We start from the raw sequence: 57,671 nt of genomic DNA, 5'->3' as shown, positions 1-57,671 counted from the left end.
GTTTTATTAGAAGATTTAGATTTTTCATAGATTCCCCCAATTACTTTATATCATATTTTTTCATTTTTCTATATAGAGTAGTAAGACCAATGTTCATCTTATCAGCTATATATTTTTTACTTTCAGTATCATCTCCATATTTTTCAAGAGATTTTTCTATATATACTTTTTCGATTTTTTCAAAATCTTCCAATTCAGATTTATTATTAAATATCAATTCCTCTACTGAAGAGAGAGCAGAATCAGAATGATGGAGTATATTGTCGGGAAGAAGATCTGAAGATATTACTCCATTGCTTCCACTCATACTTATCATGAGCTCCATGACATTTTCCAGCTCTCTTACATTTCCAGGCCATTCATAATTGATAAGGGCTTTTTTTACATCTTCATCTATAGAATGAACATATTTATCAGAAAGTCTGTTGTATTTGTCTATCAAGCTGTTGATAATAGGAATGATATCCTCTTTTCTCTCTCTCAAAGGTAGAAGTTTTATAGGGATAACATTTAATCTGTAATACAAATCTCCTCTGAACTTCTGCTCCATTATCTTTTTTTCAAGGTCTACATTGGTAGCAGCAATTATTTTTATATCTAGCTCAATACTTTTATTAGAGCCAATACGTTCTATCTTTTTTTCTTGGATTACTCTCAATATTTTAGCTTGAAGATAAAGAGGCATATCTCCTATTTCATCAAGGAATATAACTCCTGTATTGGCAAGTTCAAATTTACCCATACGACCATTTTGGTTAGCACCAGTAAAAGCTCCTTTCACATATCCGAAAAGCTCACTTTCCAGAAGAGTGTCAGGAATGGCGGAACAGTTTATTACCACAAAAGGCTTGTTTCTCCTATTTCCATGGGAGTGAAGGGAGCGAGCTACCAGTTCTTTTCCAGTTCCACTCTCTCCTGTAATTAAAACAGTAGAATTTGTATTAGCTATTTTTTGAATATTTTCTTTAAGAGATTGTGTAGCAGCAGAAGTTCCATAAATGTTTTCCAGAGTGATCATATTATCACTGCTTGTCATTTCAAGAATGTTTCTGCTGATTTTTTTTACATCTTCAAAAACAAAAGCATTACTTCTTGTTTTATTAAAAGATTTTAAAGGAATTATTTTTCCAGCTACATTATATTCTTCATTTTCTATTACCATATTAAAGACTTCCTCATTCATAAGATAGTCATTTTGGCTCACAAGTTTCATAGTTTTACCTAAAACATCTGATTTTAACTTTAATTTAGCTGAGGCAATATTATTTATTTTTATGATAATATCATTGCAGTCACTGATAATAACACCTTTGCTGATATTATCTATAATTGTATTAAGAGTAGATTCTCTGTCTTTTTGCATAAGGTTTTCCTGATATTCATAGAATTTTATTCCTATAAATTCTGCTATCTGTTTTGTAAAACTTAGATAAGAATCAATATCAGAAAGAATCTTTTTTTTCTGCTCATCACTGAAACAGACAAGACCAATAACTCCTACTATTTCATCACGACAATATATAGGAGTAGCTATTTCAAGTTTTTCTCTGCATTTATTTTTATCTAAACATTCAGTGCATAAGTTATGCTGTCTTGGATTTTCAATTATATTGGTTTTTCCAGTTTCTAGGGAATTCTTATATACACTTCCTAAGGCATATACACCTTCAATATTTTTATACAGTCCAGTTCCAGTGACTCTGACCATATTTTTATCAACTATACCAACATCAACATTTATTAAACTTGATATGGCACTTGCATATTTTTTTACATGCTCTTTTATATCTAACAGGGATATTTCCATAACTCCCCCTTTCTCCTATAGGTCGTATACATAAACTTCGATATTTTTAGAAATGATAGTTTTAAGAATAATATTTTCAATAGTTTTCCAGCTTCCACCAGCAAAGCCGCACCCTATTCTAGGCATATGTATGGAAGCTTCCAGTTCCACAGCTTTTTGAGCTGTTTTTTCAAGACATATCTCAAGTGCTTCATATCTGATGGGAGGTATACCATTTTTTGAAATAATATCATGTTGAGCAATCATATTGGCAACTGTTATAGCAGAAGTGACTTTTACAAACTGGACATTCCCAAGAGAAAAGTCATTTCCCTCTTTACGCCATATGAGAAACTCAATTTCAGGAGCCATCCATCTGGCAGAAAGAGCAACAACAAATCCTCTTCCCCATACTCCTATATCATTACATATATGAGTGATGATGATATTTCCTCTCGCTTGAGGATATACAGCATCTCCTTTTAAATAATGTATTTTACTCATAACCTCTCCTTATGATGGATATTATTGAAAATTATGTACTTTATTCAATATCTATATTATAATTCAAATATGAGGAAAATGCAAAAAATAAAGAGCAGGAGGTATCATATGAAAAATTTTAAAGAGATCAAAGCTGAAGAAATAAACGAAAATACTTTTGAGATTATAGGGAAGAAATGGATGCTTATAACTGCTGAAAAAAGCAGTGGAGAAGTAAATACTATGACAGCTTCATGGGGAGGACTTGGAGTTCTCTGGAGAAAAAATGTAGCTTTTATTTTTATTCGTCCTCAACGTTTCACTAAAGAATTTGTAGATGAAGTTGAAAGATTTTCACTTACTTTTTTTGATGAAAGCTATAGAAAACAGTTGGGATATCTGGGAACAGCATCTGGAAGAAATGAAAATAAAATAGAAAAAGCAAAATTAACTGTAGAACATAAAAATGGAGTTCCTATATTTAAAGAAGCAGAAACAGCTATTATATGTAGAAAACTTTATGTCCAACCTTTAGAAGGGCAGTTTTTCATAGATAAAGATTCTGATAAGGAATGTTATCCTGATAAAGATTACCACATAATGTATGTAGGAGAAATAGAAAAAGTACTTGTAAAAGAATAAAAAATATTTAGGAGAGTGACAGAAAAAATTACTCTCTTTTATTTTCAAAAATATTTTGAACAATATTAATTTTTATTTATCAAAATTATTAATTAATGGATATTTTTGGTGCTTTAAAAAATAAGGGTAAAGAAAATTAATATAAATTATAGAAAAAAGAAGAATACTTTTTCTTTTTCTGATAAAATAGAGATAATTAGAAATAAGGGGGTAGGGTATGAGTAGAAATATAGATTTACATATGCATTCTCTATATAGTGATGATGGAGAATTTTCGCCAGAAGAGATAATTGCTATGGGGAAAAAAGAGGAAATGGAAATAATGGCTCTTACAGATCATAATTCAGTAAAAGGAGCAGATGAAATGATAGAGTCTGGAAAAAAAGCAGGAATAAAAGTAATAAGTGGAGTGGAAATAGACTGTGTGTATAAAGGAGTAAATCTTCATATGCTTGGATATGGAATAAATCATAAAAGAAAAGAATTTCTTGAAATAGAAGAAGAGATATTTGAAAAAGAAATGGCAATAGCAAAAATTAAAATAGAGAAGCTTAAAGAAAATACAGACCTCATAATAGATGAGAAAAAAATATTTGAGATAGCTGCTGGAAATATTGTTACTGGAGAGATAATAGGAGAAGTGGTACTGGGAGAAGAGAAAAATAGAAGCAATCCATTATTAAAAGAATACTTTAATAATGGAGCGAAGAGTGATATGCCTTTTGTGCATTTTTATTGGGATTTTTTTTCACAGGGAAGAATAGCTTATGTTCCTATTGGATTCAGACCTATGACTGAAATAGTGAAGTTAATAAAAGAAAGCGGAGGATTAGCAGTATTAGCTCATCCAGGAAATAACTTTAAGAATTGCTTAGAAATAGCAGATGATATAATAAAAGAGGGAATAGATGGAATTGAAGTATTTAGTACATATCATTCTCCAGAACAGATAGACTATTTTTACAACAGAGCTGAAAAAAATAATCTTCTTATGACTTTTGGAAGTGATTTTCATGGAAAAAATAAACCTCATATAAGATTAAAAGGATATCCAGTTCCTGAAAAATATGAAGGAATGAAAGAGAAATTAGTAGAAGATTTCATGGGAAAATTGAAATAATAAAAAAGATGAAGAAGCTGATTGTGAGTTAAACTAAATCAGCTTCTTTTTTGTTATAAAAGTAAAATGTGCATAACTCTAGTTAAATGGAGTTAGGAAAAAGACTTTATTCCTTGACTTTAAGAATTAAACAAGTATAATATCAGTTACGTATATTCAAAAAGATATTTGATATATGATTAAAAATCATGGAGGAATAATGAAAAAGACAAGAGAAAAAGGAATCGCAGAAAAAATTGAGGACAATGCATTTGAAAAACTAGAGGAAGGGAATGAATGTGAAAAATATAGTCAGAAAAGATATGAAGAGGAATTGGGGATATGGACAACTGTAAATAAGGCAGCTGCCATAACAGGGAGACACACGAGTACTATCTATCGAATGATAGGTGAAGGAACTCTGATATCAAGAAAATATGGAAACAAGATATCAATTCTAAGCAGAAGCTTAATATTTGCAAATGGAGATAGAATAGAATAAGAGAAAATACTAAATTAAAAACTATCTTAAAATCATGAAAAAAGCTCTAATAGGGCGCCTATATGTATAAAGGCGGCTTTTTTTTATTTGTAAATTACCTCATTATAATCTTTAATATTGATAAAGTCAAGGAATAATGTGAAACTTAAAAATCTTGACCTTAAAATTCACTCCTTTAAAATTAAATAGTTAAAGGCTCTAAAAGTTCGCCTTTATACATAAAAGAGAACTGGGCTGTTTTTATGTCTAAATCTATATATTTTAATAAGAATATTTTAAAGGGGGAAAAGAGTTATGATAGAAAAAATAATGAAAGCAGTAAAGAGAAGCAGCAAAAGAAGAAGTGTAAATATAACAATAGGAGCAGTAGTCGGATTTCTATTGTCATGTAGTACTATAATAGGAGCAGATCAATATTTATGGATAAAAGAAGATAATGGAATAAAGTTTAGTGCTGATAATGGAGTTACTTCTGTAAGTTTAGATCCTTATAGTAATAAAAATATTTGGAATGAGTCTGTAAAAATTTATATAAATAATATGGGATTAACAGGAATAGATAATGGTTCTGGGATAGAAGGATACGGATTGAAGTTAAGTGGGAATTTGGAAAAATTTAAATTTATAAATAACAGTTCAATAATAGGAACATCTACAAAAGGTTTTGGGTATGGAATTTATAATAATGGTATTGTAACAGAGTTGATAAATAATGGTTCAATAGCAGGAATATTTTCAAAAGATGTCTCTTTAGGAATTTCTAATGATGATATTATAACAACACTGACAAATAATGGTTCAATAACAGGAGAAACTACAGAAAGCTTTGGTTCTGGAATTGCTAATAATGGGACTATAACAGAGCTGATAAATAATGGATCAATAACAGGAATAGCAGGAATAGATCGTAGTTATGGAATTTCTAATGATGATATTATAACAACACTAACAAATAATGGTTCAATAACAGGAGAAGCTACTACAGGAAGCTTTGGTTCTGGAATTGCTAATAGTGGTACTATAGGAGAGCTGACAAATAATGGTTTAATAAAAGGAAAAGCAGGAATAAGATATGGTTATGGAGTTTCTAATGATGGTACTATAACAGAGCTGGTAAATAAAGGGCTAATAATAGGAACAGCTGAAAAAAGTTCAGGTTATGGAATTTCTAACACAGATATTATAGAAAAGTTGCTAAATAATGGTTTAATAAAAGGAACAGCAGAAGAAAGTTTTGGAATAGGAATTAATAATACAGGTGCTATAACAGAGTTAACAAATACGGGTTTATTGGTAGGAACAGCTGAAAAAAGTTCAGGTTATGGAATTTCTAACACAGGCATTATAGAAAAGTTAATAAACAATGGTTCACTAATGGGAACAGCTAAAGAATGGTATGGATATGGAATTTCTAACACTGGTATTATAGAAAAGTTAATAAATAATGGTTTAGTAATAGGAACAACCATAGGTAGCTCAAGCTCTGGAATTACTACTAAAAATACAGAAAATCTAATAAATACAGGAGTTGTTTATGGAGATGAGAATGCTGTAAATAATAATGGGACAATTGATTCTTTAAAAAATTATGGAATATTAGCAACAAAAGGAAGTATGACTGTAAGTGGAACAACAGGAAGCAAAGAAAATTATGGACTGGATATTAAAAATCTAAATGGTATTCCAATTATAGCTGCTGGTGTAGATGGAGAAAAAAATATAATAATGGGGTATGCTGATGGAAATGAAATAATAAGAAAGATGACAATAAAAAATAAAAGTGCTATAGATGGCAGTGATTCATTTAATGGCAATGAATCAAATGCCATATTAAATGCTCTAAAAAATACATATAAAGTTAGTGGAATAGATAATGAAATAATAGGCTCAATAGTAAATGCTTATGGAACAGCAATTATTTTTGGTGGAGCAGGTAGTCAGCTTACTTTATCAGGAACAATAGTAAGTGGTGGAATAGATGGAAGTGATACTGTAACAGGAAGCAGTAATGATAATACACTGATACTTCAATCTGGAACTGTTGACTACACAAGTGGAAGTATAACTCAAAATACCATAATCAATGGAAATATAAATATGGGTGGAGGAGATGATACTGTAACAGTAGGAAATGGAACTATTATCAATGGAATTCTTGATGGAGGAACTGGAAATGATACTCTTAATTTTGATTCTCCAGTAGCAAGAACATCAAATAGTGATGGGGTAAAGATTCAACATAATATCTCAGGTTTTGAAAATATGAATATAAATACAAATGTAACTCTATTTGAAAAGACTGTTGGTACTACTGGAAATTTAGAAAATTTAACAATAACAGGAGCAGAGAATATAACAATAGGAGCAAATGGAGTACTCACTTTGAGAATAGATACAAGTAATATAAACAGCTCAAGTGGAAAAGATAAAATAATAGGTCATGCTTTATATAAGTCTACATCCTCAGGAACTCCTTCTACTCTTATTTCATCTAATGGAGGAAAACTATTGTTAGCTCTTAATGGAGCAGGGAATAGCAGTATAATAAGTTTTGGAGAGACTCAATTAGGCAACAGCTTAGTTACAGATTATGAAGGATTATCTCAGGAAGAAGTAACTTTTGGGACTACATCATTATTCCATTCAGTAAAAAGAGTAGCTGGGAGCAATAATGAAGTAGAAGTTACAGCATTGAATAATCTTCCACTATATAGTTCAACTTATGGCTATGAAAATTTGAATAAAATATATCATGGAATAAGATCAGTGAATGAATTAGGAAATTTTGATGTGACTACTGATGAAAATTTCTCATCATTCTTAGGCTACTTAAATAATATTTACGCAGGAAATCCATATTCATATTCAAGTGAGTTATCAAGAAAATCTGCTGGAATGTTCAGAGATATAGTAACAGAAAATTCATTCAAAGCAGATATAGGGAAATGGATGATATATGGAGGATTAACTCATATAGATGGAGGAACAAAAGATATATATTATGGAAAAGGTTACTATACTTATGATATTGGAAGTACTGATATGGAGGCAGATACAAAAATTACTGGAGCATATATGCTTGGAGAGTATGGAGTGTCAGATACACTTACTTCAGGAGTAGTGATAGGAGGAAATAAACTTAAATCTGACTTGTCTAATGGCTCTAAAGTTGATGGAAGTGCGCTGTATCTGGGAGCTTATGCTAAGAAATATATAGGAAATCTAAAAGTAACAGCAGGAGCAGGGTTCCAGTATGGAGATTATGGTGTAGACAGACTGGCAGTAAACAATGCAGCTTCAAGTACAGGAACACCAGTGATGAAATATTCTGATAATTATACTGACCTGACATATGACATCTATTTGAATGGAAGATACTCACATAATATTGGAAATAATTTATTCTTAGAACCATATGGAACTTTGTCATACACATATATCAAGCAAGATGGAACAGATGAAGGAAGTAAAACTCTGGCAATAGAAACAGATTCAAAATCATTTGACTACACAATAGGAAAAGTGGGAGTAGACCTTAAAAAAGTGATACCATATGAAAAAGGAAAAAGTACACTATCAGCAGGAGTAAGCTATACAAAAATACTTGATGGAGCAGATGAGGAACATATCACAGGAAGATTTAAAGGTGGAAGTGACTTTGATATATTGGTAGCTCGCAAAAATGAACATAGTATAGGACTAAATGCAAAATATGCTCTTGAGCTAGAAAATGGAGTACTATTTGATATAAAAGGAAGTTACGTAGTGGAAAGAGATTCACATAATGGGACAGGAAAAAACAAGACTAAAGGGGAATGGATTGTGGGAACAGGATTAGGATATAAGTTTTAATTAAAATAATAGAATTTAGAATATAGAAAAAATAATTAAAAGGCAGAATTCAGAGAGTCCTCTGGTTTTCTGCCTTTTTATAATTACTATTCTTTTGGTCTAAGGCAGAAAGGAAGATTTCCTATATCATTTTTATGATGCATTACACAATCACAACATTTTCCATGGTTAGGACAGTCTTTAGGACAAGTACATTCAGCTACATGAGTATTTCCACATTTAATATTACATTCCATAAAATCACTCCTTAAAATTTTAATTTCTATACACATTTCCTAATTTGATTATAGCTCCAATTTACCTGTTTGTAAATAACTCTATTGACAAACTACAATAAAAAAGGTATCGTTTACTTAAAAAAAGAAATAAAGGAGAATAGATGAAACTAATAGCAATGGATCTGGATGGAACTCTCCTAACCAAAAATAAGAGAGTGTCAGATTTTAATAGAGATATATTAAACAAAAAAAGTAGTGAGGGAATAGAATTAGTTATAGCCTCTGGAAGAGATTTGTATAGTATAGTTGATTTAACAGGCTGTTTAAATGTAAGATATCATATCTGTTTCAATGGAGCTAAAATATATAGGGATAGGGAACTGATTTATTCTAAATCAATGGATAGAAATATCTGTCTGGATATTCTTGAAAAGGCAGTGGAAATAGGGTTGGATTATAGTGCTACTGCTGGAAAAGAAGTGCATTTTACAAAGATAGATCCTGAATATGTAAAAGAATATGGAACAAACAAAGAACTTGAATTTTTTCATATAACAGATGGAAAACCACTAGGAAGAGAATTTGAGAAAATGGTATTTGTAGGAGATGCAGGTAGATTTAAAAAGCTAAGAAAATATGTAACTGAAAAATATGGAAATGAGCTTAATATTTTTGGTTCAGGAGATGGAGTTATGGATATAGTGGATATCCAATGCGGCAAAGGTGAAGCATTAAAGCTGGTAGCAGAAGATATAGGAATAGATATAAAGCAGACAATGGCATTTGGAGATAATGAAAATGATATTTCTATGCTGAATATTGCAGGATGTCCTGTAATTATGGCTAATGCAGCAGAAGAATTGAAAAAACCTGAATATAAAAGAACTGTTACTAATGGTGAAGATGGAGTAGGAGTCTTTGTAGAAAAATTTTTTGAAAGATAGATAACAGGAGAAAATATATGGAAATAAAGTATGGTAAAAAGTTTTTGATGGATAATATGATGGGGCCTAACAGTTTTAGAATATGTGAAGAAATTACCAATGGAATAAAAATAGAAACTGGGTCAAGAATACTTGATTTAGGGTGTGGGAAAGGATTAACTTCTATATTTTTAGCTGAAAAATATGATTCAAGTGTATTTGCAGCTGATTTATGGATTGATCCTACAGAAAATTATGAAAGATTTAAGAAGGTTGATTTAGGAGAAGAGATAATTCCTTTAAGAGCTGAAGCTCATCAACTTCCTTTTGCTCATGAATTTTTTGATGTAATTGTAACTATAGATTCATATCATTACTTTGGTAATACAGGGGAATTTTTTGGAAAACACATACTTCCTCTGCTAAAAGGAAATGGCTTGTTTATAATGGCTATACCTGGATTAAAAGAAGAATTTGAAAATGGAGAAATACCTGAAGAGTTACGTCCCTTTTGGCAGGAGAATATGAATTTTTATACTAAATACTGGTGGTATGAACTTTTTTCTAAAAATGAAGGAATTATTATTGAGAAATGTGAATCATTGAAATGCCACGATGAAGCTTGGAAAGAATGGCTTGAATGTGATAATGAATATGCTGTCCATGATATTGATATGATGAAGGCAGAAAGCGGAAAGTATTTTGATACTATTGGGATAATTATAAGAAAGAAATAGAAAGCAATTAGAAAGATGTGGATGACCAATTATGAGCCATCCACATTTTTTATTTGTTTACTGGATTTACATGAACCATGCAATGCTTTATTTTCAGAATATTATTTTCAATAGCATCATGGACATTGTGAGCTATATCATGTGCCTGTTTAAGAGGAATATTTCCATCTGCTTGAATTTCAACATCTACATATACTCTATCACCAAATAACCTAGTTTTGATTTGGTCTATTCCCAAAACTCCTTCTTGCTTTAAGATAAGAGTTCTGATTATTTCAATAGTTTCATCATCACAGGCTTTATCAGTCATTTTATTGATAGAATCCATAAATATTTCAAAAGCTGCTTTTAAAATAAAGATACAGATAATAACACTGGCTATTGGATCAAATATTGGGTAACCAAGTCTGGCTCCAAGTATACCAGCAAAACTTCCTACAGATGAAAGAGCATCAGAGCGATGGTGCCATGCATCAGCCATAAGTGCCCCAGAATTTATTTTTTTAGCAGCAGCTCTTGTATACCAGTACATTCCTTCTTTTACTCCAATAGATATCAATGCAGCTGCAAGAGCAAGGATTCCTGGAACTGTCAGATGACTGTAGTCTTTAGAGGAAATAATGATGATCCCTTTATATCCTATACCTAACCCAGTAGCAAAAAGAATAGCTGACAACAGTATAGCAGCTACACACTCCATTCTTTCATGTCCATAAGGGTGTGTTTTGTCTGATTCTTTATTTGCTATCTTTACTCCAATAATAACTATAAAAGTACTGAGTACATCAGAAGCTGAATGAACAGCATCAGAAATCATTGCTCCTGAATGAGCAACTATACCAGCAAAAAGTTTAAAAATAGATAGAATGATATTCCATACAATAGAAACAAAAGAAACTTTCATAGCAGTCTGTTCATTTGTCAAAGTTTTCATGAATTTTTACCTCCAAAATTATTTTAGTATAAAAAAGCATCTATGGAACACACTTGTCCCACAGATGCTATTGATTTCATCTGCTGCCGTTTTTAACAGCCCAGTCTTTATGACCTGATCAGTCTGTACTGTAAGTATTCTTATACGAGAATGCATCAGTGCAATATTATGATTATTATACGAATTGAAAGAGAATTTGTCAAGAGATGAAAGATAAAAAAGACTGTGGAAGTTCCTCCACAGTCTTTTTTAGGGTATAAAATCAAAAATATTTCAAAGTCAATTTTAATTATTTAGCATATCTTAAAAAATAGTCATCAAGCATAGTAAGTTCATCTTTCATTTCGGCTAATTTATCTTTATTTTCAGCCGATTTACTATGTTTATAAAGTCTTTCAAGTATATCCAAATTTGTTACTTCTTTGTTCATTAGTTCTTTTTTCATAATATTACCTCCAGTACAATTGAAATGTCAAAAATAAAATAATAAATGTTCCAAAAATTAGCCTTAAAAGATTCAAATGTTTTATTATCATTTTTTCTCTTTTTATATTTGTATTATAACAGAAAATGGTGAAAAAAGTAAAGCAATATTTTGTACATATTGTCACAAGTTAAAACTTGTGACATGGTTTTTTTAGATGAATGTTTTATAATCGAAAAAAGATAAAATTGTAATTAGAATTATAGAATGAAATGATTTTTTTTATAAAACATAAGAGTAGATAAAAATTTTAAAAAGAAAAAAAGTTTGACACATAGTGAAAAAACATATAATCTATAAGATATAGAGCAAATAATTAAAAAGAGAATATTTAAGAAGAAAAATTAATATTTTATAAATAAAATTCTAAAGGGGGGAGGTATGGGTTTGTTTAGTAAAAACAATAAAGATGTGGAGATAGATTTTTCGGCAAAGGGAATGACTGCTATTTCAAAAGGAAGTACAGTAGTAGGAGATATTACTAATGAGTGTAATCTTCACATAGACGGAATAATTACAGGAAACATTATTTCAAATGCTGTAGTAACAATTGGTACCAGTGGAAGAGTGATGGGAAAAATAAAAGCATATAAGATAATTATAAGTGGTATATGCAAAGGAGAACTGGAAGCTGATATTGTTGAAATATTAACCAATAGTAAAGTAGTAGGAGATATAACAAGTTCTAAATTAATAGTGGAAGAAGATTCATATTTTGAAGGTAAAAATCAGAAAAAACAACCAAGTGAATATATAGAAATGAAGTAAAAATAACGAGAACGGCTAAAATAGATTAAAATCCAGAGATTAATAGCATCTATGGATTTGTTAAAAAAATTATAGTCGTTCTTTTTTTTGTATAAAAAAATAGGTTAAATACTAAAACTTACATGATATTTTTTCTAATAATGATAAAAATAAGAAATTATATTGACATAAAGAGATTTAAACGTTAAAATAGGTAATAAATGGTTTGAATAGATGTGCTTTTAAGAGTTTAATAAAATGTCACATGATAAGTTCAGTTTTTAATATCACGGGGAAATAAAATTAGTTTTAAAAGGAGCTATGATGGGAGAAAAAGAGTTTTTAAAACTGTATATGAAAGAAAGAGGGTTAAAAAATTTAGACGAGGCTAAAGAAAAAATCGATACTTTTTGGAAAACTGTAAAAGGGGCTCTTGAAAGAGGGGAAAAAGTTAAGTTCAAAGATTGGGGAAATTTTGATATGAAAGATATTAGACCTAGAAGAATAGTAGAACTTAAAACAAAAAGAGATATGATAATTCCTGGAAGCAGAAAGATAAAATTCAGTTCAGGGAAAGGCCTTATAAAGTCTATACATAATGAGATTGAAGAGGGGAAGATAGATGGATAAACTACAATTTATAAAAGAGTATAAAGAAAATCATGATAGAAGAATAACTAATGCTGATGCAAAAAAAGATGTAGAGGTATTTCTAAACCTGATAGAAAACAATATTGTTGAAGCTGGAAGCATAAAATTCAAAGGAATAGGAACTTTTTCTCTTCTTAAAAGAAAGCCTAGAGTAATCAGCAATCCAAAAACAAGAGAAAGAATGACAATCTATCCTTTACCAATAGTAAAATTTATTCCTACTAAAGTAAAAATAGGAAAATAATATGAATTATAAAAGGTCAGTAAATGTTGTACTGACCTTTTTTGTTATTTTACAGCAATAACTTCTATTTCTACTTTTACATCTTTAGGAAGTCTTGCAACTTCTACACATGCTCTTGCAGGTCTTATATTTCCAAGGTATTCATTATATACCTCATTCATAAGAGCAAAATCCTCCATATTTTTTATGAAGACAGTAGCTTTTACCACATTTTTAAAAGTATATCCAGCAGCTTCAAGGATGGCTTTCACATTTTCAAGAGATTGTTTAGTCTGATCCTGTATATCTTCTGATATAAGAGACATAGTTTCAGGAACAAAGGGTATCTGTCCAGATACAAAAATAGTTCCGTTAACTTCTACAGCTTGTGAATATGGTCCTAAAGCAGCAGGAGCTTTTTCAGTATGGATAATTCTTTTCATTACTACCTCCTAATATATTAATTGTTAAAAAATTTACTTATTTTTTCTTTAAGAGCCTTTGATTTTTTAGGATCTCCTTTTGCAGAAATAGCAATTTGATACTCACCATTTTCATAAATACTTGAAAAACGACAGTTCATTTCTGTTTTAGAAGTAATATTATTTACAAGTATATTTTTTTTACTGCATAATTCAAAAATATATTTATTAAATACAGAATCATCAGTAGCAGCAACTACCATAAATATATCTTCCAGCATATCTTCTTTAAAGTCTTCTAAAGACAATTCAATATTTTTCAGTTCTTTAAATTTCTCTTCTTTTATATCCCTGGTAATAACTTTAATTTTTGCCCCATAACTCAAAAGAGTTTCAGTTTTTCTAAAGGCTATTTTTCCAGCTCCTATTACAAGGACTTTTTTATTCTGCATATCTAAAAACACAGGGAAAAAATTATTTTCCATTGTTTTTTTCTCCAATAGATTTAAAAGCTTTTTCAATAGACAAAAGAGTTTTATCTAGATCTTCTTTAGTGTGAGCCATTGAAATGAAGTGAGCTTCAAATTGAGATGGAGGACAAACAATTCCATCTTCAAGCATTGTATTGAAGTAGATTGCAAAATTTTCAGTATTAGAAGAAAGAGCATCTTCAAGATTATTTACTTCAGGTCTCTCAGTAAAGAATATAGTGAAAAGAGAACCTATTGTATTTACACATGCAGGAACATTATATTTTGCAGCAAGCTCTTTTATATTATTTACAAGATATTGAGTTTTTTCCTCTAAAGTTTTATATAAAGTTTCTCTGTTGTTATACAAATAACTTATAGTTTCATATCCAGCTCTCACAGATACAGGATTTCCAGATAGAGTTCCAGCGTGATATACTCTTCCAACAGGAGCAATGAGTTCCATTATCTCAGCTTTACCACCAAATGCTCCAACAGGATATCCTCCACCTATTATTTTTCCAAGGGTAGTCATATCAGGAGTAATACCAAAAAATTCCTGTGCTCCTCCAAGAGATAATCTGAATCCAGATATAACTTCATCAAATATTAGAATAGTTCCTGTAGAAGTGCAGACTTCTCTTATTTCTTTTAAAAATTTTACATTAGGATAAATCATACCCATGTTAGCAGGAACAGGCTCCATAATAAGACAGGCTACATCTTTCTTTTCAAGAACAGCTTTAATAGCAGATATATCCCCAAAAGGTACAGTAAGAGTGTCTTTTAATACTCCATCTGTAATTCCGTTGCTATCTTGATATCCATCAGTTAAAAGTCCTGATCCAGATTTCACTAAAAGTGAATCAGAGTGGCCATGATAACATCCTTCAAATTTTAATATTTTATTTCTATTTGTATATGCTCTAGCTACTCTTACAGCAGACATAGTAGCTTCTGTACCAGAAGTAGTGAGTCTTACTTTTTCGATAGAAGGACAGCATTTAGTAATAAGTTCAGCAAGTTCTACCTCCATTTTAGTAGGAAGACCAAAAGAACTCCCCATTTCTATAGCTTCTCTAACTCCATTTATTACATTTTCAGGGTTATGTCCTAGAATTAATGGACCCCAAGAACAGATGTAATCTATATATTCATTCCCATCTTCATCCCATATCCTTGCACCTTTTCCTTTACATGCAAAGATAGGAGCTTTTCTATTTACAGATTTAAAAGCTCTTACAGGACTATTTACTCCGCCAGGGATATATTTCTCAGCTTTTTTAAAAATTTCAGTTGAAATCTTATGTTCCATTTTTCCTCCTTGTACAATCTTTAAAAAACAACTTCATTATTTTTATACCATTTTGCTATATCCTTAGCATGATAAGTTATTATTATATTGACTCCAGCTCTTTTCATAGCAAACATATTTTCCATAACAATACCTTTTTCATCTATCCAGCCATTTTGAGCAGCAGCTTTTACCATAGAGTATTCACCACTTACATTATAGGCAACAATGGGAAGATCGATATTAGATATGGCATTGATAACATCAAGATAAGCAAGAGCAGGTTTTACCATTATAAAATCAGCTCCTTCTGCCATATCAGCTTCGACTTCTCTAAAATATTCCTTAGAGTTTCTGAAATCCATCTGATAAGTCTTTCTGTCTCCAAAACTAGGAGCAGAATCAGCTGCTTCTCTGAAAGGTCCATAGTAGTTTGATGAATATTTTGCACTATATGCCATGATAGGAGTATTTACATATCCATTTTCATCTAAAATTTCTCTTATAGCCAGTATTCTTCCATCCATCATATCTGATGGGGCAACTATATCAGCTCCAGCCTTTACATGAGAAAGGGCAGTTTTTGCTATATATTTAAGAGTTTCATCATTTAAAACTTCACATCCATCAAGTATTCCACAATGTCCATGAGAAGTATATTCACACATACATACATCAGTAACTATAAGAAATTCTGGGAAATTTTTCTTGATATATCTTATAGCTTCCTGTACAATCCCTTTATCATTATATGCTTCAGAGCCTTGTGGATCTTTGTGCTTTGGAATACCAAAAAGAAGAATAGAAGTTACACCAAGTTCTTTTAACTCTGTAAGTTCCTCTCCTACTCTATCGATTGACCATCTGTATTGTCCAGGCATAGATGATATTTCTTCCTTTATATTTTCTCCTTCTTCCATAAAAAGCGGATATATGAAATCACTAAGATTAATTGTTACATTTCTCACCATATCTCTTAAGGCTTTAGAACTTCTAAGTCTTCTAGTTCTAACAAACATAAATATTCCTCCTATTTAACAGCTTCTAAGATGCCATTTACGTCATAAACTTTAGCTTCATAATCTACAGAAAAACCATATTTTTTCATTGTATCACTTGTTACTGGACCTATAGAAGCAAGTTTGATGTTTTTTACAGCTTCAATATCTCCATCTATACTCTCATAGAAAGCATCAACAGTAGATGAACTTAAAAAAGTAACTATTTCTGTTTTTGATAAAGCTTTTAAAACTTCTTCTTTATCTCTTACAATTTTTTTTGTGTTATAAGCTACCAGTTTATGAAATTCTCTATCATAGATAGAGTTAAATTTATCAGTATCACAAGGTGATATATCTGATGTTATTATTAAAATTTTATCTCCAGATTTTGTATAATCAAGAGATAGTTCAGCAAGTTTAGAGACTAAATATTCATCAGGGATAAAATCAGCTTTTAACTTATAGCTTTCAAGAATTTCTTTAGTTTTGCTTCCCACAGCTCCTATTTTCAAATGAGCAAGGATCCTTATGTCATCTATTTTATTCATAAATTCTCTCACACCATTAGGAGAGTTAAAAAGTATAGCTGAATAATCCTGAAGCATATCTTTTGAAACTGTTCCCAATGTAGATTCAATTTCTATAAAAGGAAGCTCAACAGCTATTCCACCCATTTTTTCTATTTTATCTGAAAATTCTCCAGCTTGTCTTTTATCTCTTGTTACAAGTATTTTTTTACCAAAAAGATTTTTTTCTTCAAACCATTTGAAAGTTTCCCTTAAATTTACTACTTCACCAATTATTGTAATAGCAGGAGGAACTATCTTTTTCTCTTTTGCTATGTCAACAATAGTTTTTAAAGTTCCAACAGTTACTCTTTGATCTGATGTAGCTCCTTTTTCTATAATTGCAACAGGAGTGTCAGGACATTTACCATTAGAAACAAGATCTTCTACTATAATAGGAAGAGTCTTTATTCCCATAAGAAATACAAGAGTTCCTTCAAGTTTAGCTATTGCTTCAAAATTATGCCAAGTTCCATCTTCCATAGTGTGACCAGTAAATACATGGAATGATCTTGCTACTCCTCTGTGAGTTACAGGAATACCTGCATATGCAGGTACTGATATAGAAGAAGTTATTCCTGGGATTATTTCAAAAGGGATATTATTGTCATAAAGAGATTGAATCTCCTCTCCTCCTCTTCCAAAAACAAAAGGATCTCCTCCTTTTACTCTTGCAACAGTTTTTCCCTCTAAAGCTTTTACTACAATTGTTCTGTTTATTTCATCTTGAATAACCCCACCTTCAGTATTTCCTTTACCTAGGTAGATCATTTCAGCATCTTTTTTTGCAAAATTAAGTATTCTTGGATTGATAAGTCTGTCATAAACTATACAGTCAGCTTCCTCTACAGCTCTCTTTCCTTTTAAAGTAAGCAGTTCAAGATCACCAGGGCCAGCTCCCATTATGTAAACTTTACCTTTGTTAGTCATTTATTTTCTCCTTTATGATATCTGCAAGTTTTTGAGCAGTTTTTATTCCTAAAGCAGCATCTTCTGTGATAGAGGCAGAATATCCAGTTTCTCCTTTGAAATAGATACCTGTAAGAGTAATTTTATCTCCATCTAAGATACAGTGACATCCCATAGGAGTGTGACATCCTCCATCAAATATTTTAGAAAATTCTCTTTCTATTACTACCACTTTTTCTATATCTTCATTATGGATAGATTTCAATATTTTTTTTACTTCCTCATCATTTTCTCTGCATTGGATATGAAGGACACCTTGTGCAGGAGCAGGAAGAAATTTTTCAGGATCAAGATATTCCGTGATCTCTTTTTCTAATCCAACTCTTTTTAAACCAGCAGCAGCAAGAAGAATAGCATCATAATCTTCATTTTTTAATTTGTTTAATCTTGTATGAATATTACCTCTCAATTGTTTTATTTCAAGGTCATTTCTAAGATTTTTAAGATTCATTGTTCTTCTGAGAGAACTTGTACCAACTATAGCTCCTGCTGGAAGTTCCATAAGAGTTTTTCCAGACTTAGATACAAGAACATCTCTAGAGTCCTCTCTGTCAGGAACAGCTCCACATATTAATCCTTCTGGAGAAATAACAGGCATATCTTTCATAGAGTGTACAGCAAGGTCTATTGTTTCATTTAGAAGCTCAACTTCAATCTCTTTTGTAAAGAAACTTTTGAGAGATTTATCACTGTTGTTCCAGTTGCTCACAAGATCAGTATCTCCACTTGTAACAATCTTTTTTATTTCAAATTCTAATTCAGGAAAATTATTTTCCAGCATTTTTTTTACCATTTCACTTTGAGCCATTGCCAGAATACTTCCTCTGCTCCCAATCACAATCTTTTTTTTCATTTTATATAGTCCTTTCTTCATAATATTGAAACCATTTTTTTAGATTTATCATTTGTTTATCAATCAGATAACTGTAACTATTCATTAGAGAATCTCTTGTTTCTAAATTTTTGTTATATACACTCCATATATCATCAAGGTTGAAAAGGGATACATTTTCAGGAGTACCTATTATATTATCTATATCTCTAGGAACAGCAAGATCAAGGAATGTGTATTTTTTATTACTATGGAGATAAGGGACTATCTCTTCAGATTTGAGGACTAAATGAGGTGCAGAAGTAGCACTTATTATTACATCGCTTTCTACAGCAGCGGTATTTTTATGCTCAAAGCTGATAACATCTACATCAAAAATACTCTGGATTTCCAGAGCTTTATGGTGAGTTCTGTTAGTTATTGTTATATTTTTTACATTTTCTTTTACCAGCAGATAGAGAATAGCTTGTGCCAAATCTCCTACTCCAAGAATAAGAACTTTTTTATCTGAAAGGAAACCAATAGATTCCTTGATAAATTTCAGAGAAATAGCTTCAAGAGAAAGAGCATTATGGCATACTTTGCTTTCCGTCCTGAATTTTTTTCCAAGCTCTATAGCTTTATTAAATACAATATTAAGTATTTTTGAAGAGGTGTTATTTTCCATAGCAAAAGCATGAGCTTTTTTTATCTGAGCAAGTATTTGATCCTCACCTTTGATAACAGAATAAAAACCACAACTTACTTTAAAAAGATACTCAGCAGCAGTTTCTCCTGTTTTTATAAATATCCCTTTCTTAAAAGATAAACATTCTAAAAGTTCTTCAATTGAGAAATTTTCTGCAATTTGAAGATAAAATTCTACTCTCAGACATGTTGAAAGATTTACATAACCATCTATCTTTCTTTGAGATAGAAGTGAATTAATAATCTCTTCAGGATTCTGATGAATAAATTTTTCACGTTCAGACATACTTAATTCTTTATGAGATATACCAAAGACAACAAGTTTATCTAAATTCATTTTTTACTCCTTGTGTAACACTGTATATAATTTAACTTTTCACTCCTTATATTATATAATATTATAGGAGAAAAATTAACTTTTATTATATCCTTTTAAGGGTAAGCATATTCAAATTTTAAATTCAATATATATATTATTTCTATATATAAAGTAGATAAAATAGCGTTTTTTAACTATTAACAATATAAAAAATAAATGCATAAAATATATTATAAAAATAATTTGATTGAAATTGGATTTAAAAATATATTGATTAACTTTTTTTGATAATTATAGTAAAATATAAGTATAAGCATAAAAAATTCTTAAGAATTGAGAGGAACTAATGAAAAAATTTATAATAGAACCAGAGTATGATGGTTATGAAATAGGAACATATCTGAAAGAAACAAAGGGGTATTCTGGAAGAGGCTTGAGAAATTTGGAAATATATCTTAATGGAAAAAGAGTTAAAAATAATAGCAAGAAGGTCAGGAAGCTAAACAGACTTTTAATAAAGGAAAAGGAAAAGGAAACTGGAATAATACCTATGGAGATACCAATCAAGGTAGCTTATGAAGATAAGAATGTACTTCTTATTGATAAAGATCCCTACATAATAGTGCATCCTACTCAAAAGAAAGTAGATAAGACACTTGCTAATGGAGTGGTAAATTATTTTCTGAAAACAACTGGAAAAATAATGGTGCCAAGATTTTACAACAGGCTGGATATGAATACTTCAGGTCTTATCATAGTGGCTAAAAATTCTTTTGCACAATCTTTTCTTCAAGAAAAAGGGATAGTAAATAAATTCTATAAAGCTATAGTAAAAGGAATAGTAGAAAAAGATGAATTCCTTATAGACAGACCTATTGGAAAAATAGGAGATGATCTGAGAAGAAGAGAGATATCTGTAGAGAATGGAGGTCAAGAAGCTCAAACTAAAATAAAAGTAATAAAAAGATTTAAAGATATTACTCTGATAGAAGCAGAACTTCTTACAGGAAGAACCCATCAGATCAGAGCTCACATGGCTCTGGAAGGATATCCTCTCTTAGGAGATGAGCTTTATGGCGGAGAAGATAAAAGAGCTAAAAGACAGATGCTTCATTCTTACAAAACACAATTTTCAGATGTAGAGACAGGACAACTTAAAACAGTGGAAATAGACATCCCTGATGATATGAAAAAGATCTTATCAGAAGAATAAGGGAGGGAGTCCAATGAATTATTTACCATCATCAAATAATGGAACGCTCATAAGGAAAACCAATTGATGAACAAAAAGGATACAGAAATAGAAAACTAAATACAGAAAAGGATAAAAACTATAAAACAAGAGAGAAGAAAGCAGAAAATAAACAAACTGCATGATAAAAAACTAATCGTAAAAAGATTAAAATTAGTTCTGTCATATTAATTGACAAAGAGGCAAACATATTATATAGTTAATATAGAAAATAAGCAAAAAACTATATTACTATAAAATAAAAAATAATAAATTTTAGGAGGAATACAAATGGCAGTTAAAGTAGCAATTAACGGATTTGGAAGAATTGGAAGATTAGCATTAAGATTAATGGTTGAGAATCCAGAATTTGATGTTGTAGCAATTAATGACTTAACAGATGCACATATGTTGGCACACTTATTTAAATATGACTCAGCACAAGGAAGATTCAATGGAACTATAGAAGTTAAAGAAAATGCTTTTGTAGTTAATGGACATACAATCAAAACTTTTGCACAAGCTGATCCTAAAAACTTACCATGGGGAGATTTAGGAGTAGATGTAGTTCTTGAGTGTACTGGATTCTTTACTAAAAAAGAAAAAGCAGAAGATCATATTAAAGCAGGAGCTAAAAAAGTTGTTATTTCTGCACCAGCAACTGGAGATCTTAAAACTGTAGTTTTCAATGTAAATGATGATATTCTTGATGGAACTGAAACAGTTATCTCTGGAGCATCTTGTACTACTAACTGTTTAGCACCTATGGCTAAAGTATTAGAAGACAAATATGGAATTGTAGAAGGATTAATGACTACTATCCATGCTTATACAAATGACCAAAATACACTTGATGGACCACATAAAAAAGGAGATCTTAGAAGAGCAAGAGCTGCTGCTGCTAACATCGTTCCTAACACAACTGGAGCTGCAAAAGCTATTGGATTAGTAATTCCAGCTTTAAAAGGAAAATTAGATGGAGCTGCACAAAGAGTTCCTGTAATTACTGGATCATTAACTGAGCTTGTAACAGTTCTTAATAAACAAGTAACTGTAGAAGAAATAAACGCTGCAATGAAAGCTGCTACTAACGAATCTTTTGGATATACTGAAGAAGAATTAGTATCTAGTGATATCATTGGAATCCACTATGGATCTTTATTTGATGCAACTCAAACAAGAGTAATGACAGTAGGAGACAGACAATTAGTTAAAACTGTTGCTTGGTATGACAATGAAATGTCTTACACTTCTCAATTAATCAGAACTCTTAAAAAATTCGTAGAATTATCTAAATAATTACTGAATTTGGAATAACTAAATAGAAATGAATAGCGGAACTTAAAGGTTCCGCTATTTTTAAAAACAAATTTGGAGGAATGAAAATAATGGCTAAGAAGATAGTAACAGATTTAGATGTTAAAGGTAAAAAAGTATTAATGAGAGTAGATTTTAATGTACCTATGAAAGATGGAAAAATAACTGATGACAACAGAATAGTTGCAGCTCTTCCAACTATCAAATATGTACTTGAAAATGGAGGGAAAGTAATAGCTTTTTCTCACTTAGGAAAAGTAAAAACTGAGGAAGATTTAGCTAAAAAATCTTTAAAAGCAGTTTCTGAAAGATTAGCTGAACTTTTAGGACAACCAGTTAAATTTGTACCTGCTACAAGAGGTGCTGAATTAGAAGCAGCAGTTGCTGGACTAAAAGATGGAGAAATCATGATGTTTGAAAACACAAGATTTGAAGATCTTGATGGTAAAAAAGAATCTAAAAATGATCCTGAATTAGGAAAATATTGGGCTTCTTTAGGAGATGTTTTTGTAAATGATGCATTTGGAACTGCTCACAGAGCACATGCTTCAAATGTAGGTATTGCAGCAAACATTGGAGAAGGAAAAACAGCAGCAGGATTCTTAATGGAAAAAGAAATAAAATTTATAGGAGGAGCTGTTGATGCTCCAGAAAGACCTCTAGTAGCAATATTAGGAGGAGCTAAAGTATCTGATAAAATTGGAGTTATAGAAAATTTACTAGTTAAAGCTGATAAAGTTTTAGTTGGTGGAGCTATGATGTTTACTTTCTTAAAAGCTTTAGGAAAAAATACAGGAACTTCATTGGTTGAAGAAGATAAAGTTGAATTGGCAAAAGAATTATTAGCTAAATCAAATGGGAAATTAATTCTTCCAATAGATGCTGTAGTAGCAAAAGAATTTAATAATGATGCACCTCATAAAACTGTATCAGTAGATGAAATTCCTTCTGATGAAATGGGATTAGATGTTGGAGCTGGAACTGTTGAATTATTCACAAAAGAAATCAATGGAGCTAAAACAGTAGTGTGGAATGGACCAATGGGTGTATTTGAAATGCCTAGTTACGCAAAAGGAACTATAGGAGTATGTGAAGCTATAGCTAACCTTAAAGGAGCAACTACTATCATAGGAGGAGGAGATTCAGCAGCTGCAGCTATAAGCTTAGGATATGCTGATAAATTTACTCATATCTCTACAGGTGGAGGAGCTTCTCTAGAATACTTAGAAGGTAAAAAATTACCAGGAGTAGAATCTATTTCTAATAAATAACAGATATATTTTCACAACAGCAGGGAGTGTGATGTTATGATAAAAGAGTTTGATGGTTCTTTGAAAATGGCAGATGAATTGTTATTGATAGACAGTGAATCTTTTCAAGATATACCATATACTTCTGAGATACTGTGTGAAAAGATAAAAAAGAATGATCATTACAGAGTATTTGTATACTATGAAGAGAATATTCCAGTTGCTTATCTAGGATTACTTTATGTAAGTAATCTTCATTATGATGGAATGTGGGTAGACCTTATAGGTGTAAGAAAAGATTTTCAAAATAGGGCTATAGGAAAAAAACTCTTAAAATATGCTGAGGAAAAAGCTAGAGATAATGGTCTTGAAATACTGACTGGATTGGTTAAATCAGACAATATATCATCATTAACAATGTTCAAGGGAGCAGAGTTTAAATATGATGAGATGGGATTTAAACTTTTCATGAAGGATATAGAAAAAAAGTAAACATACAATCAATTATCTTAATGATTATATATAGAGCCTTGAGAAATCAGGGCTCTTTATTTTTGCTCAATAAATTTTAAATTTATTATTGTATGATAATTAATAAACGACAAAATTATACAAATTCAGATAAAATATTTTACAAATTTGTATAAAAAAGATATAATAGAAATAAATTAACATAGAAAGGTGGGAGTGAGATGGAGAAAAAAAAGGAATTTTCAAAATATCTTGAAAATTTTATGAAAAAAAATGGATATAATTTAGAACAGATTTCGAGAGAAACAGGGGTTCCTGTTGCTACAATAGGTCATTATAAGACTGGGAGAAGAACTCCTAAAAATGATTTTATTGATAAATTTGTCTCTGGTTTTAATTTAAGTTCTCAAGAAAAAAAAGAAATTACAATGGCGATAGCTATTGATAAAACACCAAAAGTAATTAAAGATAATATTCTTGAACTAAAAAATATAAAACCAATAAAACTGATGGAGGTTCCATTATTTTCAAGTGTTTCTGCTGGACTAGGGAGAGAAACTATTGCTGAACCTATAGATTTTATTTCAATACCAAAGACAGCTGGTAATAATATAGTTGCTATTTTAGTACAGGGAAATTCTATGGAAGATACTATTTTAGATGGGTCTATTGTTGTTGTAAATACAGAATTGATGCCAGAAGTTGGAGAAATAGGTGTGTTTTTGACTAAAGGAAGCGATCATGCTGATGGGCTGGTAAAAAGATTAAAATATAAAAATGGTGAGTATGTATTAGAAAGTGATAATAAGGAATATGGAGATTTAAGGATAGAAAATAGTGATATAACAGCTTATGGAAAAGTTATCCAGGTAATAAATAATACAACTAAAAGAAGAAAAGATCCTTTGATGTCATATATAGATAAACTAGATATGAATGAAAGAGAAATGATAGAAAGTATGCTTAAAGGACTAATCGAAAAGAAAAAAGAAACTAAATAAACAGTAAAAGAGAACATTTTAAAATGAAAGAAAAATAATATAAAAATTTCTATTGACTTTTATTATACAAAATTGTATAATAAATTTAAGATGATTTCATGAAATATCTAAAACCTATTAAAAACAGATTCACAATTGAGGTAAACAATGTTTCCCTTGGTTCTTATGTTAATTTTCAAGGACTATGGTTATTTATTTTTAATATTTTTTTTAAAAAACATTATACAAAAAAGTATAAAAAGTTAAATTAATTTATCAGAGCATCAATATTTTAATATTGGGATGAATGAACTCTTTCATGTAAGAAATAAAAACCTTGATTTGACATTTAAAGATATGAAAATAAGTAATTGAAAATTCTGGAGAATTTAACATGAGAACCTAAAACAAAGAAAAATACAGGAGGTATACAAAGTGGTAAATATAAAAGAAGTAGTACACAACAGTAAGGAAAGATTTTTAGAGGTACAGCCTAATGGAGCTGGCCTTTACATTGGAATGCAGGCATATGAAGCTATAAAAAATGAAAGTGAATATACAGATTCAATGAAAACTATAATTCCAAAAATGGAGCTTTTGACAGGAACATTAGCTGGAAAAGAATTCACAATCACAACAGGTACAGCAGAAGTAATGGCAGCACCTAAAAATGTTGTAGTAGCTCTATTTGATAAATCTGAATTAGCTGGATTAGCAACTGCTGAAAATTTTAAAGGAATGGCAAACCCTAATCTTGTTGAAATAGTAAAAGTAACTGCAACAACTGCAAGTTCAATTACGTTAGCAAATGAACCTGTAAATTCAGCTTTTATAAATGCTATTTTACTTGAAAATGATGGATATATTGATGTAGCTCAAATAACAGATTTTTCATCTACTGAGCAGCAGGCAGAAATAAGTACAAACAACAAACATTCAAATGGATATGAAAGTGCAATAGGAGGATTAAAAACATCTTCAATTGATGGAATTCAAGGATACTATCATCCAGATTTTCCTTCAGTAGCTACAATAAACTTTGCATTTGATGGTGAATTTACTATTAAAGCAAGACATGGAGCATTAAAACAAAGAAATACTCCATATATTGAAGGAGTTTATAAAGTCGCAGAATTTACACATTCAGGAACTCTAGATGGTGGAAGTGCTCTGTCTTATACAGCAAGCTTAAAACTTCAATCAGGAATGATAGAAAAGAAAGTATTTCAATAAGGAGAATAGGGGAGAAATCCCCTTTCCCTTGTTCTTTTAAATGAAAATATTCAAATATTTTGATTTAAAAAAATAAGATGGGAGGCTAAATGAGAGTAGAAATAAATGATAAAGAATATAAATTAAAACTTAATTTAAGAGCAAGAATAAAACTTTCAAAATATTATCCAGATGAGATTGAAATGTATAAAAAGGCAGGAATGGGAAATTTAGAAATTATTACTAAGATAATCTATTGTTCACTTCAGGGATCTCAACTTTCTTATGAAGAGTTTCTGGAAAGTTATCCTGATATCAAAGAAAGCTATGAGATGTTTTATAAAGTTTTTCAAAAATTGATAGAAGAAGCTGGAAATCCTTTAAATATAGAGATTAAAGAAAAATCAGATATAAAAATTGAAGAAAAAAAATCAGAGAAAATTGATTTTAGAGAGCTTATTATTACATTGATGAGCAAAGGATATAAGCAGGAAGAGGTATTAGATATGACTTATTGGGATATAAATCTCATATTTGAAGCTGATTATAAGCATTTAGAAAGAGAAGTGTTTCATACTAATGCATTGATTAATACAATAGCTGGGATAGTTGGAAGCAAAGAAACAATAGATATTCTTGGGAGAAAGAAAAAAGAAGAATATAGAGATTATTCAACATTTCATGAGATAGGAATATTGTTGGATAAGAAGAGAATAAATTAAGATTTGGAAGGAGGTATAAAATGGACCTAATAACAGCGAAAGTTATTGCAGATGCTATAATTAGTGCAATGATAGGATTAGCAGTTCAAGAGAGTTATGAGCTTGCTCAAAAAAAGATACAAGAAATAATTGAAGAAGCAGAAGAAAATGTAAAAGCAGAAAAACAAATTAGTATTGAAATAGAAAAAAATTTAAAAATATTAAATGAATTGGATAACAAACAAGTTTTAACAATAAAAGAACAAAAAAAGTTGAATAAAGTATTAGAATATTTAAAAAAAGCAGATGTAAGACTAGCTAATTCTTATGAAAAATTTAAAATGAAAGAGATTAGTTATGCAGATTATCTCAGTCAAAAAGATGAAACAAAATCAAAACTTGACTTAAGAAATTATATAATAGATTCTCAAGAAAAATATTTAGAATATGAAAAAGAATATCAAAAATTATTTAATGAAAATAGTAAATATGAACAAAAGCATCAGTTACGAGTAACTCCCAAGTTAGGTAAAAAAATGGCAGGTGGAAAGAATAAGGCAAATATTAAAGAAGAAGATAGAAAAGTTGTATTAGAATCAATTGAAAATATGAAAAAAAGAGAAGGATCAAAAGGGAAAAATGAAGAATTAGAAAGATATATCAAAAATGAAAAGAGAATAAAAGAACTTGAAAATTTAAAACAAACAGCAATAAAAGATGTAGAAGAAAAAAATATTATAAATAATATATTTGATAATGAAAAGGAAAAAAAAATAGTTGAAAAAAAAGCAAAGAATAATATTACAGAATTAAAAAAGGTTGAAGAAAAAAAAGTAAATAAAAATGATGCTGAAGAAAAATACAAACAAGAAGAATTAAAAATAAATGTTGACTATAATAAAAAAGTTTTAGAAGAGACAAAAGAGTTTAATAAAAAAATAGAAAAACTTTTAGCAGAGAGAAAAATGAATGAGATTAAAATAGAAAAGCAAAAACATGAAATTAATTTAAAAAAACTTGAAGATGAAAAAATAGAAAAGCTTTTTCAACATCAAAAAAATAAACCTGGAGCAACAAAAATTGATATTGAAAATATAGATTCTAAATTGGAAATAATTAAAACCAATAGTGAAAAAGAAGAAAATGATAAAAAATATAATGATATACAAGTAAATATTCAAAATTCTATTAATAATGCAGGGACAGGACTTAAAAATCTTTCAAGTATGTTTCAAATGTTAGGAGAGGTTACAGGTAAACAATCTATAAAAGATATCTCTAATGTATTAGGAACAGGAAGTTCTTTATTTGAAGCATTTAAAAATACAAGTATTGGAGCAGAGAAATTAGCTGGATTTCTTGGAAATAAGGCAATACCTGGATTTGAAAACTTTAATCAAGGAATGGGAATAGGAAATATAATAAGTGGAGCTTTAGGTGGAGGAACTGAGGGAAATCTTGGAAGCATGATTGGAAGTGGAATAGGAACAGCAGTAGGCGGGCCAGTGGGAAGTATTGTAGGTGGAGCTATTGGAAGTATTGGTGGAAGTCTCTTTGGAAGCAAGAGTAAAAAGAAGAAAAAGAGAGAAGAAAGAAAAAGAAAGGCTGCTCAGGAAAGATTACAAAGAGGATTAATATCTGGACAATACAAATGGCAGGATGTTATGGAAGCATATAATGAAGATCTTTTAAAATTGGGAGCAGGAAGCTATATTAATCTTTATGACAAGGTTTCAGCAAATACTGATTATGATAATGTACTATCAAGTCTTAATGGTGCAAAATCTGGTTCTGATGGAGTTAGTATGACAACTCTTAAACAATTGATGCCACAGTACAATGAACAACAGATAATGGATTGGTTTAAATCTTTAACTGGTGGAGCAGTGTTGAAAGGAGATATTTTAAGTACAGGGGAAGGAAAGTATGGAGCTATTGATATTGGAGAACTTGCAAAACAAGTAACAAATGCTAATAGAGATCTTGAAAAAACACTTAAAGCAACAATTAAGGGAATTATAAATTTCTCAGCGGATAGTTTAGCAGCAGTTGTTAAAAAAGGTTTTTTTGGTGGTATGGAAGATCTTGGAAATGATATTGAAGGTATGCTTGCTGAAAGTTTGAAAAATGCTTTTGTTAATACTGAAATGTCAAAAGCTCTATTCAATGGAATGTCAGATAAAGTAGCAGATGTAGTAAAAGAAATGTTTGTAAAAGATAGTAATCTTGGAATTGATCTTGAAACAGGAGATTTAGAAAGTTTATCACTTACACAATATATGGAGCTTATTAAAAAATATACAGAAATTTCTAATGAGAAACTGGAAGAATTATTTAGAGAACTAGGATTGAATGTGGATAATTTGACAGGAAGTATGAATAATCTGAATAAAAATATGAGTAAAAATGCAGTTCAAGGAATGTCTACAAATTTATGGAAATACAATTTAGGACAAAAAGTGACAAGTGAATTTAATGGCACATTTGAAATTGAGATTCCTATAACTCTTGGAGATCAATTATTAGATAAAAGAATAATAAAAATAACAAGTGACAGCATAAGAAAAGCAAGGAGGAATAAGTTTTAATGAGAAGAGAAATTATAAAAGCAGACAACAGTAATCATGTAATAACAATAACAAAAAAAGAAGAAGAAATAACAATAGAATTTGATTTTGGACTTGTTCCTGAAGCAGCTCCTCGTTTCACTCTTCCTTTATGGGCTATGGGAAAAGAAGAAGAGTATGAATTTGAAGGAGGTTTTGTACTTAAAGCTGATGATACAGGAACAAGAGACATTACCTATAATCTTTTAGCAAGGATAAAAGATTATAAAGAATTGATATTTGTTTGTAAAACATCAGATAAGTATAAGGGAGAATTCAAATATATTTCACAAGCACTGAAAGATAATGGAATAATTATGAATGGAATAAGGTTAAACTGTATAGCCAGTATTGATAATGCTAACTTTGCTACTATGTTGAATAGTACAAGAAATCATCAAGGAAATCTAATTATTTCCACTACATTTGATACTCAAAGAAAAAAAAGATTTAATATAACAACAGTTCCATTAGCAGATGTTGAATATATGCTTTACCCAGATGTTTATTGTAACACTATAGAAGAGTTTGAAAAAGTTCTATACAGCGATATAGGAGGGTATAAAACATTTACATTATTAGGAAAAGACTATACAGTTATTTTGAAAGATGAGGTGAATGAGAGTTCACAAACAGCAGTAATTGATGGAATAGTAAAAAATTGTAAAATATATTCTTTCAGTTTAGAGGAGGTATAGATAATGAGAAAGTTTCTAGTTAAATACGAACTCCTTGGTAATGAAGGATTATGGAAAGACTTTACAGAGCAGGTTGTAGGGACTACAACTATAAATCTTGGAAATATAGCTGAAGTTGGAAGTGAAGATTTCGGAATAGACAGTTTAAAAAAGTTTGCTAATCTTACCATTCATAATGATAAGAATAAAAAACTTACAACAGGGCCTATCTTATCAACTAATCAATTTCAACTAGGAAGAAGAGTAAGAGTAAAGGTAAGAACAGCAAAATCTACAAATCATTACAATTTAAATTTAACTGGTGAAGATAAAACATATATTCTTTTAAAAAACATAAGAGGAGTAGAAGGAATAGATTTGGTTAGTGTCTATAATGAAGAATGTTCTCTATCTCCTTCAGAGGCTGATTTAAAAATAGAAAATACTTCTCAAATGGCAAATGGTCTATATGTATATTTTAACAGAGTGGTAAGACAGTATGAAAAGGTAAGCTTTTTAATAATAACAACAGCAAGTGATTTAGATGCTGATAGAGCAGAATTTGAAGGAACAGGAGCAAGGGAATATTTTATTCCAAATGTAGATCCAGACATTGTTGAGATTTTAGGATACTATAAATATTCATATTTGCCATGGGCTATTGGATATTTTTCAAGAAAATATTTTTCAGATACATATGGAGTAGAATATCTCTATTTTGCTAAAGAGGATGATCCAGATAATTTTCCATATTATATAGAAAATATTACTAGAGAAAGAGATGGAATAAAAGTAAGATTGAATACTGAACTTCCAGTAAATGAAAGAATGGTAATTGGATTATTCTTTAATGCAGCTGAAGACATCATAATATTTGATGGAAAAATAAGAAGATATGAAGGAAGAGGTTACCATAATGTCTCTTTGGAATGTCAGGATTTTTCATATGATCTTGATGTAATGGCAATAAATAAAACCTATTCTAAAGGAATGACATTTGAAGATACAATAAAACAGATATTAATTGACAATAAAAGAGAAGATATTGAATTTCTATATGATCCATACAATACTGCTACTTTGACAGAAGATTATTCAGTTGAAGATACAACTATATGGGATTCAATACAAAAGCTTGCACTATCAAAGGGATGGAGTTTGTACTTTAGATATGATAGAACAAAAAATAAACAGGTGTTAATTTTTGAAGATACAATTTCAGCAAGTTATATAACTTATCAGCTTCTTAGAGGAGATGTAGTTGGAGAATTCAGCTATATAGGAGATTTGACAAGGGTAAGGAATATTGTGTCAGTAGTATACAAGGATCAGAATGATAACAATAAAGTAAAAACAATAGAACTTAAAGATGAGGATTCAATACTTAGATATAGAGAAAACAGATTAACTTTAGGACTTGATTTAACAGAAAATATAATAACTACAAATGATATGGCTATGAAATTGGCAACTCAGGCATTGAAAGATTTAAAAGATCCAGTAGTAAATTATACAATCGAAACAACTTTGATGCCTAAATTGAAACTAAATGATGAACTATGGTATATTCATGAAAATTTAACAGAGAGACCATTATTTTTGAGAGCTTATTCTATTGAACATTCAATTTCAGTTGGAGATACAGGAGAACTTCAATGTAATACTGTTATTACAGGGGGAGGAAAGATTCAATATAAACTCAATGAATGGCTATATAATGATAGTAAAATAAAAGATGATAAAGAGATAATTATAGTATAAGGAGGAAAAATGGCACTTGATAAAGGAAGATTAGAAGAAATAGCAACAGCAATAGCTTTGATGTATGATCCAGAGGTTTATTCAAAATTAAAAACAGAAATAAATAAACCTATGGCAGACATTCCAGCAGGTCATGCTTTAAATATCAATTGGGACAATATTATAAATTCATATAAGATAATAAAAGATTTTCTAAAAGAAACTCTATATAAAGAAGATATGTCAATGGAGAATGTAGGGAGTAAACTGGTTCAGAGAGGAACAAATGGTGGAATAAAAGTGGGAGATATATACACAACAACACCTTTAAACAATGGGGCTATTGCTTCGAATAGTGGAATAGCATATAAAGATTCTGATGGAATAATTAAGTATACTAATAATTTTACAGAATTTAGAAAATTGACAAATACAATATCAAGAGATGATATGAATACTGTTGAAAAATTAGATATTAATGGAAGTTTTAACATTTATGGAGGAACAAGAGCTATTACTCTCAATGAAAAAGCTAAAAAATATAAGGTTTTAATAATAAAAGCAGGTGGAACAGAAGATGATGTACATTTTTTAATTTTAATACCAGGTCAAAGAATTATTTCCAGAGATGGAACTAGATATGGTGGAGGGAGTATAAGCGTTTTATGGAATGGGGATTTACAAGTAACAGTAAGTCACCATCCAGGGCCTAAAGATGGATATACTGGAAGAGTTGAAGGAATATGGGGGTTGATATAATGAAGAAAGGAAATGTAGCATTAGAAATAAATGCAGGAGTAATAGAGGGACCAAGAGGTCTTTCTATTAAAGAACTAAAATATAAGGAAACCTCATCTAATGGAGATAATGTTTATGAAGTTATAAGAGAAGATGGAAATATAATAGGTGAAGTGAGAGTTAAAAGAGGAAATCAAGGAATACAGGGAGAGAAAGGAGAAACAGGAAGAGGGATACTATCTTTTTTTAAGAAAAATAAACAAGGGCCAGTAACAACTTATGAATTTACTTATACAGATGGAACTACAGATAGATTTATGGTAGAAGATGGAGAAAATGCTTATGAAGTGGCTGTTGATAATGGATTTGAAGGAACAGAAGAAGAATGGCTGCTGTCTCTTATAGGAAGAGGGTTAGAATTTACTTGGGAAGAAAATAAATTAGGAATAAGAGTAGAGGGAGAAACAGAATATCAATATAGTAATGATTTGAAAGGTGAAAAAGGCGATAGAGGAGATATTGGACCTGGAAATATTCTCTCTATTGGAACTGTTGAAAAAGGAGAACAAGCTCAAGTAACAATAAATGGTGAAAGTCCAGAGCAAGTATTGAATTTTGTACTTCCAAAAGGAGATATTGGAGAAAAAGGAGAACAAGGAGAGCAAGGAAGGAAAGGAAATGGGATAGTAAGAACTCAATTTGTGAGAGAAGATAATGAAAAAGTATATTATAAATTTATATATGATGATGGGACTGAATTTCAGTGGTCAACTTGGAAAGGAGAGGCAGGAATTTCAGGAACAGGAGCTACAGCAGGAGATATTGTTGATACTTTAGATAGGACAGTGGAAACTCCAGAAGACTGGCTATCTCTTGAAAATTATAGGCCAATTTATAGAGAAAATTATCCAGAATTAGAAGGGAAAGTAAAGTGGAAATATGAAAAATGGGAAAGGTTAAATCCTCAAATAACATCCGCTAATAATAATGAAGATTTTAAAGTAGAAATGAGATGCTTTGATTTACATAACTCCCAGGTTCCAGTTAAAACTGATATGGATATCACTCCATTAATAGATGCTATAAATGGAGGAACTCAAAAAGATAATAATTATGTAAAATTTCCATTTTCTTCTTCAATACCTCAAGAACAACCAAATAATATTTCATATCCATTAATTATAAAATTTTCAGGGAAACTAATTGAAGAAGCTATAAGAAATAATGATAAAATACTTTGTATTTTCCATGTTAGAATGAATGCTTGGGCTAGAGATACAGATGACCATATGATCTGGCAGTGGTTTGATACAAGTACAGGATATTATAATTTCGTGAACAATATACAGCTAGCAAGAGCAAGTGAAAATGTTTATATTCAAACAGATGAGCAGGATAAAAATAAATATTATGATCTTTATGGAATGCAAATGAATACAATGCAGTATCCACAAGGGTATTTAGATAATTATATGCAAACTGGCAATGGAGAAAAAGATACAGCTGCTATTGGAATTGAAATTGCAACTAATAATAATTGTTTGAATATGGAGGTATTTAAAATAGAATTATGGAGAAAAACTCCAACTAATTTTGAAACAGCTGATATAGCACCATATTTTTTTCTACAATTTCCACCATATTGGACTCAAAATGTGGGCGTTTCAGATATGACAAATTGGATTCAAAACTTTCCTGTTGAACAAAATTTGAAAAGACAAATATATTTAGGAAGAAAAGTAGAAACACTATAAAACTTTTAAATGAAAGGAGTGATATTTATAAATATAAAAGAAATAATAAAAAATATTGATTTAAATAAAATTATGTATGTAATATCTCTAAATGAAATATCAGGAAATGAAAATGTGATCTGTAAATTTAGCTATGCAGGAGGAATATCAGGATATAGTTTTGGCAGAAGTCAGTTTGATGTAAAACATAATTCAAAAGCCAGAAATTTTTTAAAAGAAAAATGCAGATTTACAACTGGTGATATTGATAGATTATTAAGATTAGATAAGGAAATAAGTGATCTTAATAATAAATTAAAAAATCATAGAAAGGATATAGATGAACTGGATAAAGAACATATAAAAGAAATGGTAAACTATGTAGCCAATCTCAATGAGCTGACAGAATTTGAAGATGAAAAAACTTTTGTCCACTTAGTAGATTATCATAATCAGTTTAACCTTAGTAAGAATGGGCTTATGCATAATTTTATAAAAAGTAAAAAAGTATTAAAATCTGAAGATATATATAATTTTAAACTGGGGTTGAAATGGGGTAAAAAAGCGCCTCAAGATATAAAAAGAAGATATTTAAACATAGAGAACAATTGGAAATAAGAGAGGTGATATTAATGTTTCAAAAAACTGTATTAAATGTAGTAAGCAGTTTTTTACCAGATATATTAAGAAAATATTTACAGCCAGAGGAAGTGGATCAAATAATGGCTGATGTGGAAAAGGAAAGACTACAGGTATTTTCAAAATTTCTTGAAAGAGGAGGGATTCTACATTTGTTTTATGTGTATAGTATATTAGTAATATTTCATCATATAATAACCCCTTATCTAACTGCTTTTATGGGAGTTGAAATATATAGTCTTCCTATTCCAGGAGAATTAACAGCTTTAATTGGAAGCCTTGGAGCAGTAATATTAGGTAAAAAACATTTGGATAAAAAATTGAAAAATTAGATTTAATTAAAGGAATAAATATATCCTAAAGAGGGAGTTCATCTTGAGCTCCTTTTTTACTGATTAAATTTGTATAAAAATAATTTTTTATTTGTACTCAATCTAGTGTCTTGCTTATTATATGATAACATCTTTAAATTGTAATCTTTCAAAAAAGATGATAGAATAAAGAGTGATTTTATAAAAGTATTAAGAGGAGTTGAAACATGACAATAATGCCTTTTATCTGTCTTTTTTTTGGAATCATAATAGGAACAAGAAATCTTTCAAAAAAGATTATGAAAAAAATAGATATAGTGACAAATATGGTTATAATTATTTTAATGACTACTATTGGAATGAATATAGGAATTAATGAAGAGATTATATCGGAACTTGGAAAAATAGGTTGGAATTGTGCTATTATTTCTATTTTGGGGATATTATTCAGCATAATTTTAACTATAATATTGGAAAAAACTATCCTTCCTTTAGAAAAAATAAAAAAGGAAATAGAACTTAGAAATTATGAAAATAAAAAGGATAATGAAGAAATAGAAGAGGGCAAGTCTTTTCTTACTGCAATTATTCCAATAAGTGTAATATTAGGTGTTATTATTGGTGTTTTTTTTATGGACAAATCTTATGAGATAATTTTAAATTATTCTTTGATTATCTCTTTAATAATGTTATATACAGGGGTAGGAATATTTCTTGGAAGTAATTTAAAAGTGTTGGAATATGTAAAAATAATAGGAGTAAAAATTATTTTGATATCTTTAACTATATTGATAGGAAGTCTTTTAGGAGGAGCCATAGCTGGAAAAATATTGGGTGTTCCTGAAAACATTTCTATTATTTCAGCTGGAGGAATGGGGTATTACAGTTTGACTGGAGCATTTATGACTAGTAAATTTGGAATAGAAGCTGGAACTTATGGTTTCATTGTAAATATAATGAGGGAGTTCTTTACTGTATTCTTTCTTCCTATATTAATTAAAATAAGTAAAGGAAGTGCTATTGCAGCTGGTGGAGCAGGAAATATGGATACAATGCTTATGCCTATAACTAAATTTGTAGGAGCAGAACTAGGATTAGTTACTCTTATAACAGGAATTATATTAACATTTTCTGTACCTGTTCTTTTACCCATCTTAGGGAAAATATTTATTGGGTAAAAAATATAATAACTGAAAGGGTATTTTTAATATCCCTTTTATTCTTTAGTCATAAATAATTTAAAATACATAAAATTTAAGGAGGAAAGATTTTGTCTAAAGAGTTATTTTTAGAAAAAGTATTTAAAATCAAAGAAAGAAACAGCAGTGTAAAAACAGAGGTAATAGGGGGAGTAACAACGTTTCTAGCAATGGCATATATAATATTTGTTAATCCAGCTATTCTTTCCATGTCTGGAATGGACAAAGGGGCACTTATTACAGTTACTTGTCTTGCTACAGCAATAGGAACATTTTTAGCAGCATTTATGGGGAATGTGCCAATAGCTATGGCTCCTGGAATGGGACTGAATGCATTCTTTACCTTTACCCTTGTAATGGGAAAAGGGGTATCTTGGCAAGATGCTCTTGGGGTTGTGTTTTTATCGGGCATGTTCTTTTTTATTCTTGCAGCTTTAGGATTTAGAGAAAAGCTAGCAAATGCGATACCAGCACCAATAACTACAGCTTCAACTGCTGGAATAGGTCTATTTATAGCATTTATAGGATTAAAAAATATGGGAATAATAGTTGGAAATGAAGCTACTCTTGTAGCACTTGGGAAATTTAATCTTCCTGTAGTTCTTTCAGTATTGGGGCTTATGATGATGGCTGGATTTGAAATGAAAAAAGTAAGAGGAGGCATACTAATAAGTATAGTAATAACTACTGTATTGGGAATGATATTTGGACTTGTTGCTATGCCGAATTCAGTAATAGCTATGCCTCCAAGCATTACACCAATAGCTTTTAAGCTTAATATATTTGGAGCTTTAAAAATATCACTTTTAGGTTCAATATTTTCATTTATGTTTATAGATTTATTTGATTCCCTTGGATTTTTGATTGCATGTTTTAAAGAGATAGGTCTGGAAGATGAGAATGGACATTATAAGGGACTTGGAAAAATGATGTTTGCAGATGTTTCTTCTACTATAATAGGAGCATTTTTGGGAACTAGTACAGTTACAACATTTGGAGAATCAGCTGCAGGGATAGCTGCTGGAGCTAAAACTGGACTTGCTTCTTTTGTAACAGGAATATTGTTTCTTGTAGCTCTTTTGATAACGCCAATAGTTGGTATAGTTCCTATGTTTGCTGCTGCACCATCTTTAGTTATGGTTGGAGTATTTATGTTCAAAAGTGTAAAGGCTTTAGACTTAAATGATACTAAAATATCAGTACCAGCATTCATAACTATAATATTTATGCCATTGACTTACAGTATCAGCATAGGGTTAAGTTTTGGGTTCATATCATATATAATAATGCATGTAATAGCTAAAGAATATGATAAAATAAGTCCTATTCTTTGGGTAATAGGAATACTTTCTATAATAAATTTAATTGTGTAGTTGAGTAAGAGGGAGGAAAATATGTCTCAAATTTTAATAAAAAATGGATATGTTATCTCTATGAATAAAAATAGGGAAATATTTAAAAATGGTTCAATATTGATAGAAAATGATAGAGTAAAAGCTGTGGGAAGAGTTGATCCTTCACTTATAAATTCTGATGTTGAAGTCTATAATGCGCTGGGGAAAATTATCCTGCCTGGATTTATAAATACTCATGTACATCTTTCACAGCAATTAGGAAGAGGAGTAGCAGACGATGTAGTTCTTCTTACTTGGCTGAGAGAAAGAGTATGGCCATATGAAAGTAGTTTTGACTATGAGGATTCTCTTGTGTCTTCTACTGCATGTTGCGTAGAACTTATAAAAACAGGGGTAACAACATTTTTGGAGGCAGGAGGACAGTATGTAGATGCTATGGCTGAAGCTGTAGAAAAATGTGGATTAAGAGCATGTCTTTCTAAATCTACAATGGATGAAGGAGAGGGGCTGCCAAAAGCATGGCAGAAAACAACTCAGGAAGAACTTGATTTTCAAGAAGAATTATTTAAAAAATATAATAATACAGCAGAGGGGAGGATAAAAATATGGTTTGGGCTGAGAACTATATTTAACAACTCTGATGAACTGATAAAAGGAACTAAGATATTAGCTGATAAATATAAGACAGGGATTCATATGCATGTTCTTGAAGTAAAAGAGGAAATGGATTACACAAGAGCTACAAGAGGAGAGACAACAGTTGAGCATATGAACAGACTTGGAGCTTTAGGCCCTAATCTTGTAGCAGCTCATACAGTATGGCTGACAGAAAGAGAAATAGATTTATTCAGACTATATGACGTAAAAGTTTCACATAATCCTGGAGCAGCTATGAAAGTAGTTCTTGGATTTGCTAAAATACCTGAAATGTTGGAGAAAGGAATAGCAGTTTCTATTGGAACAGATGGAGCTCCTTCAAACAATAGAATGGATATGATGAGGGATATGTATCTTACTTCTCTTATTCACAAAGGAAGAACTTTAAATCCAAAAACTGTATCAGCAGAACAAGTACTGGAGATGGCTACAATAAATGGAGCTAGGTGTGCATTGATGGAGAAAGAAATAGGAAGTTTGGAAGTTGGTAAAAAAGCTGATCTTATAATTTTAAATCCAGATACTATTCACTCACTTCCTGTAATTGATCCTGTGACAAATATAGTATATGCTATGAGCAGTGAAAATGTAGAATCTAGTATGTGCAATGGGAAATGGTTAATGAAAAACAGAGAGATTCTTTTCCTAGATGAAAAAGAACTTTTAGAAAAAATAAAAATACAAAATAAAAAAGTTATGGATAAAGCTGGAATAGTTATACCAGATAGATTTCCTGTAATAGAAATAAAATAGTTTAACTGAAAATGACACTTGAGGGGGAAAGATGAAGAATGATAAAAATGAAAAATTAAAACTGGTATCTTCAGTAGCACTAGCAATAGTAGCTTTAGTATGGGGAACTACATTCGCTGTGATAAAAGATACCTTGAGTGTTGTTCAGCCTTTTTCACTTATGATGTTGAGATTTGGATTTTCAGCTTTACTTCTTTCTGTTCTCTATATAGGAAAGATAAAAAAAGTAAAACTAAAGGATATAAAGAATGGAAGTATAATAGGAATATTTATGTTTCTTGCATTTTATTTTATGATAATTAGTATAAAAAATACTACAGCATCAAAAGTCTCATTTATAATAGGAGCATATGTATTGATAGTTCCATTTCTTGCATGGGTAATAAATAGGAAAAAACCTGATAGATATGCTGTAATAGGAGCTATTTTGGCGACTATTGGACTTGGCTTTCTTACTATTGAAAAGGAAATAGCATTTAATATATGGGATATTGTGGCAGGATGTTGCTCTTTTTTCTTTGCAGCACACATGATAGCGATTGAGAGATATGGAAAAGAATCTGATCCTATACTTATTACTGTAATTCAATTTATAGTAACAGCAGGAATATTTATTATTCTTACAGGGTACTTTGAAGGATTTGATTTTTTAATACTTCCTAGAATAAAATGGACTTTAGGATATCTTGTAGTTATAAGTACAGTTATTCCTTTTGCTATTCAGACAATTGTTCAAAGACATATTTCTTCTACTAGTACAGCGTTGATATTAACTCTTCAATCAGTTTTTGGAGCTATTTTTGCTGTATGGTATCTAAATGAGAGAATGACCTTTCAAATGGAGATAGGATGTGTACTAGTTTTTATAGCAATAGTTACACAAGAAACTAAATGGAAATTCTTAACTAAAAAAGATTGGTAAAAAAATGTACTGTAAAGTTCACAGTAATTTCACAAGCTCTTGGTATATTAAAAATATAAAATCTTTCCCCAAGATGTTTTAATATATAGGTAAAAGAAAATCCCTCCAAAGAAGAAGGGATTTTTCTTTTTTTGAAACTTACTATAAAGAATATTTTTTAGGTGGATTTCCAGAGAAATCATAAAATACTGCCTCTGCTCCCTCTAAATAAAAGATTTCAAAAGTAGGATTATCAGGAGTTTGATAAATTGATTTAACAAGTGGATTAATTTCTAATATTTTTGATTTTATATCTGCATTATTTTCAAAAATAACTTTTCCATGAAGCCTCATCCATAATGCTTCTGGAGTAGATGAACATAATTCTACATATGAATTATTTTTTATCTCTTTATAAACTTCTTTTTCATTTGAAGTACAGAAAAACAGCTTTCCATCTTTTTCCAACATAAATTGGAATGGACGAACTTTTGGTTTATTGTCTAAACCTACAGTAGCAAAAAATTGCACAGGATTACTTTTTAAAAAGTTTAATACTTCATTCATAATTTTCCTCCTTGATAACTTGTAATTTTATTTCCCTATGTATATAATAAACATATAGATATATTTTGTAAAGTAAGCACTTTAAAGTTATATAAGAGCTAAAAAGATACTATTATGAAAAAACAGTAATTTGAGAGGAGAGAAAAATGAAAAAAAGAGAGCTGCCACCATGTCCTGTGGAAATAACTATGGAACTTATAGGAAATAAATGGAAAATATTAATTTTGAGAGAACTTATGGAAGGAACTAAAAGATTTGGAGAATTAAAAAAATCTATTGGAGCAATAACACAGAAAGTTCTTACACAAAATTTAAGGGCTATGGAAGATGATGGATTGCTGGAAAGAAAAGTTTTTGCTGAAGTTCCACCTAAAGTAGAATATACTTTGACAGATACTGGGTATAGTTTAAAAAGGGTATTAAACTCCATGTTTATGTGGGGAGAGGAATATAAGAAAAATAATTGCTAGAAATTTCACAAAATTTTCACAGAAACTTGATATATTAAAAATATAAAATCTTTCCCCAAGATGTTTTAATATATAGGTAAAAGAAAATCCCTCCAAAGAAGAAGGGATTTTTCTTTTTTGTAGATATTATTATTTTTTTAAAAAAATAGTAGTATAAAGTGAATATTTTTTATATAGTATATCTATAATTCAATTATTAAAGGAAAAAATTCAAAAAAATATTGAAAAAAAATGATAATTAATTTAAAATATACAGGACATTAAAAAATTAAAATAAAGTGATAGGTTGAAAAATAAAAAAATTATTGATGAGGGGGATAAGATGGAAAGCAAAGTAGAAAAGATTAGAAAGTATTGTGTGATAGGATTTATAGTAGTGGGATTGGCTTGTATCTTTGTTGAAAAATCTCAAGGACCTAAAAAATATGTAGGGACTGCTGAAGGATTTGACAGTGAGGTAAAAGTTGAAATATTGGCTAAGAAAAATAGTAAGGGAGAACTTAGAATAACTGAAATAGTATGTACTCATGGAGATACAGAAGCTATTGCAGGACCTGCTGTGGAAAGCTTAATAGCTACAATTAAATCTACTCAAGATATAGAGTCACTGGATACTGTTGCAGGGGCTACTTATACTTCAGAAGGATTTATTGATGCAATGAAAAATGCTTGTTCAAAAATAAAATAAGAATTTAATATTATTTAGAAGAGGTTCAAATTTTTAATTTGAACCTCTTTGTTATATTACGAATAATTTTCATAGAAATATAATTTTAAAATATTGAACTTCTTTATTAAGTATATAGAAGTTTTAGAATAAATAAAGATAACTATTATATATATTATAAATTTTTTTATAATGATATATAGAAACATTATTGAATATATAGAAAAGAAATATTTGTCATTTAGAAAAGAGTGAAGTATATAAAGAAGTGTAAATATGTTAAAAAAGAGGTGTTTTTATGAAAAAAAGAGTTTGTTTATGGATTGTTCTTTTAGGAATTTTTCTAAGTAGTTGTACAAAATTACCTGTGTCATCTGGAGAATTATCTAGTCAGCCAAAAGCTGTAAAAGAGTTTGTAGGAGCTGAAATTGTTGAACATGGAGATTTAAGTTTTTATGCAGTTGATTTAAAAACGGGAAAAGTTGTGGCAGCTCACAGAGAAAAAAGTGCATTAGTTCCTGCTTCAGTTATGAAGATAGTAACTTCAGCAGCAGCTCTTGAAGTTATGGGAGGAGATAAGACTTTTGAAACTAAGCTTATGTATGAAGGAAAAATTGATAAAGCTGGGTTATTAAAAGGTGATTTATATATTCAAGGTGGAGGAGATCCAACTTTGGGTTCTGATGGAATTTCAGCAGCTCCAGAAGCTTTTTTGGCAGATTGGGTTAAAGAGATGAAAAAAGCTAGAATAACTTCTGTAAATGGAGATATTATAGTTTTAGATGATCTCTTTGGATATGATGGGATACCTGGAAAATGGCTTTGGGAAGACATGGGAACTGACTATGCACCAGGAACTTATGGAATAAGTATTTTTGATAATATATACACTCTATATTTAAGTTCAGGAGGACCAGGAACTACTCCTAAAATTATTGGAACTAAACCTGAAATGAAAGATTTAACTTTTGACAATCAGGCTGTTGTATCACCAGATGGGAAAAGAGATATTTATGTAAGAGGAGTGCCTTTTGAAAATAGAAGAGGATTCTATGGAATAGTACCAGAAAATAGAGCAGAACTTACTATTAAAAGTGATATACCTGATCCTGGCTTTTTTCTTGGACAATATTTTTCTGACTATATGAGAAAGAATGGAATAAAATTTAAGGGAAAAGTAACTACTGCTAGAGTTACAGCAAAAAGACCTAAAAATCCAGTGATATTAGCTGTAACTGAATCAGCTCCTGTTTCTGAGATTATAAAAGTATTGCTAACTAGAAGTGATAACCACTATGCTGAACATTTATTTCAGCTTTTAGAGAAAGTTGAAGGAGTAAATGTTGTGGAGTTTTGGAAGGAGAAAGGATTGGATGTAGATTCTTTAACTATGAAAGATGGAAGTGGACTTTCACGTGGAGATACACTTTCAGCAAAATTATTGACTGATATTCTTGTTTATATGGATGAAAAAAGAGAACTTAAGTTTGAAGAATTACTGCCAATAGCAGGTCAAGATGGAACAGTGGCAAAATTTCTCAAAGAAACACCATTAAGTGGGAATGCGAGAGTTAAAAGTGGAAGTATGAGTGGAATTCAGTCATATGCAGGATATTTAGAGAAGGATGGGAAGAGATACGTTTTTGCTTTAATAGTAAACCACTGGAATGGAGATCGTACAGATTTAAGGAATGAAATGGAAAAATTATTAAATGGTTTGTTTTAAATAAAAAATAATATTGAAATAGAAAGATCAGATTTTTTATATAAAAACTGGTCTTTTTTATTTAAAATAAGCATAGTAATTTTAATCAAAATGGAATTATGCTTATTTTCTTATAGGAAATTTGCAAAAAATAAAGTAAAATAAATTATAAATACTTATATAAAGGTGGGATATTATGAAAACAGGCTTAGTATTAGAAGGTGGTGGGATGAGAGGGGTATATACAGTTGGAGTATTGGATGCCTTTACTAAACATAGTTTTATGCCACATTACTTAATTGGTGTTTCAGCAGGAGCTTCAAATGGGGTATCATACATATCAGGGCAAAAAGGGAGAGCACTTCGTACAAATACTGAGTATATAAATGATAAGAGATATTTAAGCTTTTATAATTTATTGACAAAAGGCTCACTTTTTGGAATGGATTTTTTATATGATGAGCTTCCTAAAACTATAGATCCCTTTGATTATGATGCTTTTTTTGCAAATCCTTGTGACTTTAAAGTTGGAGTGACAAATGTTGAAACAGGAAAAGCAGAGTTTTATGGAAAAGATTCTTTGAGAGATGGAAGTACAGTGCTAAAAGCTTCAGCTTCTATTCCTCTTGTAGCTCCTGTTGTAGAATATAAAGGGAAGAAATATCTTGATGGAGGAACATCAAGTCCTATACCAGTAAATGAGGCTTTGAAAGATGGATGTGATAAACTTATTGTTGTGCTTACACGTCATAGAAAATTTATAAAACCTGCTATAAAATTTCAAACTTTCTGCTCTTTGGTAATGAGAAAATATCCAGCAATGGCAGAACTATTAAAAAAACACCATATAGTATATAGAGAAAATCAAAAAGAAATAGTAAAATTAGAAAAAGAGGGAAAAGCCTGGGTAATAGCTCCAGAAAAACCTCTTATAATAGACAGATTTGAAAAAAATAAAGATAAGCTTCTTGTAGCATATCGGCAAGGGTTTATAGATGGAGAAAAGTTTTTAAAAAAATATAGAACAGAATTTGAAAAATAAATGTATAAAAAAAGATGACATATTTTTAAATTATGTCATCTTTTTTAGGTGTAGATATTTATTAATCTTCAATTGCTTCTTTACCTATTTCCACATGATGTTTAATAATTTCAAAAGCATTAGAGAGTTTTTTCTTTTCTATTTCGTTTAATGGAAGCTCAATTATATATTCTATACCTTCTTTTCCAATAACAGCTGGAACACCAGCGTATATACCAGAAGCTCCATATTCTCCTTGAAGAAAGGCACTGCAAGGCATAACTTTTTTTTCATCATGAAAGATAGCTCTTATCATATCACTGCATGTGCAAGCGATTCCAAATTCAGTACTGCCCTTACCACAAAGAATATCCCATCCAGTTTCTGCTGTTTTCTTTTCAATTGCTTCAAAATCTATCTTATTAAATTTTTTTGGTTTTTCTGTTATAAGTTCAGGAAGATATTTTCCATTTATAGTAGTGCATGAAAATGCTGCTACTTGAGAATCTCCATGCTCTCCAAGCATATATGCTTGGATCGATTTTGCATCTATTCCAGTTTCAACACTTAATATTCTACGAAGTCTTGCAGAATCAAGACCAGTCCCAGTTCCTATTACTTTATTATATGGAAGTCCTGAAAGCTGTTGTACATAGTATGTGATTATATCCACAGGGTTTGTTATAACTATAAAATGACCTTTAAATCCAGTTTTCATTATTTCGGGAACAAAAGATTTTATTATTTTTAAAGAATGATCAAGTTCACAAAGGCGATCTTTTGATACATTGTCAATGGTACCTACACATATTATTATGATATCTTTGTCACCTAAATCTTTTATTTCACCACTTTTTATAACTACTTTATGTGGCAGAAAAGCAAGAGTATCCATACAGTCTAAAGCTTGAGATACAGCCTTTTCTTTATTTACATCTACAAAAGTTATATCATCACATATACCTTGTAATATCATAGAAAAAGCACAATGGCTTCCAACATGTCCAGCTCCTATAATTCCTATTTTTCTTGTATTGACCATAAAAAGTATCCCCCTTGTACTTTGATTTTTACATCATATCATTATCAAATAAAGGTGTCAAGAAAATCGAAAAAATATTTCTAAAAAAATATAAAATGAAAATAAAATGTTTAAAAAACAAAAAAGTAGTCTTAAAACAGAAAAATAATTAATAAAAAAAGAGCATGAATTCTCATGCCCTCTTAATTATGAAGATGAATATTAATTGTTCATAGGCAATATTTCTAGCTCTACTCTTCTGTTTTCAGCTCTTCCAGCAGCAGTACTGTTAGTAGCTCTAGGATTATCCATTCCATATCCTACATAAGATATTCTTCTAGCAGAAACACCTTGTTGAATAAGATAGTTTCTAACACTTGCAGCTCTTCTTTCTGATAAACTTACATTGTAGCTTGCACTTCCTACATTATCAGTATAACCATTAACTATGATTCTAGTTTCAGGATATTGAACAAGTACAGTGGCTATAGAATTTAATGGACCATAGAAACTAGAAACTATATTAGAACTATCAGTAGCAAAAGTAACTCCTCCAGGAAGATTTAGATTTAGATTATCTCCATTTTGGCTTACTTGTACTTCTGTATTTTTTAAACGCTCTCTAAGTTCTTGCTCTTGACGATCTCTGTATGCTCCCCATCCTAATCCTGCAAGGGCACCAACACCAGCACCTATGAGAGTTCCTTTTGTATCTTTACCTATAAGCTGTCCTATTAAAGCTCCTGCTGCTGCTCCACCAGCAGTTCCTTTAGTTTTACCACTTACAGAACCAGTTTCATCTAAAAAAGGTGAAGATGTACATCCAGTAATTATTAAAGCTAGTAAAAGACTAGACATAGCTTTTCTTGTATTCATATTAAATCCTCCTTATGATAAAAAGTAATTTATCAATTTTAAATAAAAATCAATAAATTTTTTCTCTGTTATTAGTGTAATTTTCGAGAAGTAGGAATAAATTCCTTTATATATTTAATATTATATTATTAATTTTAATAAAATACAATCCCAAATTTCCTAGGTTTTATAAAGGTTCTACAATTCTTTGAAATGATTTAAAATTTTTTTTTGAAATATTTTGAAAAAAGTGTTGACATGTTTTTGTATAAATGATATAATCATTCTTGTCTTGAAAGAAAGGCCTCGGAATATAGCGCAGTCCGGTAGCGCACCTGCCTTGGGAGCAGGGGGCCGCAAGTTCGAATCTTGCTATTCCGACCATCTATGCGGGAATAGCTCAGTTGGTAGAGCGTCAGCCTTCCAAGCTGAATGTCGCGAGTTCGACCCTCGTTTCCCGCTCCATTTAAGACTACTGAGTGTATCTGTAGCTCAGCTGGATAGAGCAACGCCCTTCTAAGGCGTGGGTCAGGGGTTCGAATCCCTTCAGATACGCCACTATCCAAATTACAGATTTATGATTTAGATATGGTGATCGTAGTTCAGTTGGTAGAGCGCCAGTTTGTGGCACTGGTTGTCGCGAGTTCAAGCCTCGTCGATCACCCCATTAAAATTTAATATGCGTCATTAGCTCAGCTGGTAGAGCACACGACTTTTAATCGTGTTGCCACAAGTTCAAATCTTGTATGACGCACCATCGTGCGAGGATGGCGGAATTGGCAGACGCGCTAGACTTAGGATCTAGTGTCCCAGACGTGAGAGTTCAAGTCTCTCTCTTCGCACCATTTTGCTGATAAGAGATTCTAAAAGGATCTCTTTTTTTATATTTTTTGAAACTGAGATATGGAGAAGAAAAATGAGAAACATAAGAATCAGATACAGATTTGATGGAAGTATGTTCTATGGATTTCAAAGGCAGCCTGGAAAAAGAACTGTACAGGGAGAAATAGAAAAACTTTTAGACATAGTTTTAAGAGAAAAAGTAAATATGATATCTGCTGGGAGAACAGACAGAGGAGTTCATGCGTTAGAACAAGTATCTAATTTTCTTACAAGCTCTCCCATACCAACAGAAAAACTTAAATATGCTCTTAATAAAGGATTGCCTTTGGATATAGAGGTATTTGAAGTGAAAGATGTAGATATAGAGTTTAACTCTAGATTTATGGCAAAAAATAGAGCATACAGATATATAATAAGCTGGATAAAGAATCCTTTTGAAAGCAGATATGTGACATTGGTTCATGAAAAAATGGATAAAAATAGATTTATAAGAATACTGAGTCCTTTAATAGGAGTTAATGATTTCAATAATTTTAGGCTCAGTGATTGTGGAAGTAAAACGTCTATACGAGAGATATACAGTATAACAGGAGAAGAGAAAGAAAATAAACTGATTATAGATATAAAAGGAAATTCCTTTTTGAAATCTCAAATAAGAATAATGATGGGAACAGCATTAGATATATATTTTGGAAACCAGAATGAAGATTGCTTGAGAGATATGTTGAAAAATCCAAATAAGGATTTTATAAAAAAAGTTGCAGACCCTTATGGTCTTTATCTTTCAGAAGTCAATTATTGATTGACAGATAGGAGAAGAAAATGATTTTAAAAGAATTGAATAGAGCAGATTTGCCTCTGATAAGTGAAATAGTAGAATTAGAAGAAGAAGCATTTGGAGGAAAAGGAGGAGTAGATCTTTGGATATTGAAAGCTCTTCTTAGATATGGAAAAGTATTTGTTTTGGAAAAAGAAAAAAAAATAATTTCAATAGTGGAATATATGCAGTGCTTTGATAAAAAAGAAGTTTTTCTTTATGGTATATGTACTTTGAGAGAGTTTAGACATATGGGAAATGCAAAAAAAATAATGAATGAAAGTGAAAAGTACCTTAAAGAAAAAGGATATGAAGCTATATCATTAACTGTAGACCCAGAAAATAAGATAGCTATTGAGATGTATGAGCATCTTGGATATGAGATAGTGGAATATCAAGAGAATGAGTATGGAAAAGGAATACATAGATATTTAATGAAAAAAAAATTAGTGATTTGAAAACTAACTTGACATAATATAAAAATCGTTATATCATTAAATATATAATCATTACAATTTTGACTTAGATTGGTTAAGGAGGGGAAAATAATGGGAATAGAAATAGAGAACATTGGTGAATATTTGAAATGCCATTCAATAAAGCCGTCATATCAGAGAATGAAAGTATTTCAATATTTATATGAAGAGAGAAACCATCCGACAGTAGACATGATATATAAAGCCCTTTGCACTGAAATACCAACATTATCAAAAACAACTGTTTACAATACATTGAATCTTTTTATTGAAAAAGAAATAGCCAATGTTATAGTAATAGAAGAAAATGAAACTAGATATGATATAGATATGAGTATACATGGTCATTTTAAATGTGAACAATGTGGAAAAATATATGATTTAGATATAAATAAGGAATTATTAAATTCTAAAGAATTAGATGCGTGTGAAATTAAAGAACAGCATCTTTATTTTAAAGGAATTTGTAAAAACTGTTTGAATAATTAAAGTAACGTGAAATTATTATGGAGGTGTTATTTATGACAAAAAATGAATTTTTTAAATGTAAAGATTGTGATATGGTATTTGAGGTAGTTTCTGAAGGAAAAGGATGCTCAACTGCTGCTGGGAATGATAAAGTAGAAAAATTAGAGGCTAAAACTCAGGATGCTTCAACTGAAAAGCATGTTCCTTATGTAGAAGAAAAAGAAAATGGATATCTTGTAAAAGTTGGAAAAGATACTAAACATCCTATGCTTGAAGCTCACTATATAGAATTTATCGAAATTATAGTAGATGGAGATAAACTTTATAGAAAGTATTTGAAACCAGGAGAAGAACCAGAAGCTTTCTTTGAAGTACCAAAAGGAAAAGAAGTTGTAGCATATGAATACTGCAATATTCATGGATTATGGAAAGATAGATAATTTAAAATAAGGTTAAAATAAAATTAGCAAAACCAGGAGGAAACACAATGAAAAAATATGAATGTAAGGTATGTGGATATATTTATGATCCAGTAGATGGAGATCCAGACAATGGAGTAGCACCTGGAACTGCTTTTGAAGATCTTCCAGAGGATTGGGTATGTCCTTTATGTTCAGCAGAAAAAGACGAATTTGAAGCAATTTAATTAATGAAAGTTTTAAAAAAGGACACGTCTAATATGGCGTGTCTTTTTACAACAAAAGTTAAAAAAATATTGACAAAGGACAAAAAATAGTGTACTATTAATAATCATATGCCTAGATAGCTCAGTTGGCTAGAGCATACGGTTCATACCCGTACGGTCGATGGTTCGAATCCATTTCTAGGCACCATATTCCAAATAATTTTTTTAAACCCCACTTTTTAGATTCATATGTTGTAGTCTAACCCTAAATATTTTTATGGAAGAAGATGAGCTTGGCCGGTTCATCTTTTTTCTTTTTTTGAACAAAGATATTTGCTTTGAAAAAGAACTGATATTTGATATAATTAGTGTATTGATATAAAAGTTTTTGGGAGGAATTTTATGAAGTTATCAGCAGCAATAATGACTTTCAATGAAGAAAGAAACTTAGAGAGAACTTTGAAGGCTTTAGCTGATATATGTGATGAGATAGTTATTGTAGATAGTGGCTCTACTGATGGAACTAAAGTGGTTGCAGAAAAATATGGAGCTAAATTTATTTATCAGCCATGGCTTGGATATGGAAAACAAAGAAATGCTGCAATAGAAAGCTGTAATGGAAAATGGATATTGGCAGTAGATGCAGATGAAGAACTTTCTCCTGAACTGAAACAAAAAATAATTGAAATAATAAATGGAACTGAAGATAAAAAAGTGTATGAAATAAATAGACTCTCTGTATGTTTTGGAAAGCAGATAAAACATGGAGGATGGGGAACATCTTATGCTGTAAGGCTTTTTTTGAAAACAGCAGGAAGATTTAATGATAATACAGTGCATGAAAGTTTTGTGACACAAGAAGAAGTATATAAAATAAAAGAAGATATATACCATCATAGTTATCTGACTTTAGAAGATTATTTTTCTAAATTCAATCGTTATACTACTGAGGGAGCTTTGGAATACTACAAAAAAGGAAAAAAAGCAAGTATAGGGCAGATAATTTTTAATCCAATATATAAATTTATAAGAATGTATATTATAAGACTTGGATTTTTAGATGGAGTAGAGGGATTTCTCTTAGCAAGTACAAGTTCTATGTACTCAATGGTAAAATATTTTAAACTCAGAGAAATTTATAAGAATGGAAGTTATGTGAATAAGAAAAACTGATAGAGGGAGCTGACAATGGATATAAAAAGAATAATAGTTTCCAGAACTGATAAAATAGGGGATTTAATATTGTCTATTCCTAGTTTTTTTATGATAAAGAAAATGTACCCTAATGCAGAACTGGTAGTTTTAGTGAGAAAATATAACTATGAGATTGTAAAAAATCTTCCTTACATAGATAGAATTATGAAGATAGATGAATATTCTCAAAGCGAACTTATAGAGAAAATAGCATATTTTAAGGCAGATGTATTTATTGCTTTATATAATGACTCTTTTGTGGCAAAACTAGCAAGAGCAAGCAGGGCAAAAATAAAAATAGGGCCTATTTCTAAACTTTCATCAATTTTTACCTATAATAAAGGGGTATGGCAGAAAAGATCAAAATCTATAAAAAATGAGGGAAAATATAATCTTGATCTTGTTAAAAAATTAGATAAAGAACTTTATCAGAAGGTATATGAATTAAATACCAAGATGAATTATGAAGAGAAACATAGGAATGCAGCAGAACTTTTCTTCAAAATGAATAATATAAAAGGTCAGGCTTTAGTGGTAAATCCATTTATTGGAGGGTCTGCCAAAAATATAAAAGATGAGGAATATGCAAGTCTTATTATGAATTTTAAGAGAAGAAATCCAGAGATAGCTATTATAATTACATGTCATATTTCTGAAGAGGAAAGAGGAGAAAAACTTGTAAAAGATTCTTTAGAAAAAGGTGTATATCTCTATGCCAATGGAGGAGAACTTTTAAACATAGCTGCAATAATAGACAGAGCAGATGTATATTTGGGAGCTTCTACAGGACCTACTCATATAGCAGGAGCATTGAAAAAAAGAATAGTTGCTATTTATCCAGCTAAAAAAACACAGAGTCCTACAAGATGGGGAATTCTTGGAAATGATAAAGTATTTTATCTGATACCAGATCAGAATAACCCTTCAGAAGATTATAATAATCCATATTTTGATAAGTATGATAAAAATATGGAACTTGAGCTGATATTAGCTTTAGAAAGAGCTTTAAAGCTTGAGGAAGGTGGTAAAAATTAGAATACTAATAATACACACAGCTTTTATAGGAGATATAGTCCTCTCTACACCATTGGTAAAAAAGCTGAAAGAAGTGTATCCCTGGAGTGATATAACTTATGTTACAACACCAGTAGGAGCTTCTATATTGAGGAATAATCCTAATATAAGTGAGATAATAGAGTACGATAAAAGAGGAAAGCATAAAGGATTAAAAGGGATATATCAACTGGGGAAAAGGTTAAAATATGAAAATTTTAATCTGGTAATAACTCCTCATAGATATTTAAGAAGTTCTGTTTTGTCATGGCTAACTGGCTCTCCTGTAAGAAAAGGATATAAAAATGCAGCAGCTTCTTTTCTATATACAGAAAAAATTCCTTATGACAGAAATAAACATGAAGTAGAAAAATTATTATCTTTTGTTTCTGGAAAAGAAGAGAAAAGATATGAAATAGAACTATATCCAAATAAACAGGATATAAAAAAAGTAAATGAAATGTTAACAGGATATGGTGAAAAAAAGCTTATACTTTTAGCACCTGGAAGTAAGTGGTTTACTAAAAAGTGGCCTTTAGAATATTTTAATGAAGTAATTGGTCAGTTAATGAATAGAGAAGATATAATAACTGGAATAATAGGTGGAGCAGATGAATTAGCTCTAAATATTGTTACTGGAGGGAATATAGTTGATTTCAGAGGAAAAACTACCCTTTTGGAACTTGCAGAACTTATAAGGAGATCGGAACTTGTTTTAACTAATGATTCATCTCCTATACACATAGCTTCAGCATGGAAAAATGTTAAAATACTCGCAATATTTGGGCCAACTGTGAAAGAATTGGGATTTTTTCCTTGGTCTAAAAATAGTATTATATTCGAAACAGAAGGGCTATTATGTAGACCTTGTTCCCTTCATGGAGGAGATAAATGTCCTCAAAAACATTTCAAATGTATGCTGGATATAAAGCCAGAAATAGTATTAAATGAAATACTAAAAATAATAGAGAGAGTCTGATTTTATGGATAAAGAAAAACTGGGGAATACTTTTTTATACTATAAAGAAAAAAAAGACAGGAAACTGTATGAAAGAATTGAAAATAAAGAATATAAAGTTATAAAAATACTTAAAGATGATCATAGAAGTTATGTATCACTCATAGAAATAGAAGGAGAAAATCTTGTATATAAACAGCCTATTGAAAAAAATAATAGAAAATGGCAGAGATTTCTTTCTATATTTAGAGGAAGTGAAAGCAGAAGAGAATTTAAAAATATAGAAAAAATAAGAGAAGTTGGATTGAATGGAGCTGATCCTAGGCTAGCTGTGGAAAAAAAAGGGGGATTAGTGGTAATAGATTCATATCTTATTTATTCATATATAGATGGAAGAGAAAGTAATTTTGAAGATATAGAGATAATAAGTCATGAATTAAAAAAAATACATGATTTAGGATTTCTTCATGGGGATTCTCATTTGAATAATTTTTTAATAAAAAAGGGGAAAGTATATCTTATAGATACAAAGTTAGAAAAAAATAAATATGGAAATTTTGGGAAGAGTTTTGAATTTATGTATCTTGAAGAGAGCTGTCCTGAAAAAATAGATTTTGATAAGGATAATATCTATTTTAAAGGGGCTAGGATGCTGAGAGGTTATCTAACACTGCTTTCAAGGATCAAGAGGAAATTAAAGAGTATTAGGAGAAGAAAAAAGTGAAAATACTGGTTATCAGGCTGAGTTCGATAGGAGATATTATATTGACTACACCTGTGTTGAAAGCGTTTAAAGAAAAATATCCAGAATCGGTGATAGATTTTTTAGTTCTGGACAAATTTAAGGATTCCATAGAGGGAGTTTCATATGTTGATAATGTGATATTATTTAATAAGGAAAAGAATGATGGACTTCATAATATGGAAATATTTGGAAAAGAACTGAAAAAAAATGGTTATGACTATATATTTGATCTTCATTCTAAAATAAGATCAAAAGTTATTTCAAAGAATATTGGAGTAAAGACTTTCAAATACAGAAAAAGAAGCTGGTGGAAAACTCTTCTTGTAAAAATGAGATTGATAAAATATAAAGTTGATAATACAATAGTTAAAAATTATTTTGGTGCATTTAAAGATTTTGGATTGGAATATAAAGGTGAAGACATAAGTTTTGCTTTTTCTGAAAAAGATGATATACATAAAGAATATGAGGGATTACCTGTAATGGCACCAGGAGCTTCAAAAAATACTAAAAAATGGACAAAAGAAGGATTTGGAGAACTGGTAAATCTAATTTATGAGAAGTATGGCAAAAAAACTATTCTTATTGGAGGAAAAGAAGATTTTGAAATCTGTAATGAAATAGATAAAATAAGTGGAGGACATACAATAAATATGGCTGGAAAACTTTCTCTTAAAGAGAGTGGAGCAATTTTATCCAGAGCTTCTTTTCTTGTCACAAATGATTCAGGGCCCTTTCATATAGCAAGGGGAGTAAAGTGCAGAACCTTTGTAATATTTGGTCCCACAAGTCCAGAAATGTTTGACTTTGATAAAAATACTGTATTAATAGATAAAAATGTAAAATGTTCTCCTTGCAGTCTTCATGGTGATAAAGAGTGTCCAAAAGGGCACTTTGATTGTATGAGACAGATAACAGGAAAAGAAGTTTTTGATACAATAGAAAACAGTGTAAAAATATAAAGGAAGTGGTGAATAAGAGATGGCAAAAGCAAAGAACACAGAAAAAAATCGTGAAGTCAGCGAAAAAGAAAAAGCATTAGAACTGGCAATGAAACAGATAAAAAAAGATTTTGGTGAAGGCTCTATAATGAAACTTGGTGATAATCAGGAAATGAATGTAGAGGTCATCTCAACTGGAAGTATAAATCTAGATGCTGCATTAGGTCTGGGAGGAGTACCAAGAGGAAGAGTAGTTGAAATATATGGGGCTGAAAGTTCAGGAAAAACAACAATAGCACTTCATATAGCAGCAGAAGCACAAAAAGCTGGAGGAATAGTAGCCTTTATAGATGCAGAACATGCTTTAGATCCTGTGTATGCTAAGGCTTTAGGAGTTGATGTAGATGAGCTTCTTATATCACAGCCAGATTATGGAGAACAAGCATTGGAAATAGCAGATATGCTGGTAAGATCAGGAGCAGTAGATGCTATAATTGTAGACTCAGTGGCTGCACTTGTACCAAAAGTAGAAATAGATGGAGAAATGGGAGATCAGCAGATGGGACTTCAAGCTAGACTTATGTCAAAAGCTTTAAGAAAACTTACAGCTACATTAAATAAATCAAAAACTACAATGATATTTATAAACCAGATCAGAGATAAAATCGGTGGATTTGGATTTGGACCTCAGACTACAACTACTGGAGGAAAGGCTTTAAAATTTTATTCATCAGTAAGAATGGAAGTAAAAAGAATAGGGTCAGTAAAACAAGGCGATGAGATAATAGGAAATGAAACTGTTGTAAAAGTAACTAAAAATAAAATAGCTCCACCATTTAAAGAAGCAGCATTCCAAATAATGTATGGAAAAGGAATATCGAGAGTTGGAGAAATTCTTGATATGGCTATTGAAAAAGATATAGTTGCAAAATCTGGAGCTTGGTTTAGTTTTGGAGATATTAGACTTGGACAGGGAAAAGAAAATGTAAAGGTAAGATTGGAAACTGAACCAGAACTTCTTGCAAAAATAGAAGAAGAAGTAAAAAATTCTATCAAACCAGAGAAAAAAGATGAAAAAGGAACTGAGAAACCAGAGGCCAAAGAGGGAGTATTAAGTTTTGAGGAAGTTTAGTCTGAAAGGTAATAAGGTATACTTTGATGAAATATTCTATATAGATTTGAATAAAAATACTATAGCAGAATTTGATTTGAAGAATAAGGAGTATCTTACAGATGAGGAATATGAGACTCTTATTAGATTAAGAGCTTTAAGCATGGGATACTTTCTTTTGTCAAAACAGGATTATTCAATCAAAGAATTAAAAACTAAACTATTGCTAAAATATAGAGAAAAGCATATAATAGATGAGATTATAGAAGAATTTAGGGGAAAAAACTATTTAGATGACTATGAATATGGAAGAAGTTATGTAAGAAATCATAATTATGGAAAGAAAAAGATGGAATTCATGCTTTTTCAAAAAGGACTTTCTCAAACTGTGATAAAGGAAGTTATAGGGGAAAATTCTGCAAATGAATTAGAAGAGATAAAAAAATTATGGATTAAACTTGGGGATAAAGAAAAGGAAAAAAAGATACTTTCTTTGATGAGAAAGGGATTTGAATATCAAGACATAAAAAAAGCAGTGTCAGAGCTGGAGTAATGTGGAGGATAAAATGTTAGGTTTAATTTTAGCTTCATTAACAGGTTTTTTTTCATTCATATTTATAAGTATATTTTACCTTCCAAGGATTCATTTTTTTAGTGAAAGAAAAGGAGTAGAATACTCGAGAAAAAAATTAAAATGGCTTTCAAGAATGGTATTAGGAAGTTTAAATGTAAAATTAAGAGTAAAATATAAAAATAGAAGAGCAATAAATTCTTTGGACAAAACTAAAGGAATAATTTTTGTATGTAATCATCAAAGTAATCTTGATATTCCAGCAATAGTTACAGCATTACATATGGATGTAGGATTTGTAGCAAAACATGAGATGAAATCATGGCCTTTTTTTGGAACTTGGATGAAGAAAAGCAATTGTATTTTTCTTAACCGAGAGAATCCAAGAGAGGGAATAAAAGATATGAAAAAAGCTGTAGAGCTTATAAAAAAAGGATATCCTACTGTAATTTTTCCTGAAGGGGAAAGAACTATCAATGGAAATGTATTAAGTTTTAAAAAAGGAAGCTTCAAACTGGCAACTGAAACTAAAGGAATAATTGTTCCCCTTACATTAAAAGGAACATATGACATTCAAAAGAGAGGAACTCTTAGAATGAACAGAGGAAAGTTAGTAACTTTAGTAGTAGATGAGCCAATTTTTGTAGAAGATATTCCTAAAGAAGAATTAAAAAATTTAAATATAAAAGTGAGAGATATCATAGTTAATAACTTTGAAGCTATATAAAGATTATATTAAAAAAGCCTATATTTTTATTGACAAGAAGATTGTAAAATGTTAATATTATATCAGTTATATGACTGACGGAACGTGGAATTAACCACATGAAGTATAACGATGATAATGCCGACCGTCTGGGCGAACAAGCCTAGATTGTCGGTTTTTTTTATACATTTTTTTGGAAAAGACAACAAAAATACCAAATATAATTGTTGACTTACTGTGTAAGGAATGGTAAAATAAAAATATATTAAGAGAATCAATGGAAAGTATAAATATTTTAAACAGTTAGTAGAACTGATATCATTCAGTTTTTAAATATTAAGTTTTTATTTTATGAGGAGGTATCATAATGAAATATTGGAATGGTTTTAAAGGGGATCTTTGGCAGAAAGAAATCAATGTAAGAGACTTTATACAATGTAACTACACTCCATATGAAGGAGATGAATCTTTCTTAGTTAAATCTACTGAAAATACCAAAAAAGTATGGGATAAACTTACTGAGATGTTTAAAGAGGAAAGAGCAA

The 57,671-nt window shown here is 30.3% G+C and carries 61 protein-coding genes, 7 tRNA genes and 2 riboswitches (2 of these 70 running past the window's edge); of the genes, 52 read left to right on the top strand and 16 right to left on the bottom strand.

The genetic code is table 11. The features are described from left to right. The 3 genes in view from E0E45_RS14020 to E0E45_RS14010 are tightly spaced (at most 15 nt apart) and all read right to left on the bottom strand, a layout consistent with a single transcriptional unit that may run on beyond the window. Positions 1–28, bottom strand: partial view of an anaerobic sulfatase maturase gene (locus E0E45_RS14020; RefSeq protein ID WP_130891732.1) — the start only. The gene continues 1,085 nt to the left of window position 1, outside the view; the window shows 28 of its 1,113 coding nt (coding positions 1–28); its start codon is at positions 26–28; its stop codon lies off the left edge, out of view. Between the two features lie 12 nt (positions 29–40). Then, a complete protein-coding gene (locus E0E45_RS14015) occupies positions 41–1,807 on the bottom strand; it encodes a sigma-54 interaction domain-containing protein (RefSeq protein WP_130891731.1) in 1,767 nt (588 codons plus the stop codon). 15 nt (positions 1,808–1,822) lie between these two features. Continuing rightward, positions 1,823–2,290, bottom strand: coding sequence for a macro domain-containing protein (locus tag E0E45_RS14010; protein WP_130891730.1), 468 nt, complete (start codon positions 2,288–2,290; stop codon positions 1,823–1,825). A 108-nt stretch (positions 2,291–2,398) separates the two neighbouring features. Here E0E45_RS14010 and E0E45_RS14005 point away from each other — a divergent pair, with 108 nt between their 5' ends. From E0E45_RS14005 to E0E45_RS13990, 4 genes are all read left to right on the top strand, one after another. Then, positions 2,399–2,911, top strand: a complete 513-nt coding sequence (locus E0E45_RS14005; protein WP_130891729.1) for a flavin reductase family protein — start codon at positions 2,399–2,401, stop codon at positions 2,909–2,911. Between the two features lie 217 nt (positions 2,912–3,128). Next, positions 3,129–4,031, top strand: a complete 903-nt coding sequence (locus E0E45_RS14000) for a PHP domain-containing protein (RefSeq protein WP_130891728.1) — start codon at positions 3,129–3,131, stop codon at positions 4,029–4,031. 199 nt (positions 4,032–4,230) lie between these two features. Then, positions 4,231–4,512 carry a DNA-binding protein gene (locus E0E45_RS13995; RefSeq protein ID WP_130891727.1) on the top strand — a complete coding sequence of 94 codons (282 nt, stop codon included), beginning with the start codon at positions 4,231–4,233 and terminating at the stop codon, positions 4,510–4,512. A 294-nt stretch (positions 4,513–4,806) separates the two neighbouring features. Continuing rightward, the gene (locus E0E45_RS13990; protein ID WP_130891726.1) at positions 4,807–8,364 is read left to right on the top strand and encodes an autotransporter domain-containing protein; all 3,558 of its coding nucleotides are present in this window, start codon (positions 4,807–4,809) and stop codon (positions 8,362–8,364) included. Between the two features lie 86 nt (positions 8,365–8,450). Here the strand turns inward: E0E45_RS13990 and E0E45_RS17735 are convergent, their stop codons facing one another. Beyond that, positions 8,451–8,600 (bottom strand): hypothetical protein, encoded by a 150-nt coding sequence (locus tag E0E45_RS17735; protein ID WP_172604201.1) that lies wholly within the window; start codon positions 8,598–8,600, stop codon positions 8,451–8,453. 143 nt (positions 8,601–8,743) lie between these two features. Here E0E45_RS17735 and E0E45_RS13985 point away from each other — a divergent pair, with 143 nt between their 5' ends. Both E0E45_RS13985 and E0E45_RS13980 read left to right on the top strand, forming a co-directional pair. After that, positions 8,744–9,526 carry an HAD family hydrolase gene (locus E0E45_RS13985; RefSeq protein WP_130891725.1) on the top strand — a complete coding sequence of 261 codons (783 nt, stop codon included), beginning with the start codon at positions 8,744–8,746 and terminating at the stop codon, positions 9,524–9,526. A gap of 17 nt (positions 9,527–9,543) precedes the next feature. Beyond that, positions 9,544–10,242 (top strand): SAM-dependent methyltransferase, encoded by a 699-nt coding sequence (locus E0E45_RS13980; RefSeq protein WP_130891724.1) that lies wholly within the window; start codon positions 9,544–9,546, stop codon positions 10,240–10,242. Between the two features lie 49 nt (positions 10,243–10,291). Here E0E45_RS13980 and E0E45_RS13975 read toward each other — a convergent pair whose 3' ends face one another. Both E0E45_RS13975 and E0E45_RS17730 read right to left on the bottom strand, forming a co-directional pair. Then, positions 10,292–11,176 carry a cation diffusion facilitator family transporter gene (locus tag E0E45_RS13975; protein ID WP_130891723.1) on the bottom strand — a complete coding sequence of 295 codons (885 nt, stop codon included), beginning with the start codon at positions 11,174–11,176 and terminating at the stop codon, positions 10,292–10,294. A gap of 50 nt (positions 11,177–11,226) precedes the next feature. Further along, positions 11,227–11,308: riboswitch (NiCo riboswitch) on the bottom strand. 157 nt (positions 11,309–11,465) lie between these two features. Beyond that, positions 11,466–11,621 (bottom strand): hypothetical protein, encoded by a 156-nt coding sequence (locus E0E45_RS17730; RefSeq protein WP_172604200.1) that lies wholly within the window; start codon positions 11,619–11,621, stop codon positions 11,466–11,468. A 420-nt stretch (positions 11,622–12,041) separates the two neighbouring features. Here E0E45_RS17730 and E0E45_RS13970 point away from each other — a divergent pair, with 420 nt between their 5' ends. The 3 genes from E0E45_RS13970 (at position 12,042) to E0E45_RS13960 (ending at position 13,302) form a co-directional block, all read left to right on the top strand. Next, on the top strand, positions 12,042–12,428 hold the full coding sequence (locus E0E45_RS13970) for a bactofilin family protein (RefSeq protein WP_130891722.1): 387 nt from the start codon (positions 12,042–12,044) through the stop codon (positions 12,426–12,428). Between the two features lie 303 nt (positions 12,429–12,731). Next, positions 12,732–13,037: an HU family DNA-binding protein gene (locus E0E45_RS13965; RefSeq protein WP_130891721.1), complete on the top strand. Its 306-nt coding sequence runs from the start codon at positions 12,732–12,734 to the stop codon at positions 13,035–13,037. Continuing rightward, positions 13,030–13,302, top strand: coding sequence for an HU family DNA-binding protein (locus E0E45_RS13960; protein WP_130891720.1), 273 nt, complete (start codon positions 13,030–13,032; stop codon positions 13,300–13,302). Before E0E45_RS13965 ends, E0E45_RS13960 begins: the two co-directional genes overlap by 8 nt. A 44-nt stretch (positions 13,303–13,346) precedes the next feature. Here E0E45_RS13960 and E0E45_RS13955 read toward each other — a convergent pair whose 3' ends face one another. Genes E0E45_RS13955 through hemA form a run of 7 tightly spaced genes read right to left on the bottom strand, consistent with a single transcriptional unit; the run spans position 13,347 to position 19,859 of the window. Continuing rightward, complete coding sequence (locus E0E45_RS13955; protein ID WP_130891719.1) at positions 13,347–13,724, bottom strand: RidA family protein; 378 nt, start codon at positions 13,722–13,724, stop codon at positions 13,347–13,349. Between the two features lie 17 nt (positions 13,725–13,741). Continuing rightward, positions 13,742–14,188, bottom strand: coding sequence for a precorrin-2 dehydrogenase/sirohydrochlorin ferrochelatase family protein (locus E0E45_RS13950; protein WP_130891718.1), 447 nt, complete (start codon positions 14,186–14,188; stop codon positions 13,742–13,744). Further along, on the bottom strand, positions 14,178–15,488 hold the full coding sequence (gene hemL / locus E0E45_RS13945; protein WP_130891717.1) for a glutamate-1-semialdehyde 2,1-aminomutase: 1,311 nt from the start codon (positions 15,486–15,488) through the stop codon (positions 14,178–14,180). Before hemL ends, E0E45_RS13950 begins: the two co-directional genes overlap by 11 nt. Positions 15,489–15,508: 20 nt before the next feature. Beyond that, on the bottom strand, positions 15,509–16,486 hold the full coding sequence (gene hemB, locus E0E45_RS13940; protein WP_130891716.1) for a porphobilinogen synthase: 978 nt from the start codon (positions 16,484–16,486) through the stop codon (positions 15,509–15,511). A gap of 11 nt (positions 16,487–16,497) precedes the next feature. Then, positions 16,498–17,964, bottom strand: a complete 1,467-nt coding sequence (cobA, locus tag E0E45_RS13935; RefSeq protein ID WP_130891715.1) for a uroporphyrinogen-III C-methyltransferase — start codon at positions 17,962–17,964, stop codon at positions 16,498–16,500. Then, entirely contained in the window at positions 17,957–18,856 is a 900-nt protein-coding gene (gene hemC / locus E0E45_RS13930; RefSeq protein ID WP_130891714.1) for a hydroxymethylbilane synthase, read from the bottom strand. The genes cobA and hemC overlap by 8 nt, the downstream gene beginning before the upstream one ends. A gap of 1 nt (position 18,857) precedes the next feature. After that, positions 18,858–19,859 (bottom strand): glutamyl-tRNA reductase, encoded by a 1,002-nt coding sequence (gene hemA / locus E0E45_RS13925; protein WP_130891713.1) that lies wholly within the window; start codon positions 19,857–19,859, stop codon positions 18,858–18,860. A gap of 328 nt (positions 19,860–20,187) precedes the next feature. On the opposite strand from hemA, the gene E0E45_RS13920 reads away from it, so the two are divergent. The 18 genes from E0E45_RS13920 (at position 20,188) to E0E45_RS13835 (ending at position 40,333) form a co-directional block, all read left to right on the top strand. Next, a complete protein-coding gene (locus tag E0E45_RS13920; RefSeq protein ID WP_130891712.1) occupies positions 20,188–21,054 on the top strand; it encodes an RluA family pseudouridine synthase in 867 nt (288 codons plus the stop codon). Between the two features lie 309 nt (positions 21,055–21,363). Beyond that, entirely contained in the window at positions 21,364–22,371 is a 1,008-nt protein-coding gene (gap, locus tag E0E45_RS13915) for a type I glyceraldehyde-3-phosphate dehydrogenase (RefSeq protein WP_130891711.1), read from the top strand. Between the two features lie 89 nt (positions 22,372–22,460). Beyond that, positions 22,461–23,660: a phosphoglycerate kinase gene (locus E0E45_RS13910; RefSeq protein ID WP_130891710.1), complete on the top strand. Its 1,200-nt coding sequence runs from the start codon at positions 22,461–22,463 to the stop codon at positions 23,658–23,660. Positions 23,661–23,696: 36 nt separating this feature from the next. Then, entirely contained in the window at positions 23,697–24,131 is a 435-nt protein-coding gene (locus tag E0E45_RS13905; protein ID WP_130891709.1) for a GNAT family N-acetyltransferase, read from the top strand. Between the two features lie 200 nt (positions 24,132–24,331). Then, complete coding sequence (locus E0E45_RS13900; protein ID WP_130891708.1) at positions 24,332–25,111, top strand: LexA family transcriptional regulator; 780 nt, start codon at positions 24,332–24,334, stop codon at positions 25,109–25,111. A gap of 414 nt (positions 25,112–25,525) precedes the next feature. Next, positions 25,526–26,323, top strand: a complete 798-nt coding sequence (locus tag E0E45_RS13895) for a hypothetical protein (RefSeq protein ID WP_130891707.1) — start codon at positions 25,526–25,528, stop codon at positions 26,321–26,323. Between the two features lie 89 nt (positions 26,324–26,412). After that, entirely contained in the window at positions 26,413–27,024 is a 612-nt protein-coding gene (locus E0E45_RS13890; protein WP_130891706.1) for a hypothetical protein, read from the top strand. A gap of 20 nt (positions 27,025–27,044) precedes the next feature. Continuing rightward, on the top strand, positions 27,045–29,591 hold the full coding sequence (locus tag E0E45_RS13885; RefSeq protein ID WP_232044124.1) for a hypothetical protein: 2,547 nt from the start codon (positions 27,045–27,047) through the stop codon (positions 29,589–29,591). Next, positions 29,591–30,307, top strand: a complete 717-nt coding sequence (locus E0E45_RS13880; protein ID WP_130891705.1) for a hypothetical protein — start codon at positions 29,591–29,593, stop codon at positions 30,305–30,307. The genes E0E45_RS13885 and E0E45_RS13880 overlap by 1 nt, the downstream gene beginning before the upstream one ends. A 3-nt stretch (positions 30,308–30,310) precedes the next feature. Further along, complete coding sequence (locus tag E0E45_RS13875) at positions 30,311–32,047, top strand: hypothetical protein (RefSeq protein ID WP_130891704.1); 1,737 nt, start codon at positions 30,311–30,313, stop codon at positions 32,045–32,047. Between the two features lie 9 nt (positions 32,048–32,056). After that, positions 32,057–32,785 (top strand): hypothetical protein, encoded by a 729-nt coding sequence (locus E0E45_RS17940; RefSeq protein ID WP_232044123.1) that lies wholly within the window; start codon positions 32,057–32,059, stop codon positions 32,783–32,785. Then, complete coding sequence (locus E0E45_RS13865) at positions 32,785–34,518, top strand: hypothetical protein (protein WP_130891703.1); 1,734 nt, start codon at positions 32,785–32,787, stop codon at positions 34,516–34,518. Before E0E45_RS17940 ends, E0E45_RS13865 begins: the two co-directional genes overlap by 1 nt. A 9-nt stretch (positions 34,519–34,527) precedes the next feature. Next, positions 34,528–35,115 (top strand): hypothetical protein, encoded by a 588-nt coding sequence (locus E0E45_RS13860; protein WP_130891702.1) that lies wholly within the window; start codon positions 34,528–34,530, stop codon positions 35,113–35,115. Between the two features lie 14 nt (positions 35,116–35,129). Then, on the top strand, positions 35,130–35,468 hold the full coding sequence (locus E0E45_RS13855) for a hypothetical protein (RefSeq protein WP_005979781.1): 339 nt from the start codon (positions 35,130–35,132) through the stop codon (positions 35,466–35,468). 206 nt (positions 35,469–35,674) lie between these two features. Continuing rightward, positions 35,675–36,625, top strand: coding sequence for a lysine exporter LysO family protein (locus E0E45_RS13850; RefSeq protein WP_130891701.1), 951 nt, complete (start codon positions 35,675–35,677; stop codon positions 36,623–36,625). Between the two features lie 92 nt (positions 36,626–36,717). Beyond that, entirely contained in the window at positions 36,718–38,019 is a 1,302-nt protein-coding gene (locus tag E0E45_RS13845) for an NCS2 family permease (RefSeq protein WP_130891700.1), read from the top strand. Between the two features lie 21 nt (positions 38,020–38,040). Next, a complete protein-coding gene (locus E0E45_RS13840; RefSeq protein ID WP_130891699.1) occupies positions 38,041–39,411 on the top strand; it encodes an amidohydrolase in 1,371 nt (456 codons plus the stop codon). A 31-nt stretch (positions 39,412–39,442) separates the two neighbouring features. Continuing rightward, complete coding sequence (locus E0E45_RS13835) at positions 39,443–40,333, top strand: DMT family transporter (protein ID WP_130891698.1); 891 nt, start codon at positions 39,443–39,445, stop codon at positions 40,331–40,333. 141 nt (positions 40,334–40,474) lie between these two features. Here the strand turns inward: E0E45_RS13835 and E0E45_RS13830 are convergent, their stop codons facing one another. Then, positions 40,475–40,879: a pyridoxamine 5'-phosphate oxidase family protein gene (locus E0E45_RS13830; protein WP_130891697.1), complete on the bottom strand. Its 405-nt coding sequence runs from the start codon at positions 40,877–40,879 to the stop codon at positions 40,475–40,477. Between the two features lie 146 nt (positions 40,880–41,025). Between E0E45_RS13830 and E0E45_RS13825 the strand changes: the two genes are divergently transcribed. The 4 genes from E0E45_RS13825 (at position 41,026) to E0E45_RS13810 (ending at position 44,763) form a co-directional block, all read left to right on the top strand. Then, positions 41,026–41,349, top strand: coding sequence for a winged helix-turn-helix transcriptional regulator (locus tag E0E45_RS13825; RefSeq protein WP_130891696.1), 324 nt, complete (start codon positions 41,026–41,028; stop codon positions 41,347–41,349). A gap of 322 nt (positions 41,350–41,671) precedes the next feature. Further along, entirely contained in the window at positions 41,672–42,037 is a 366-nt protein-coding gene (locus tag E0E45_RS13820) for an FMN-binding protein (RefSeq protein ID WP_130891695.1), read from the top strand. A 277-nt stretch (positions 42,038–42,314) separates the two neighbouring features. Next, entirely contained in the window at positions 42,315–43,742 is a 1,428-nt protein-coding gene (dacB, locus tag E0E45_RS13815) for a D-alanyl-D-alanine carboxypeptidase/D-alanyl-D-alanine-endopeptidase (RefSeq protein WP_130891694.1), read from the top strand. 175 nt (positions 43,743–43,917) lie between these two features. Continuing rightward, a complete protein-coding gene (locus E0E45_RS13810; RefSeq protein ID WP_130891693.1) occupies positions 43,918–44,763 on the top strand; it encodes a patatin-like phospholipase family protein in 846 nt (281 codons plus the stop codon). Between the two features lie 61 nt (positions 44,764–44,824). On the opposite strand, the gene E0E45_RS13805 is transcribed toward E0E45_RS13810, so the two are convergent. Then, complete coding sequence (locus E0E45_RS13805) at positions 44,825–45,784, bottom strand: L-lactate dehydrogenase (protein ID WP_130891692.1); 960 nt, start codon at positions 45,782–45,784, stop codon at positions 44,825–44,827. 201 nt (positions 45,785–45,985) lie between these two features. Continuing rightward, a complete protein-coding gene (locus E0E45_RS13800; RefSeq protein WP_130891691.1) occupies positions 45,986–46,639 on the bottom strand; it encodes an OmpA family protein in 654 nt (217 codons plus the stop codon). Between the two features lie 286 nt (positions 46,640–46,925). Between E0E45_RS13800 and E0E45_RS13795 the strand changes: the two genes are divergently transcribed. From E0E45_RS13795 to pflB, 21 genes are all read left to right on the top strand, one after another. Further along, a tRNA-Pro gene (locus tag E0E45_RS13795) sits at positions 46,926–47,002 on the top strand. A 5-nt stretch (positions 47,003–47,007) separates the two neighbouring features. Further along, positions 47,008–47,083, top strand: a tRNA-Gly gene (locus tag E0E45_RS13790). Between the two features lie 16 nt (positions 47,084–47,099). Continuing rightward, positions 47,100–47,176, top strand: a tRNA-Arg gene (locus E0E45_RS13785). A gap of 33 nt (positions 47,177–47,209) precedes the next feature. After that, positions 47,210–47,285, top strand: a tRNA-His gene (locus tag E0E45_RS13780). A gap of 14 nt (positions 47,286–47,299) precedes the next feature. Next, positions 47,300–47,375: transfer RNA gene (locus E0E45_RS13775), tRNA-Lys, on the top strand. 4 nt (positions 47,376–47,379) lie between these two features. After that, positions 47,380–47,463, top strand: a tRNA-Leu gene (locus E0E45_RS13770). A gap of 71 nt (positions 47,464–47,534) precedes the next feature. Then, positions 47,535–48,263, top strand: coding sequence for a tRNA pseudouridine(38-40) synthase TruA (gene truA / locus E0E45_RS13765; RefSeq protein WP_130891690.1), 729 nt, complete (start codon positions 47,535–47,537; stop codon positions 48,261–48,263). A gap of 20 nt (positions 48,264–48,283) precedes the next feature. Continuing rightward, the gene (locus tag E0E45_RS13760) at positions 48,284–48,736 is read left to right on the top strand and encodes a GNAT family N-acetyltransferase (RefSeq protein ID WP_130891689.1); all 453 of its coding nucleotides are present in this window, start codon (positions 48,284–48,286) and stop codon (positions 48,734–48,736) included. Positions 48,737–48,826: 90 nt separating this feature from the next. Further along, positions 48,827–49,243, top strand: coding sequence for a Fur family transcriptional regulator (locus E0E45_RS13755; RefSeq protein ID WP_130891688.1), 417 nt, complete (start codon positions 48,827–48,829; stop codon positions 49,241–49,243). Positions 49,244–49,275: 32 nt separating this feature from the next. After that, positions 49,276–49,662: a desulfoferrodoxin family protein gene (locus E0E45_RS13750; RefSeq protein WP_130891687.1), complete on the top strand. Its 387-nt coding sequence runs from the start codon at positions 49,276–49,278 to the stop codon at positions 49,660–49,662. Positions 49,663–49,709: 47 nt separating this feature from the next. Continuing rightward, positions 49,710–49,868 (top strand): rubredoxin, encoded by a 159-nt coding sequence (gene rd, locus E0E45_RS13745; protein WP_005979749.1) that lies wholly within the window; start codon positions 49,710–49,712, stop codon positions 49,866–49,868. Between the two features lie 110 nt (positions 49,869–49,978). Then, positions 49,979–50,055 (top strand) — tRNA-Met (locus E0E45_RS13740). A 194-nt stretch (positions 50,056–50,249) separates the two neighbouring features. Further along, the gene (locus E0E45_RS13735) at positions 50,250–51,020 is read left to right on the top strand and encodes a glycosyltransferase family 2 protein (protein WP_130891686.1); all 771 of its coding nucleotides are present in this window, start codon (positions 50,250–50,252) and stop codon (positions 51,018–51,020) included. A gap of 15 nt (positions 51,021–51,035) precedes the next feature. Beyond that, positions 51,036–52,076, top strand: coding sequence for a glycosyltransferase family 9 protein (locus E0E45_RS13730; RefSeq protein WP_130891685.1), 1,041 nt, complete (start codon positions 51,036–51,038; stop codon positions 52,074–52,076). Then, positions 52,054–53,073 (top strand): glycosyltransferase family 9 protein, encoded by a 1,020-nt coding sequence (locus tag E0E45_RS13725; RefSeq protein ID WP_130891684.1) that lies wholly within the window; start codon positions 52,054–52,056, stop codon positions 53,071–53,073. The genes E0E45_RS13730 and E0E45_RS13725 overlap by 23 nt, the downstream gene beginning before the upstream one ends. A 4-nt stretch (positions 53,074–53,077) precedes the next feature. After that, on the top strand, positions 53,078–53,776 hold the full coding sequence (locus E0E45_RS13720) for a lipopolysaccharide core heptose(II) kinase RfaY (protein WP_130891683.1): 699 nt from the start codon (positions 53,078–53,080) through the stop codon (positions 53,774–53,776). Next, positions 53,773–54,759 (top strand): glycosyltransferase family 9 protein, encoded by a 987-nt coding sequence (locus E0E45_RS13715; RefSeq protein ID WP_130891682.1) that lies wholly within the window; start codon positions 53,773–53,775, stop codon positions 54,757–54,759. Before E0E45_RS13720 ends, E0E45_RS13715 begins: the two co-directional genes overlap by 4 nt. 19 nt (positions 54,760–54,778) lie before the next feature. Further along, positions 54,779–55,870 carry a recombinase RecA gene (gene recA / locus E0E45_RS13710; protein WP_130891681.1) on the top strand — a complete coding sequence of 364 codons (1,092 nt, stop codon included), beginning with the start codon at positions 54,779–54,781 and terminating at the stop codon, positions 55,868–55,870. Continuing rightward, on the top strand, positions 55,857–56,402 hold the full coding sequence (locus E0E45_RS13705; RefSeq protein WP_130891680.1) for a regulatory protein RecX: 546 nt from the start codon (positions 55,857–55,859) through the stop codon (positions 56,400–56,402). The genes recA and E0E45_RS13705 overlap by 14 nt, the downstream gene beginning before the upstream one ends. Before the next feature lie 13 nt (positions 56,403–56,415). Beyond that, the gene (locus E0E45_RS13700; RefSeq protein ID WP_130891679.1) at positions 56,416–57,147 is read left to right on the top strand and encodes a lysophospholipid acyltransferase family protein; all 732 of its coding nucleotides are present in this window, start codon (positions 56,416–56,418) and stop codon (positions 57,145–57,147) included. A gap of 60 nt (positions 57,148–57,207) precedes the next feature. Then, positions 57,208–57,288: riboswitch (ZMP/ZTP riboswitch) on the top strand. 205 nt (positions 57,289–57,493) lie between these two features. Next, on the top strand, positions 57,494–57,671 hold the start of the coding sequence (gene pflB, locus E0E45_RS13695; protein ID WP_130891678.1) for a formate C-acetyltransferase. The gene runs 2,051 nt beyond the window's last position; only the first 178 of its 2,229 coding nucleotides appear in the window; the start codon lies at positions 57,494–57,496; its stop codon lies beyond the right edge, outside the window.

The organism is Fusobacterium ulcerans ATCC 49185 (genome assembly GCF_900683735.1).
Lineage (GTDB): Bacteria > Fusobacteriota > Fusobacteriia > Fusobacteriales > Fusobacteriaceae > Fusobacterium_A > Fusobacterium_A ulcerans_A.
The sequence above is the reverse complement of the archived record's forward strand: the minus strand, read 5'-3'. Positions and strand labels throughout refer to the sequence as shown.

Bases quoted from the DNA above. Each gene is read 5' to 3' on its own strand.
- E0E45_RS13810 (WP_130891693.1), top strand. From the start codon at position 43,918: ATGAAAACAGGCTTAGTATTAGAAGGTGGTGGGATGAGAGGGGTATAT.
- E0E45_RS13970 (WP_130891722.1), top strand. From the start codon at position 12,042: ATGGGTTTGTTTAGTAAAAACAATAAAGATGTGGAGATAGATTTTTCG.
- E0E45_RS13890 (WP_130891706.1), top strand. From the start codon at position 26,413: ATGAGAGTAGAAATAAATGATAAAGAATATAAATTAAAACTTAATTTA.
- E0E45_RS13985 (WP_130891725.1), top strand. From the start codon at position 8,744: ATGAAACTAATAGCAATGGATCTGGATGGAACTCTCCTAACCAAAAAT.
- gap (WP_130891711.1), top strand. From the start codon at position 21,364: ATGGCAGTTAAAGTAGCAATTAACGGATTTGGAAGAATTGGAAGATTA.
- E0E45_RS13955 (WP_130891719.1), bottom strand. From the start codon at position 13,724: ATGAAAAGAATTATCCATACTGAAAAAGCTCCTGCTGCTTTAGGACCA.
- E0E45_RS13900 (WP_130891708.1), top strand. From the start codon at position 24,332: ATGGAGAAAAAAAAGGAATTTTCAAAATATCTTGAAAATTTTATGAAA.
- E0E45_RS13865 (WP_130891703.1), top strand. From the start codon at position 32,785: ATGAAGAAAGGAAATGTAGCATTAGAAATAAATGCAGGAGTAATAGAG.
- E0E45_RS13700 (WP_130891679.1), top strand. From the start codon at position 56,416: ATGTTAGGTTTAATTTTAGCTTCATTAACAGGTTTTTTTTCATTCATA.
- E0E45_RS13875 (WP_130891704.1), top strand. From the start codon at position 30,311: ATGAGAAAGTTTCTAGTTAAATACGAACTCCTTGGTAATGAAGGATTA.
- rd (WP_005979749.1), top strand. From the start codon at position 49,710: ATGAAAAAATATGAATGTAAGGTATGTGGATATATTTATGATCCAGTA.
- E0E45_RS13805 (WP_130891692.1), bottom strand. From the start codon at position 45,784: ATGGTCAATACAAGAAAAATAGGAATTATAGGAGCTGGACATGTTGGA.
- E0E45_RS13820 (WP_130891695.1), top strand. From the start codon at position 41,672: ATGGAAAGCAAAGTAGAAAAGATTAGAAAGTATTGTGTGATAGGATTT.
- E0E45_RS13835 (WP_130891698.1), top strand. From the start codon at position 39,443: ATGAAGAATGATAAAAATGAAAAATTAAAACTGGTATCTTCAGTAGCA.
- hemL (WP_130891717.1), bottom strand. From the start codon at position 15,488: ATGGAACATAAGATTTCAACTGAAATTTTTAAAAAAGCTGAGAAATAT.
- hemA (WP_130891713.1), bottom strand. From the start codon at position 19,859: ATGAATTTAGATAAACTTGTTGTCTTTGGTATATCTCATAAAGAATTA.
- E0E45_RS13975 (WP_130891723.1), bottom strand. From the start codon at position 11,176: ATGAAAACTTTGACAAATGAACAGACTGCTATGAAAGTTTCTTTTGTT.
- E0E45_RS14005 (WP_130891729.1), top strand. From the start codon at position 2,399: ATGAAAAATTTTAAAGAGATCAAAGCTGAAGAAATAAACGAAAATACT.
- E0E45_RS13950 (WP_130891718.1), bottom strand. From the start codon at position 14,188: ATGGAAAATAATTTTTTCCCTGTGTTTTTAGATATGCAGAATAAAAAA.
- E0E45_RS13885 (WP_232044124.1), top strand. From the start codon at position 27,045: ATGGACCTAATAACAGCGAAAGTTATTGCAGATGCTATAATTAGTGCA.
- E0E45_RS13800 (WP_130891691.1), bottom strand. From the start codon at position 46,639: ATGAATACAAGAAAAGCTATGTCTAGTCTTTTACTAGCTTTAATAATT.
- E0E45_RS13905 (WP_130891709.1), top strand. From the start codon at position 23,697: ATGATAAAAGAGTTTGATGGTTCTTTGAAAATGGCAGATGAATTGTTA.
- E0E45_RS13960 (WP_130891720.1), top strand. From the start codon at position 13,030: ATGGATAAACTACAATTTATAAAAGAGTATAAAGAAAATCATGATAGA.
- E0E45_RS13880 (WP_130891705.1), top strand. From the start codon at position 29,591: ATGAGAAGAGAAATTATAAAAGCAGACAACAGTAATCATGTAATAACA.
- E0E45_RS14000 (WP_130891728.1), top strand. From the start codon at position 3,129: ATGAGTAGAAATATAGATTTACATATGCATTCTCTATATAGTGATGAT.
- recA (WP_130891681.1), top strand. From the start codon at position 54,779: ATGGCAAAAGCAAAGAACACAGAAAAAAATCGTGAAGTCAGCGAAAAA.
- E0E45_RS13830 (WP_130891697.1), bottom strand. From the start codon at position 40,879: ATGAATGAAGTATTAAACTTTTTAAAAAGTAATCCTGTGCAATTTTTT.
- E0E45_RS13920 (WP_130891712.1), top strand. From the start codon at position 20,188: ATGAAAAAATTTATAATAGAACCAGAGTATGATGGTTATGAAATAGGA.
- E0E45_RS13840 (WP_130891699.1), top strand. From the start codon at position 38,041: ATGTCTCAAATTTTAATAAAAAATGGATATGTTATCTCTATGAATAAA.
- E0E45_RS13720 (WP_130891683.1), top strand. From the start codon at position 53,078: ATGGATAAAGAAAAACTGGGGAATACTTTTTTATACTATAAAGAAAAA.
- E0E45_RS13850 (WP_130891701.1), top strand. From the start codon at position 35,675: ATGACAATAATGCCTTTTATCTGTCTTTTTTTTGGAATCATAATAGGA.
- E0E45_RS13990 (WP_130891726.1), top strand. From the start codon at position 4,807: ATGATAGAAAAAATAATGAAAGCAGTAAAGAGAAGCAGCAAAAGAAGA.
- E0E45_RS13750 (WP_130891687.1), top strand. From the start codon at position 49,276: ATGACAAAAAATGAATTTTTTAAATGTAAAGATTGTGATATGGTATTT.
- E0E45_RS13860 (WP_130891702.1), top strand. From the start codon at position 34,528: ATGAAAGGAGTGATATTTATAAATATAAAAGAAATAATAAAAAATATT.
- E0E45_RS13980 (WP_130891724.1), top strand. From the start codon at position 9,544: ATGGAAATAAAGTATGGTAAAAAGTTTTTGATGGATAATATGATGGGG.
- E0E45_RS13995 (WP_130891727.1), top strand. From the start codon at position 4,231: ATGAAAAAGACAAGAGAAAAAGGAATCGCAGAAAAAATTGAGGACAAT.
- hemC (WP_130891714.1), bottom strand. From the start codon at position 18,856: ATGAAAAAAAAGATTGTGATTGGGAGCAGAGGAAGTATTCTGGCAATG.
- E0E45_RS13855 (WP_005979781.1), top strand. From the start codon at position 35,130: ATGTTTCAAAAAACTGTATTAAATGTAGTAAGCAGTTTTTTACCAGAT.
- E0E45_RS13760 (WP_130891689.1), top strand. From the start codon at position 48,284: ATGATTTTAAAAGAATTGAATAGAGCAGATTTGCCTCTGATAAGTGAA.
- E0E45_RS14015 (WP_130891731.1), bottom strand. From the start codon at position 1,807: ATGGAAATATCCCTGTTAGATATAAAAGAGCATGTAAAAAAATATGCA.
- E0E45_RS13730 (WP_130891685.1), top strand. From the start codon at position 51,036: ATGGATATAAAAAGAATAATAGTTTCCAGAACTGATAAAATAGGGGAT.
- E0E45_RS13825 (WP_130891696.1), top strand. From the start codon at position 41,026: ATGAAAAAAAGAGAGCTGCCACCATGTCCTGTGGAAATAACTATGGAA.
- truA (WP_130891690.1), top strand. From the start codon at position 47,535: ATGAGAAACATAAGAATCAGATACAGATTTGATGGAAGTATGTTCTAT.
- E0E45_RS13910 (WP_130891710.1), top strand. From the start codon at position 22,461: ATGGCTAAGAAGATAGTAACAGATTTAGATGTTAAAGGTAAAAAAGTA.
- E0E45_RS17940 (WP_232044123.1), top strand. From the start codon at position 32,057: ATGGCACTTGATAAAGGAAGATTAGAAGAAATAGCAACAGCAATAGCT.
- E0E45_RS13965 (WP_130891721.1), top strand. From the start codon at position 12,732: ATGGGAGAAAAAGAGTTTTTAAAACTGTATATGAAAGAAAGAGGGTTA.
- E0E45_RS17730 (WP_172604200.1), bottom strand. From the start codon at position 11,621: ATGAAAAAAGAACTAATGAACAAAGAAGTAACAAATTTGGATATACTT.
- E0E45_RS13735 (WP_130891686.1), top strand. From the start codon at position 50,250: ATGAAGTTATCAGCAGCAATAATGACTTTCAATGAAGAAAGAAACTTA.
- E0E45_RS14010 (WP_130891730.1), bottom strand. From the start codon at position 2,290: ATGAGTAAAATACATTATTTAAAAGGAGATGCTGTATATCCTCAAGCG.
- cobA (WP_130891715.1), bottom strand. From the start codon at position 17,964: ATGACTAACAAAGGTAAAGTTTACATAATGGGAGCTGGCCCTGGTGAT.
- E0E45_RS13755 (WP_130891688.1), top strand. From the start codon at position 48,827: ATGGGAATAGAAATAGAGAACATTGGTGAATATTTGAAATGCCATTCA.
- hemB (WP_130891716.1), bottom strand. From the start codon at position 16,486: ATGTTTGTTAGAACTAGAAGACTTAGAAGTTCTAAAGCCTTAAGAGAT.
- E0E45_RS17735 (WP_172604201.1), bottom strand. From the start codon at position 8,600: ATGGAATGTAATATTAAATGTGGAAATACTCATGTAGCTGAATGTACT.
- dacB (WP_130891694.1), top strand. From the start codon at position 42,315: ATGAAAAAAAGAGTTTGTTTATGGATTGTTCTTTTAGGAATTTTTCTA.